Below are 57671 nucleotides of genomic sequence, written 5' to 3' on the forward strand. Positions count from 1 at the left end.
TCACCACCGTCCGCGCGGCTCAGACGCCGACATCACCACCGTCCGCGCGGCTCAGACGCCGACATCACCACCGTCCGCGCGGCTCAGACGCCGACATCACCACCGTCCGCGCGGCTCAGACGCCGACGTCACCACCGTCCGCGCGCCACACGGCCACGACCGCCGGGCGGACGATCTTCCCGGGCCCGTCGGGCCAGGTGCTGGCGGGCTTCTCCACCGAGGCGCCGTCGACCTCTCCCGGGTGCTGCACGGAGACCAGGACCCGCCGGTCCTGGACGAGCGGACCGCAGGTCTCCGCGCCCGTCGGCACGGTCAGGAACTGCTTGAGCTCACCGCGCCGGTCGCCCTTCGTCGCGACGCCGAAGAGGCCGTCGTGGCTGCCGAGGGCGTTGCCGTCGGTGGACAGCCACAGGTTGCCGTGGGGGTCGAAGGCGACGTTGTCCGGGCAGGAGATCGGGCTGACGGCGTCCTTGGGGAAGCCGGCGAAGTACGTCGCCGGGTCCTGCGGGTCACCGGCGACCAGGAACAGCGACCAGGCGAACGCCGTGCTCTCCGGCCGGTTCCAGCGCTCGGTCAGCTCCAGGACGTGCCCGTGCTTGTTGCCGGGGCGCGGGTTGGCCTCGTCGGGGCCCGCGTAACCGGCCTTGCCGCGGTTGGAGTTGTTGGTGAGGGCGACGTAGACCTTGCCGGTGACCGGGGAGGGCTCGATGTCCTCCGGGCGGTCCATCTTCGTCGCGCCGACCTTGTCGCCGGCCAGGCGCGTGAAGACGCACACCTCCTCGGCGGTCATGCCCGGCACGTGCGAGACGGCGCCGTCGGCGGTGGCGGTCACCAGCGGGATCCACTGGCCGGCGCCGTCGAACTCGCCGTCGGCCGGCAGCTTGCCGGTGCCGTCGATCTCGATGGCCGGGGAGTCGCCGGTGAGCTTGGCGACGTACAGCGTCCCCTCGTCCAGCAGCGACAGGTTGTGCTCGCGGACGGCCCGGGACGAGCCCTTCTTCATCCGCTTGCTGCTCACGAACTTGTAGAAGTAGTCGAACCGCTCGTCGTCACCGGAGTAGACGACCGGGCGGCCGTCGTGGGTGAGGCGCACGGTCGCGGCCTCGTGCTTGAAGCGGCCGAGGGCGGTGTGCTTGCGCGGGGTGGAGTCGGGGTCGTACGGGTCGAGCTCGACGACGTACCCGAAGCGGTGCACCTCGTTCGGCTCCTGCGCCACGTCGAACCGCTTGTCGAACCGCTCCCACTTGCGCTCGGTGGCACCGGTGCCGATCCCGTACCGCTTGTCGGTCGCCCGGCCGCCGTTGGCGAAGTACTGGTTGAAGTTCTCCTCGCCGTGCAGCGTCGTGCCCCACGGGGTGGTGCCGCCGGAGCAGTTGTTGAGGGTGCCGAGCACCTTGGTGCCGGACCGGTCGGCGGAGGTCTTCACGAGCTCCGTCCCCGCGGCGGGCCCGGTCAGCCGGAACTCGGTGGTGGCGGTGACCCGCCGGTTGAGGTGGTGCCGGGTGACGGGCGTCAGCTTCCCGGTCCTGCGGTCCTCCTCCACGACCACGGCCGACAGCCCGTGCGCGGCCCACGCGATCTCGACCTGCTCGCGGGTCGGGTTGTCGGGGTCGTACCCGCGGAACATGAGCACCTCGTCGGTGTACTCGTGGTTGGCGACGAGGAGCTGCCGGCCGCGCTCGCCGGGCAGCGGCAGCAGCGCGAGGAAGTCGTTGTTGTAGCCGAACTGCCCGGCCTGCGCCTTCGCGGTCTGCTTCTCCGGGTCGAAGGCGGGCGCCCCGCGCAGAATGGGCTCGCCCCAGCGGATGACCACGTTCTGGCGGTAACCGTCCGGTACGACCACGGCGTCCCGCGTGTTCGGCGCCACCGGCGTGAACCGCAGCCCGCGCGCACCCTTCTGCTTCCCGCGCGCCGCGGCCTGCGCCGCCGGGGCGGCCTGCGCCTCGGGCGCCCCCGCGAGGGTGACCGTCCCGGCGCCCGCCGCGGCGACGGTGACGACGGCGGCGGCCCGCATCATCGAACGGCGGCTGAGCGCGCCGGCGATGACATCACCGACGTACTCGTTGGAGCTGGTGTTGGGCACCTCGTGGAAGCAGGCGTCACCACACCGGAAACGGCAGGTCATGGCGGACCGTCCACCGGGGTGCGCCCCGGACGGCGTTCCGATCAGCGGCAGCAGCTTGCGCACGGTTGTTCTCCCTGGATGTCCTGGGTGCCCTGGATGCCAGCGACCGTAAAAGCACGTACGTGCGAGAAACGGGCGCCAGGATGAACAACGAGTGAAGTCACGGCAACCGGCGGGAAGGCCGGGTCCCGGCTTGACGTGACCGCGCTTCCGTGCCAGATCCTGCCCAAGATCACATTCCGGGGCCGCTAACCTTACGTGTCCGTCCTGGCCAGGGATTGACGGGCTTCACCTCATGCGAAGGGTTGCGCACATGGGCTTTCTCACTCTCCTGCGGAACACATTCGGCCGGTCACGCAAAGCGAAGACCGCCCCGGCGGAGGGTGCGGTGCCACAGCCGACCACGGAGCCCGCTCCCGACCCGGTCACGGAGACCGCCCCCGACCCGGCCCCGGAGCCCGCCCCCGATCCGGTCACGGAGCCCACTCCCGCGCCGACCGCGCAGTCGGCCCCTGCGCCGGACGTGGAGCCGGCCTCCACGCCGGACCCGGAACCGGTCCCCGCACCGGCCGCGGACAAGGCGCCTTCCGAGCCCGCCGCCGAGCCCTCCCCCGACCCGGAGCTTCCGCCCCAGCCCGGCGCCGACGCCTCCTCCGCCGCCGCCGAGCCCCAGGTCCCCGACCCCCGCCCGGCCGCCCCCGAGGAACACGAACTCGTCGTCGCTGCCTTCGACAAGGTCGCGGTCCCGAGGCCGGCCCGGACGCCGGAGCAGGAGGGAAGCGCCGGCTCCGAGCCGGAGCCGGAGGAGACGGCACAGGCCCCGCAGCCCACCCCGAGCGAACCCGAACCAACCCCGGACCCGGACCCGGCCACGCCCGAAACGGAACCGGCCCCGGACCCGGCCACGCTTGAACCCGAACCGGCCCCGGACCCGCAGCCAGCCCCCGAAGCCCCGGCCCTCACAGCCACCGAACCCGCCACCCCCGAACCCGCAGCCGCCGACGGCGAGAAGGCCCCCCAGGGGCCACCCGCACCCGACAACGAAGGCCGCACGGGCGGTGCGGGCGGTGCGGGTGGTGCGGGCGGTGCGGGCGGTGCGGGTGGGAAAACACCCCCGGCCGAAGGCGAAGCCGAGGCCAGGAAACCCGCCGCCCCCGCCACCCCTGCCACCCCTGCCGTCCCCGCCGCCCGCCTCCGCTCCCGCGCCCCCCACCTCTCCCCCGCCTACAAGGCCGCCGGCGCCGCCCTCCGCAAGCGCGGCCTCACCGGCGCCCGCGCCAAGGTCTACCTCGTCCTCGACCGCTCCGCCTCGATGCGCCCGTACTACAAGGACGGCTCCGCCCAGGCACTCGCCGAGCAGACCCTCGCCCTCGCCGCGCACCTCGACCCCGAGGCCACGGTCCCCGTCGTGTTCTTCTCCACCGAACTGGACGGCACCGGCGAGCTCACCCTCACCGACCACGAGAACAAGATCGACGAGCTGCACGGCGCCCTCGGCCGCATGGGCCGTACCAGCTACCACGCGGCCGTCGCGGAAGTCGTCGCCCGGCACGCCGCGCACGAGAAGGCGGCCCCCGGCACCCCCGCCCTGGTGGTCTTCCAGACGGACGGCGCCCCCGACGCCAGGACCCCCGCCACCCAGGCCCTCACCGAGGCGGCGAAGACCCACCCCTCCCTCTTCTTCTCCTTCGTCGCCTTCGGCGACCCGGAGAGCAAGGCGTTCGACTACCTCCGCAAGCTGAAGACGGGCAACGCGTCCCACTTCCTCGCCGGCGAGACCCCCCGCGAACTGACCGACAAGGAGATGTACGAGGGCCTCCTCGCCTCCTGGCGCCCCTGACGGTCCCTCCTCGCCCCTCCCCCCTCCCCCTCCTCCCTCCTCCTCCGGGCCGCCCCCTTCCGCCCTCCCACCCCTCGAAACAGGAAGCGGGCGGCCCACCCGTGTCGGCTACGATTTCAAGGTTCCACGGACGACCCGAAACCACGAGATCGTCACTACACGTAACGACTTGGGAGCAGCCCGCGATGGCTCGACACCTCATCACCAGCGCCCTTCCGTACATCAACGGGATCAAGCACCTGGGCAACATGGTGGGGTCCATGCTCCCGGCGGACGTGTACGCCCGCTACCTGCGCCGGCGCGGCCACGAGGTCCTCTACATCTGCGCGACGGACGAGCACGGCACCCCGGCGGAGCTGGCGGCCAAGGAGCAGGGCATCCCCGTGGACGAGTTCTGCGCCCAGGCGCACGACGCCCAGAAGGCGGTCTACGACGGTTTCGCGCTCGCCTTCGACTACTTCGGCCGCAGCTCCTCCCCGCAGAACGTCGAGATCACCCAGCACTTCGCCCGCAAGCTGAACGAGAACGGCTTCATCGAGGAGCGGGCGATCCGGCAGGTCTACAGCCCCGCCGACAGCCGCTTCCTCCCGGACCGCTACGTCGAGGGCACCTGCCCCCACTGCGGCTACGACAAGGCCCGCGGCGACCAGTGCGAGAACTGCACCCGTGTACTCGACCCCACGGACCTGCTGAACCCCCGCTCGGCGATCTCCGGCTCCACGGACCTGGAGGTCCGCGAGACCAAGCACCTCTTCCTCCTCCAGTCCAAGCTCCAGCACGAGGTCGAGGCGTGGGTGGCCGCCCACGAGGAGGAGTGGCCGCAGCTCGCCGCCTCCATCGCCCGCAAGTGGCTGAACGAGGGCCTGCACGACCGCGCGATCACCCGCGACCTGGACTGGGGCGTCCCGGTCCCGGCCGACACCTGGCCGGAGCTGGCCGCCGAGGGCAAGGTCTTCTACGTCTGGTTCGACGCGCCGATCGAGTACATCGGGGCGACGAAGGAGTGGGCGGACCAGGACCCGGAGAACCGCGACTGGAAGTCCTGGTGGTACGAGGCCGACACGGGCGAGAACCCGGTCCGCTACACGGAGTTCATGGCCAAGGACAACGTCCCCTTCCACACGGTGATGTTCCCGGCGACCGAGCTGGGCGTGCGCGAGCCGTGGAAGAAGGTCGACTACGTCAAGGCGTTCAACTGGCTGACGTACTACGGCGGCAAGTTCTCCACGTCCCAGAAGCGGGGCGTCTTCACCGACCAGGCCCTGGAGATCCTGCCCGCCGACTACTGGCGCTACTTCCTCATGGCCAACGCCCCCGAGTCGGACGACGCGTCCTTCACCTGGGAGCACTTCACCGCCACGGTCAACAAGGACCTGGCCGACACCCTCGGCAACTTCGTCAACCGGGTCCTGTCCTTCTCCAGGAAGCGCTTCGGCGAGGAGGTCCCGGCGGGCGGCGAGCCCGGCGAGGCGGAGGCGCGGCTCGGTGAGGAGATCGCACGCCTCCTCGCCGAGTACGAGTCCCAGATGGAGGCCCTCCAGTTCCGCAAGGCCGCCGCGGCGCTGCGCGCCCTGTGGTCGGCGGGCAACTCCTACCTGGAGGAGAAGGCCCCCTGGCTGGAGATCAAGACCGACAAGGACGGCGCCGCCCTCACCCTGCGCACGGCGATGAACCTGATCCACCTGTACGCGGTGGTCTCCGAGCCGTTCATCCCGGCGACCTCCGCCGCGATGCGCGCGGCCTTCACCCTCCCCGGTGACACGGCGTCCTGGGTCACCCAGGACGAGGCGAAGGCCCTGGCCTCCGTCCCGGCCGGCACCCCCTTCACGGTCCCGCCGGTCCTGTTCGCCAAGCTGACGGACGACGACCTCGCGGATTACAAGGAGCGCTTCGGCGGCGAACCGCAGTAAGCCCCCCGGCAGCACCCCGTGAGCCCGGTGACACCGCTCGGTGTCACCGGGCTCACGTCTGTGGCACGCCTGTGGCACGCCTGTTACCGCCGGATCTGGACGAGCCGCCCCGAAAGCGAAGATCATGAGAGTCACGGCCGCAAGGGCTTCGCCATCGAGGCCGGCCCATGAGTGGGGGGAGCCAGCCATGGCCCTGTTCGGAAACGCACACAGCATCGACCCGTCCCAGGCGCAGCAGGACTACGCCCGCCTGCTCGGCCCCGGCGAGCAGGTCCACGCCGCCTGCCTGCTGATCCGGGACACCATCCTGTTCACCGACCGCCGCCTGATCCTGGTCGACAAGCAGGGCATCACCGGCAAGAAGACGGAGTACCACTCCGTCCCGTACCGCAGCATCACCCACTTCTCCGTGGAGACCGCCGGCACCTTCGACCTCGACGCCGAACTGAAGATCTGGATCTCCGGCAACCCGGCCCCGATCCAGAAGACCTTCACCAAGGGCGTCGACATCTACGAGATCCAGGCGATCCTGACCCAGTTCGTCGCCCGCTGATCCGCACCCCCGTCTTCCAGGCGCTGGGTATCGCGCTGCCCGAGAAGGCGACCGTGGACGCGATCGTCACCGACGTGACGGAGACCAAGCCGCTCGAACGGCGCCTGGACACTGTGCTGCGCATCGGTCCCTCCGACGGGGACGACTTCCTGCTGGCCATCGAGGCGCAGAGCCGGAAGGACGGGAAGAAGGCGTCGAGCCGGGCCTACTACGTCGCCTGCCTCCAGGCGAACTCGGCCCTGGCCCACGCCCACAGCCCGCACATCGACGCCATACTGGAAGCGCTGGGCCGAGCCCTTCACGCCAAAGACGTCGAGGCGTCCCGCTACTTCTACGAGTTCCTTGAGATCAGCCTGGGGGGCACCCCGGCCGGAGACAGGTGGAAGGAAATCATGTCGTCTGTCGTCACCTACTTCCCCGGGCGGGGAACGCTCATCGAGAAGGCCTACCTCGAAGGCGAGGCGAAGGGAGAGGCGCGCGGAGAGGCGCGGGGCATCCTGCGCGTCCTGGAGACGCGCGGCATCCCCGTCTCCGACGCCGTCCGCGAGCGCATCACCTCCTGCACCGATCTCGACCGCCTCGACGACTGGCTCGGCCGGGCCCTGACCGTCGAGCGGGCGGAGGAGCTGTTCGACGAGGACCCCACCGGCTGACAAGCCACGAGACGCACGGACAGGGGCCCGGCACCGGAATGCGATCCGGTGCCGGGCCCCTGTCCTTGCCGTCGGGGGTTTACTGCCCTCGGGGGTTACTTCGGCTGCGGCTTGCGCACCGACAGGTGCAGCTCCTTCAGCCGGGACTCGTCCAGCTCCGTCGGCGCGCCCATCATCAGGTCCTGGGCGTTGCCGTTGAGCGGGAAGGCGATCGTCTCGCGGATGTTGGGCTCGTCGGCCAGCAGCATGACGATGCGGTCGACGCCGGGGGCGATGCCGCCGTGCGGCGGGGCGCCGAAGCGGAAGGCGCGCAGCATGCCGGCGAACTCGCGCTCGACGGTCTCGTTGTCGTACCCGGCGATCTCGAACGCCTTGAGCATGATGTCCGGCTCGTGGTTCCGGATCGCGCCGGAGGACAGCTCGACGCCGTTGCAGACGATGTCGTACTGCCAGGCCAGGATGTCCAACGGGTCCTGGGACTGAAGGGCCTCCATGCCGCCCTGCGGCATCGAGAAGGGGTTGTGGGAGAAGTCGATCTTGCCGGTCTCCTCGTCCTTCTCGTACATCGGGAAGTCGACGATCCAGCAGAAGCGGAAGACGTTCTCCTCGAAGTGACCGGCGCGCTTGGCGGCCTCGACCCGCACCGCGCCCATGATCTTGGAGACCTCGTCGAACTCGCCCGCCCCGAAGAAGACCGCGTGGCCGGGGGCCAGGGAGATGCGCTTGGTGAGCTCGGCGACGTTGTCCTCGGTGAGGAACTTCGCGATCGGGCCGGTGAGCGTGCCGTCCTCGCCGACGCGCACCCAGGCCAGGCCCTTGGCGCCCTGCGAGACGGCGTAGTCGCCGAGCTGGTCGAAGAACTTGCGGGGCTGGGCGGCGACGTCCGGCACCGGCAGGGCGCGCACGTGCTTGCCGGCGAACGCCTTGAACTCCGAGCCCGCGAAGATGTCGGTGATGTCGACGAGCTCCAGCTTGGCGCGCAGGTCCGGCTTGTCGGAGCCGTACTTCAGCATCGCCTCGCGGAACGGGATCCGCGGGAACGGGGAGGTGACCTCGCGCCCGCCGCCGAACTCGGTGAACAGCTCGGTCATGAGCTTCTCGATCGGCTGGAAGACGTCCTCCTGCTCGACGAAGCTCATCTCGACGTCGAGCTGGTAGAACTCGCCCGGCGAGCGGTCGGCGCGGGCGTCCTCGTCACGGAAGCAGGGCGCGATCTGGAAGTAGCGGTCGAAGCCGGAGATCATCAGCAGCTGCTTGAACTGCTGCGGCGCCTGCGGGAGGGCGTAGAACTTGCCCGGGTGCAGACGGGAGGGGACGACGAAGTCGCGGGCGCCCTCGGGGGAGGTGGCGGTGAGGATCGGCGTGGCCATCTCGTTGAAGCCGAGCGCCGTCATCTTCTGCCGGATCGCGCCGATGACCGCCGTGCGCAGCATGATGTTGCGGTGCATGCGCTCGCGGCGCAGGTCCAGGAAGCGGTACTCCAGGCGCCGCTCCTCGTTGACCCCGTCCTCGGTGTTGATGGTGAAGGGGAGCGGGGCGGCGGCGCCCAGCAGCTCGACCTCGCTCACCTCGACCTCGATCTCGCCGGTCGGCAGATCGGGGTTCACGTTCTCGGTTCCACGTGAAACAACGCGGCCGTCGACCCGGACGGTCGACTCCTTGGAGACCTTGTCGAGGGCCTCGTACGCCTCGGTGCCCGGGCGCGCGACGAGCTGCGTGATGCCGTAGTGGTCGCGCAGATCGATGAAGAGGATGCCGCCCAGGTCGCGCCGATTGTGCAGCCAGCCACTCAGCCGGACGTCGGTGCCGACGTCAGAGGCGCGGAGCTCGCCGCAGGTGTGGGACCTGTACCGATGCATCGTCGTTCATCCAGTCTTCGCGGATTCGGGAATCTCCGGGGCCCGGTGCCCGGACTTTCCCAGGGTACCGGCCGCCCCGCTGTCGGCTCGCCTCCCTTTCGGCTCCCGTCCCTCCGGTTCGCCTCCCGTGCCCCGGGCGCGTCCGCCGGGCCGCAGACCGGTGCGTCTTCGGTGGCAGTGCGCGAAGACATCTTCTTAAAGTGGGGCAATGCGTACTGGTGAGCCCCTGCCCGCCGTGGGGGACGTCCTCGCCGCCCTGGCCACCGGCGTATGGCACTGCGACACCGGGACCGGGCAGGTCACGGTCGACGCCGAGGCGGCACGCCTGTTCGGGCTGCCCGCCCGGCGGGCGACCCTCGCGGAGGCCCGGGTCCGCGCCCGGCTCCACCCGTCGGACTGGAACGAGATCGCCGGTGTGGTCCAGCTCGCCGCGGCCGAGGGCACCCTCGCCGAGTCCCGTCTGAGGGTCATGGACGAGCAGGGCCGGGTGGTCCGGGTGCTGCGCAGCCGCTCCCGGCCGTCCTTCGATCCGGAGCGCAAGGCGTACGAGCTGATCGGCACCCTCCAGGAGGTCACCGACCCGGAGCCGGGCACGGCCACCGGCAGCGGCGGCGCGGTCACCGGGGACTGGCGCCGCTCGCGGGAGGCGTTCCTGCTGGACGCGGGCCGGGCGCTGGCGGAGGCGCGGTCCACGCAGGAGGTGCTGCGGGTCGTGTCGAACCTGGCGATGCCGGGTTTCTCCCCGGACGGGCTCGCGGTGTTCGGCGTGGAGGGCGACCGGCTGACAGTCATCGGCCACCACGGGCAGCGCTCGGGGGACGAGGGCCCGTTCACCGAGATGTCCCTGGAGACGGACTATCCGGCGGCCGAAGTGGTCCGCACCGGCCGGGCGGTCTATCTGTCCTCCCCGGAGGAGTACCGGTCCCGCTACCCCCTCACCTGGCCGCTCGCCCAGCGCTTCGGCCGCCGCTCCTGGGCGTTCATGCCGCTGACCGTGGCGGGCCGCACGATGGGCGCCTGGATGGCCGGCTTCTCCTACCCGGTGGCGTTCACCCCGGACGAGCGGTCGGTGCTGGCCACGGTCGCCCGGATGCTGGCGCAGGCCCTGTCGCGGGCCGGTGACGCCGAGTCCCAGCGGGAGCTGACCGACGGGCTGCAACGCTCGATGCTGCCGGTGCTGGGCCCGCGGATCCCCGGCATGGGCGTCGCCGCCCGCTATGTGCCCACCGGCGGCGGACTCCAGGTGGGCGGCGACTGGTACGACGTGATCGCGCTGCCGCAGGGACGGTTCGCCCTGGTCATCGGCGACGTGCAGGGGCACGACGTGCGGGCGGCGGGCCTGATGGGCCAGCTGCGCATCGCCCTGCGCGCGTACGCCTCCGAGGGCCACCGCCCCGACGCGGTCCTCTCCCGGGCCTCCCGCTTCTTCCACGGCCTCGCCGACAACCCCGACGACCCCGGTGACCTCCGCTTCGCGACCTGCCTGTACGCCGAGGTCGACCCGGCGACCGGGACGGTGGAGACCGCCCGCGCCGGCCATCTGGACCCGGTGGTGCGCATGGCGGACGGGACGGCGCTGCTGCGGGCCACGGCCGGAGGGCTCCCCCTCGGCATCGACCCGGACTGCGACTACCCGACCACGCGGCTCGCCCTGGAGCCCGGCGAGACGCTGATGCTGTGCACGGACGGCCTGGTGGAGACCGGCGGCCACGACCTGTACACCGGCTGGCTGCGGCTGCGGCAGGTCCTGGAGGAGCACCACGGCGGCCTGGACGACCTGGCCGACACGCTGGTGCAGGCCGTGATCGGTCCGTCCTCCCACCACACCACCGGCCCGCTGGCCGACCGGCGGGAGGACGACATCGCGGTGGTCCTGCTGCACCGCGACGAGGACACCGCCGTACGGCGCCCGGTGCGCCGCACGATGCTCACGATCGCGCAGGCCGAACCCGAACGGATCGCCACCGCCCGCCGGCATCTGCGGGACCTGCTGCACGACTGGCCCGACGGGGAGCAGACGGACGCGGCGGTCCTGCTGCTGTCCGAGACGCTGACCAACGTCCTCGTCCACACCGACGCCGACGCGCTGCTGGTCGCGGAGGTGACCGGGGAGCCGGGCGAGCGGCGGATCCGGGTCGAGGTCTTCGACAACGGCGCCGACCTGCCGCACAAGCGCCGGCCGGGGGAGATGGCCTCCTCCGGGCGCGGCCTGATGCTGATCGAGCTGCTCGCGGACGCGTGGGGGGTGGCGCCGCGGGGGCAGGGCAAGAGCATCTGGTTCGAGATCTACGAGTCCGGGGCCGAGGGCTCCCCGGACTTCGAGGGCTCGGGGGAATCCGAGGGCTCCGGGGGCGGCTGGGCCGCCGCGTAGCGGTCCCGCAGTTCGTGGGCGACGCCGAAGGCGGCGGCCGTCAGCGGCACCGCCAGCAGCATCCCCACGACCCCGGCCACCGACGCGCCCCCGGTGATCGTCACCATCACCACCGCCGGGTGCATCTGCACCGTACGGCTCTGGATCAGCGGCTGGAGCACGTGCCCCTCCAGCACCTGCACGGCCAGCACCACCCCGAGCGCCCACAGCGCGATGGCGAACCCCCGGTCGGCGAGCGCCACCAGCACGGCCACCGCCCCGGAGATGAAGGCGCCGAGGTAGGGGATGTAGGCGCCGACGAAGACCAGCGCGCCGAGGCCGACGGCGCCGGGCACGCGGAGCACGAGCAGGCCGACGGTGATGCACACGGCGTCGATGAGGGCGATGATCGTGGTCCCGCGCATGAAGCCCTCGACGGCCTCGAAGGCCCGTCGGGCCATCGCCTCGGCGGCGTCGCCGCCGCCGCGCGGGACGAGCGAGCGCAGGGCACCGGCGGCCCGGCCGGAGTCGCGCAGGAAGAAGAAGACGAGCAGCAGGGCGAGGACGGCCATGGCGATGATCTCGCCCACCACGCTGACCCCGCTGATCACCCCGGAGGCGGCCGTCCCGCCGAACTTCGACAGCAGCTCGCGCGCGTTGGCGGCGAGGTCGTCCAGCGAGGTCCCGGCCGCGCCGAAGTGGCGGGCGAGGTCCTGGGCGGCGTCCCTGAGCGAGGCGACGATCTGGTCGCCGGTGTCGATGAGCGCGGCCACCACGATGTACACGGCCCCGCCCACCACGGCGACGACGGCGGCGCAGGTGAGCCCGGCCGCCAGCGACCGCTGCACCCCGGCCCGCACCAGCCGGCGGTACAGCGGGCCCAGCAGGGCCGAGCCGAGCAGCGCGAGCAGCACGGGCACCACCGCCGTACGGAACTCCACGCACAGCCGGATCCCGACGTAGACGACGCCGCTGACGAGCAGGACGACGGCGCACCAGGCGGCGAGGCGGCGTACGGGCTCGGGCAGCGGCGGGGCCGGGGCGGGCCGTGCGGGCCCGGGGGCGGACGCGGGGGGACGGGGAGCGGACTGCGGGGGCCTGGGGTCGGGCACGCCTTCAGCGGATCACGCGCCGGGCGGGCTGTCCTGCGCGGACGGCCCGCCCGGGTGACACGGCATCAGACGCTCAGCCCCGCAGCCCACCCGGGTGACGCAGCATCAGGCGCTCAGCCCCGCAACCCACCAGGGTGACACGGCATCAGACGCTCAGCCCCGCGGTTCGCCCGGGTGACACGGCGTCAGGTGATCAGCCCCGAGGTCCGCCCGCCGACATCCCGTGCACCGCCGGGACCGTGCCCAGCCGGCCCTTCTGGAAGTCCTCGAAGGCCTGCATCAGCTCCTCCTTGGTGTTCATCACGAAGGGGCCGTAGTGGGCCATCGGCTCCCGGATCGGCCGGCCGCCGAGCAGGACGACCTCCAGGTCCGGCGTACGGGACTCCTGCTTCTCGTCCGCGCGGACGGTCAGCGCGGACCCCGCACCGAAGACGGCGGCCTGGCCGAGGCGGACCGGACGGCGCTCGGCACCGACCGAGCCCTTGCCCGCCAGCACGTACGCCAGGCCGTTGAAGTCCTCACGCCAGGGCAGGGTGACCTCCGCGCCCGGCGCGAGCGTGGCGTGGATCATCGTGATCGGGGTGTGCGTGATGCCGGGACCGGCGTGGCCGTCCAGCTCACCGGCGATGACCCGCAGCAGCGCGCCGCCGTCGGGGGAGGTCAGGAGCTGGACCTGGCCGCCGCGGATGTCCTGGTAGCGGGGGGCCATCATCTTGTCCTTGGCCGGCAGGTTCACCCACAGCTGGAGACCGTGGAAGAGACCGCCGGACATGACGAGCTGCTCCGGCGGGGCCTCGATGTGCAGCAGGCCGCTGCCCGCGGTCATCCACTGGGTGTCGCCGTTGGTGATGGATCCGCCGCCGCCGTGGCTGTCCTGGTGGTCGAAGGCACCGTCGATGATGTAGGTGACGGTCTCGAAGCCGCGGTGGGGGTGCCAGGGGGTGCCCTTGGGCTCCCCGGGCGCGTACTCCACCTCACCCATCTGGTCCATCATGATGAACGGGTCGAGGTGGCGGTAGTTGATCCCCGCGAACGCCCGGCGCACCGGGAAGCCCTCGCCCTCGAAACCGCTGGGCGCGGTCGTGACGGTGAGCACGGGACGTGCCACGGCGTCGGCGGGGGCGGTCACACGGGGCAGCGTCAACGGGTTCTCGACGGTCACGGCAGGCATGTCGGTACCTCCTCAGGTACGCCCATTTTAGTTGAGCGTTGAACTTCCTGCCACCCCCAACAGAAAGAGCCCGGGGGACATTCCCCGGGCCCGGCGACACAGCGGCGGATACGGACTAGCCGTACATCCGCCGCATCGCGAAGTCGACCATCTCCTCCACGGCCTTCGCGTCGAAGACGATCCGGTGCTCGCCCTCCATGTCCAGCACGAAGCCGTAGCCGGTCGGCAGCAGGTCCAGCACCTCGGCACCGGTGATCACGAAGTACTTGGACTCCTTGCCCGCGTACCGCCGCAGCTCCTTGAGCGTGGTGAACATCGGGATCACCGGCTGCTGGGTGTTGTGCAGGGCGAGGAAGCCGGGGTTGTCACCGCGCGGGCAGTAGACCTTCGAGGTCGCGAAGATCTGCTGGAAGTCCTCGGCGGTCATCTGCCCGGTGGTGAAGGCGCGCACCGCGTCCGCGAGCGACGGCGGGGACGGCTCGGGGTACAGCGGCGCCTGCTGCCCGTACCCGCCGTTCATCGGCTGCTGCGGAGGGGCGTACTGCTGCTGCTGAGAACCCGCGGTCTGGTCGTAGCCGTACATGGCGGCAAGCCTACTGAGTCACAGATGGCCCGCCCGGGGTTGCTTCTTATTACCGACGGGTAGCATCATCGTAGCTACTAGCTGGTACGTGAAACTGCGCGAGGAGTCAGTGCCTCGCCGATCTCTCTACGGAGCCGTCGCCATGGGGCACTACAAGTCGAATCTCCGGGACATCGAGTTCAACCTCTTCGAGGTGCTCGGCCGCGACAAGCTGTACGGCACCGGCCCGTTCGCGGAGATGGACGTCGACACCGCCAAGAGCATCCTGGAGGAGCTGACCCGGCTCTCGGAGAACGAGCTGGCGGAGTCCTTCGCCGACGCCGACCGCAACCCGCCCGTCTTCGACCCGGAGACGAACACCGCCCCGGTCCCGGAGTCCTTCAAGAAGAGCTACCGGGCCTTCATGGAGTCCGAGTACTGGCGGCTCGGCCTGCCCGAGGAGATCGGCGGCACCACCGCGCCGCGCTCCCTGATCTGGGCCTACGCGGAGCTGATCCTCGGCGCCAACCCGGCCGTGTGGATGTACTCCTCCGGCCCCGCCTTCGCGGGCATCCTCTTCGACGAGGGCAACGAGGTCCAGAAGAACATCGCGAAGATCGCCGTCGAGCGGCAGTGGGGCTCGACGATGGTGCTCACCGAGCCCGACGCCGGCTCCGACGTGGGCGCCGGCCGCACCAAGGCCGTGCAGCAGGAGGACGGCTCCTGGCACATCGAGGGCGTGAAGCGCTTCATCACCTCCGGTGAGCACGACATGTCGGAGAACATCCTCCACTACGTGCTCGCCCGCCCCGAGGGCGCCGGCCCCGGCACCAAGGGCCTGTCCCTCTTCCTCGTCCCGAAGTACCTCTTCGACTTCGAGACCGGCGAGCTGGGCGAGCGCAACGGCGTCTACGCCACCAACGTCGAGCACAAGATGGGTCTGAAGGTCTCCAACACCTGCGAGATGACCTTCGGCGACCGGCACCCCGCCAAGGGCTGGCTGATCGGCGACAAGCACGACGGCATCCGCCAGATGTTCCGCATCATCGAGTTCGCCCGCATGATGGTCGGCACGAAGGCGATCTCCACGCTGTCGACGGGCTACCTCAACGCGCTGGAGTACGCCAAGGAGCGCGTCCAGGGCCCGGACCTGGCCAACTTCATGGACAAGACCGCGCCCAAGGTCACCATCACCCACCACCCCGACGTGCGCCGCTCGCTGCTGACGCAGAAGGCGTACGCGGAGGGCATGCGCGCCCTGGTGATGTACACCGCCTCCGTCCAGGACGCCATCCAGGTCAAGGAGGCGAACGGCGAGGACGCCTCCGCCGAGCACGCCCTGAACGACCTGCTCCTGCCGATCGTCAAGGGCTACGGCTCCGAGAAGGCCTACGAGCAGCTCGCCCAGTCGCTCCAGACCTTCGGCGGCTCCGGCTTCCTCCAGGAGTACCCGGTCGAGCAGTACATCCGCGACTCCAAGATCGACACCCTCTACGAGGGCACCACCGCCATCCAGGGCCAGGACTACTTCTTCCGGAAGATCGTCCGCAACCAGGGCGCCGCGCTGAACTCGCTCGCCGAGGACATCAAGAAGTTCCTGGCACTCGGCACCGGCGGCGAGGAGCTGGCCGGCGCCCGCGAGCAGCTCGCCAAGGCCGCCGTCGAGCTGGAGGCCATCGTCGGCCTGATGCTGACCGACCTCGCGGCCACCGAGCAGGACGTCAAGAACATCTACAAGGTCGGTCTCAACACGACCCGCCTGCTGATGGCCTCCGGTGACGTGATCGTCGGCTACCTGCTGCTCAAGGGCGCCGCGATCGCCGCCGAGAAGCTGCCGACGGCGTCCGCCAAGGACAAGGCGTTCTACACCGGCAAGATCGCCGCGGCGAAGTTCTTCGCCCAGACCGTGCTGCCGGGCGTCACCTGCGCCCGCAAGGTCGCCGAGGGCGTCGACCTGGACGTCATGGAGCTGGACGAGGCCGCGTTCTAGTCCTCTCCCGCCGCTGTACGAGGGTCCGTTCCCGTCCTGCCGGGAACGGGCCCTCGCCCGTCGTTAAGGTGAACACCATGAGCGCACCCTCCCGTCCGTCGTCACCCGCCACCGCCCCTCCAGGGAGCGCTTCGCGCGCGCCTCAGGTCTTCCACCGCCCCCACACCGACGACCTCATGGCCTTCCTGGCGGCGAGCCCGACGCCGTACCACGCCGTGGCCAACGCCGCCGAACGGCTGGAGAAGGCCGGCTTCCGGCAGGTCGCGGAGACGGACGCCTGGGACGGGACCAGCGGCGGGAAGTACGTGCTGCGCGGCGGTGCGATCGTGGCCTGGTACGTCCCCGAGGGCGCGGACCCCCACACCCCCTTCCGGATCGTCGGCGCCCACACCGACTCCCCCGGCCTGCGCGTCAAGCCGCTGCCCGACAGCGGGGCGCACGGCTGGCGCCAGGTCGCCGTGGAGATCTACGGCGGCCCGCTGATGAACTCCTGGCTCGACCGGGACCTGGGCCTGGCCGGCCGCCTCACCCTGCGCGACGGCTCGACGCGCCTGGTCGACGTCGACCGCCCGCTGCTGCGCGTCCCGCAGCTCGCCATCCACCTGGACCGCTCGGTCTCCACCGAGGGCCTCAAGCTGGACAAGCAGCGCCACCTCCAGCCGGTGTGGGGCCTGGGCGACGACGTCCGCGACGGCGACCTCGTCGCCTTCCTGGAGGAGACGGCCGGCATCCCCGCCGGCGAGGTCACCGGCTGGGACCTGATGACGTACCCCGTGGAGGCCCCCGCCTACCTGGGCCGCGACCGGGAGCTGGTGGCGGGCCCGCGCATGGACAACCTGCTGTCCGTGCACGCCGGCACCGCCGCCCTGGCCGCCGTCGCCACCTCGGGCGACGCCCTGCCGTACATCCCCGTGCTGGCCGCCTTCGACCACGAGGAGAACGGCTCGCAGTCGGACACCGGCGCCGACGGCCCGCTCCTCGGCACCGTCCTGGAGCGCTCGGTGTTCGCGCGCGGCGGCTCGTACGAGGACCGGGCGCGCGCCTTCGCGGGCACCGTCTGCCTCTCCTCCGACACCGGCCACGCCGTGCACCCCAACTACGCGGAGCGGCACGACCCGACGCACCACCCGCGCGTCAACGGCGGGCCGATCCTGAAGGTCAACGTCAACAACCGCTACGCGACCGACGGTTCGGGCCGCGCGGTGTTCGTCGCCGCCTGCGAGAAGGCGAACGTCCCCTTCCAGTCGTTCGTCTCCCACAACTCCATGCCGTGCGGCACGACGATCGGCCCCATCACCGCCGCCCGGCACGGCATCCGCACCGTCGACATCGGCGTGGCCATCCTGTCGATGCACAGCGCCCGCGAACTGTGCGGCGCCGACGACCCGTACCTGCTGGCGAACGCGCTGGTGGCGTTCCTGGAGGGCTAGCCACCGAGGCGTCAACCCCGGGCCCGCGCATGGGCGTTGGACCCGGGGGTACCCGCACGGAACCGGATCGACCGGAAAGCCCGGACCGACCGGACCGACAGGGAGGCGACACTCATGGGCCTCGGCGGGTGCATCATCCTCATCGCCGCGGGAGCCATCCTCACGTTCGCGACCGACTGGGACATGCGGGGCGTCAACCTCGATGTGGTGGGCGTCATCCTCATGATCGTCGGCCTGATCGGCGTCTCGACGTTCAGCAGCATCGCCCGGCGCCGGCGCGTGGTGGTCCCGCCCACCACGCCGGTCGTCGACGAGCAGGCGGCCCCGCACCACCACCACCGCGGCGACGGCCGCTACAGCGACGGGTACGGCGTCTGACGCGACGCTTCGGGCCACGCGCCGGATCGCTTGGGACCCGGAGGATGCTGAGAATCGGATAGTTTCAATGGCCGATATTGAACGAACAGAATGTTCGATTAGCGTCACTTCATTCGAATATCACATTCGAACTTCGAGTTCCTGACGCAAGGGGCACTCTACTGAGTAGATAACTCAGTAGAGTGCCACGTTATGGACTTCACCGTTATCGCGCACGCCGTCGAGGTGGACCATGGCGTCAAGCGCGTTTCCATGCGCTTCATCAAGAAGTACGCGGCGCCGGAGCGCCAGCGTCTGAGCGCCGAGCTGTGTCACGAGATCTCCCGGGAGTTGGAGAAACTCGGACTCATCACCCTGCCCAGACGGCTGCCGACATCGGAGAACGAGTACGTCTTCGTCCTCTCCAAGGACGGCCCCTTGGGGCAGGCGGTGGCGCTCGCATCGAAGCTGGCGGCGCTCGATCAGTACGGGGAGAACCGGATGCCCTGGCTTTTCGACAACCATCCAGGGATCAAAGAAAGGCTTCTTTCTTGATTCTCATATTTTTGAAGATGCACTCAGTCTTTCGCAGTACTTAAACGATCAGATGTGCGCACTTCTGGCCCAGAGCAGCTGACGGCACGGGTCGGTGGGGGCGAGTCGGTACAGTCCTGACTGCGCGAAGCGAGGCGCCTGCAACGCGCAAGCACCGCCGTTGCAGCGGATGCTCCAACACTTCTCCTGTCGTGCCACGGAGTCGCCATGCACGCTTTCGCTGATCAGCCCGCCCTCCCCGCCGCCGGCGGCGGGGATGACCACCGCTCCGAGATATTTGCTCCAGCCAAGAGCTCTCCTCTGTACGTCTACGCCTGCGTCCTCTCGGGAGGCCGCGATATGTCTGTGGCCGGATGGTTGCGTGTCGACTGGGATGCCTTGGAGTCGAAAGAGGCTGCTGCGGCTTGGTCCGGGTTCCGGGAGGAGCTCCACGGCGACCCCCTGCTGAACATCCGGCGCGGCGACATCCTTCGCGCCCGTAAACTCGCGGCCGGTCAGGGCAGACCGCGCATCCCCTCGACCGGCCGCGGCCCCAGCAAGGCCGAACGGTGGGAATACCGCAAGGTCCTCAAGCGCGGGCTGGCCACGATCGCGTCGCTGCCCGGTACGACCGTCGGCACCGCTCGATCCGGGACCGCCAACGTCCCGGCGACGGCCGAAGCGGTCCTCGGACGCCTCGCAGCGCGGCACACAGCGCACGGCACGGCCGCGCTGGCGGTCATCCGCACGAACACGGCCGCGCCCTCGTGGTACGACCTCACGCCCGTTCCGGCCGCTGCGGCACCGCCGCGCCCCGCCCAGGCCCCGTCCCATGTCCAGGCTGGGGTGGAAGAGCTGCTGGAGGCGGCGGAGTTCGTCGCGTACTGCGCCTACCAGCACCTTGCCCACCGGCCCAACCGGCGCTTCCTGTGGGAGTGGTACCCCGAACTGCTGCCCGAAGCCGAAGGCCCCCTGGTCCTCTGACCACACGCCGCACCGGCCCTCGGCGGGGCCGGTGCGGCACACCGTTCACCTCTCGCGCACCTTCCTCTCTCCCGCATCTCCGCCCCGCCTTCCCTGTCCTCTCCCTCACTCCCCTTCCCAGCCTCTCCGCCTCCACGAGGACTTCAGTCATGCCTCTTCCCGCCTCCCGCTCCTTCTCGGTGCAGTACGGCTCCGAATCCGTACTCGTGTCGAATGTCGACCCCGAACTGCCGTCCCCGCCTACGGAAGCGGACCTCGCCAAGGTGGTGGAAGCCGGCCGGGACAACCCGGTCGTCCTCCTGCCGGAGGCTGCCCTGCAAGCGATCGCCCGCGCCACCACCAGCCCCGAGGCGGTGGCCGTACAACTGCGGCCCACGGCGGCCGAGCCGACCGGGCTGCTCATGGTGGAGAACGTCGACGGCGCCACCCTGCGCTCGGCCGTCACCCGCGTCTTCCTGAGCGAACTGCTGCCCGGCATCCAGCCCCGTACCGGCATGGAGGTCATGGAGGTCCCCGACCCTCAGGTCCAAGGCGTCACGGACGCCGACCGTCCCTGCGCCAGCATCCGGTACCGGTACCGGGACCCCACTCACCTACAGGACCACGTGTGGCAGACCCTGCACGCCACGCTCTCGCTCAACAGCTACGGGCCCTCCGTCCTCGCCCGCAAGGTCACCCGGAACCTGATCACCCACCCGGTCGAGATCACCTTCGAGGACGGCACCGAGTCCTTCCACGCCTTGGTCGTGCGAGACGGCATCACCCGGCTCGCCAGCGCCTGGGAGGTCCAGACGGGCCCCGGCGCGGAGCCGGCGGACGTCGCCACGCTGGCCGTGAACGCCTTCTTCGGCAAGACCATCGCTGCTCCCGGGCCAGCCAGCGAGACCTTGGAGCGACGGCTGGCCGCACGGCGGGAGAAATGGCGCCGGACGCTCAGGGAGGAGTTCGCCCGGGAGATCGCCGAGCCGGAACCCGGGCTGCGCGCCGCCCAAATCGCACAGACCTACGTCGTCCCCGCCCAGGTCGCCGTGGGCGTCGAAGGGCACCCGGGCCATCTCCTCGCCGCCGAGGACGTCTTCGACGACGCGATCCGGTCCGTGCTGGCATCGGTGCACGTGGAGTTCAAGCAGTGGGACACGGCCGCGCAGAACGTCGAGGTTGCCACCCGTGCCCTGAAACGGGTGATCCAGCTCGGCGACTCCCTCGTGCCGAAGGACGACCTCCAGACGATCTACGGGCTGGCCGTCGGCCGTATCCAGCCAGAGGACCTGCCGCAGCACTTCGACGGTGATCCCTCCCCACCGGGCACGGCCCTGTGGCGGGCCGTCTACCTGGTGCACGCCCTGACCCGGCCGGAGTTGCTGGAGCCGCTCAAGGACCAGGCCAAGGCCATCAAGGGCGGCAGGCGGATGGGGCTGAAGGGCTTCGCGGAACTCCTCGGCCCACTGATCGACCTGCCCTGGCGGGCGCACAAGAAGCACGTCACCAAGCAGGCGCGCAACGCCTGGAACAACGGCGGCGTCCTGACCTCCGACGTGATCCAGGAGTGGGAGCCCCGTCCCACGGACGACTTCACCACTCTCGTGGGGCCCGCGATGGCCGGGGATATCGACGCGCGCTGCACCCTCGCCGTGGCCGGCGGGGTGGCGCTGATCGCCGACAAGCTGCTGACCCGCAACGTCGGCTCCGCCCTGATGGCCGCCAAGGAGAAGGGGGGCGTCCCGTTCCGTGCCGACGTCAACCAGGTGATCGAGGATCTGTCCCAGAAACACAACGAGACGGGGCTGTGGACGCTGGCCTTGGCTGCCGAACGGTTCCGCGACGACGCGCTGCCGGAGAACGCGGTGACCATGCGCCAACTGGTCCGGCAGAAAACCGGCGGGACCGGCGGGACCGGCGCGCACTACGCCCACTACAAGGTGGACCTCTCCCGTGATGACAAGATCGAGCGCGACGACGACGAGGCGCCGGTGCTACTGCACCAGTGGGACATCGTCTGGGCCTCGAACCCCGACCGCGCCCGCAAGGCCCACTCTGCCAGGCCCCCGGCCCTTCTCCTGCCCCGCCCGGCCTCCGGCACCGCGGCACGGAGCACGGGAACGGAAACAGACGCGGAGGACGCGGCGGGTGAGCCGTCCGGCGCGCAGGCGGGCGGCTCGTCCGGCACCCCAGCCCCCGGTAACCGGCCCGCCAGCCAGCGCGCCGCCGACCACCGGAACACCCTGCGGGCGAGCGTGACGGCGGCCAGGGACGCCATGGACCAGCTCCTGCTGCTGGAACCTGTGGTCGGCAGCCACACGCCCGTCGTCCCGCCGGATACGCTCGACGCCCTCCTCGACCAGATCGTCAGCCTCCAGGCGGACGTCGAGAACCTGCGCCGGAAGACGGCGCGGGACGACAGCCCCACCGCCACCGCGGAACAGGACCCGGACGAGGAAGCGGCGGAGGCGGACCTCTAGATCACCCGGGACGCCGCCACGGACGCGGGTTCTAGCCCTCGTCCATCCCCGCCAGCACCAGCGGCAGCCGGTCCGCGCCGCCCTCGGTGAGGCGGACCGGGACACCCCAGTCCTGCTGGTGGACGTGGCAGGCCGGGTACTCGTTGGCCGGATCGTCGTCGCAGGACGCCGCCATCGCCGAGACGTGCAGGACACCCTCCGGCACGGCGGGGTCGAGCTCCAGGGCGCGGGAGAGATCGGTCCCCGCGCCCTCGCCGGCCAGCAGCAGCTCGGGCGGGGTGGCCGACACCAGCAGACGGGTCGACGGACCGTAGCGCGTGTCGAGCTTCTGCCCCGCCGGCGCCTGGAAGATCACGTCCAGCCGGAGCCGGCCGGGCGCCACCTCGGTCGCCGCGCGCCGGGTGCGGTGGGCGACGGCCTCGACGCGGACCGCCTCCTCCGGCAGCCGCAGCCGGGTCAGCCGGTGCCGGGCCGACTCCACCACCACGATGTCGTCGCCGACGAGGACGGCGTCGCTGGGCTCGCGCAGGTCCGTGGCCAGGGTGGTGACCTCGCCGGTGGCCGGGTCGTAGCGGCGCAGGGCGTGGTTGTAGGTGTCGCTGACGGCGACCGAGCCGTCGGGCAGCGCCGTGACGCCCAGCGGGTGCTGGAGCAGCGCCTGCCCGGCGTCCCCGTCCCGGTGCCCGAAGTCGAACAGCCCGGTGCCGACGGCCGTGTGCACGGCGCCGTCGGGGTCCACCCAGCGCAGCGCGGACGTCTCGGAGTCGGCGAGCCACAGCCGCTCGGGCGTGGCCGCCAGCCCCGACGGCTGCGCGAACCATGCCTCCTCGCCCGGCCCGTCGACGAGCCCCTCGTTGGTCGTCCCGGCCGTGACGGCCACGGTCCCGTCGGCCGGGTCGTACGCCCACAGCTGGTGCACCCCGGCCATGGCGATCCACACCCGGCCGTTCCACCAGGCGACGTCCCAGGGGGAGGAGAGGCTGACCTCGCGGCCGGGGCCCGCCGTGGCATCGCCCTGCATCCACTGGCGGCCGGTGCCGGCCAGGGTCGTGACCTCGCCCGAGGCCACGTCCAGGCGGCGCAGGGCGTGGTTGACGGTGTCGGCGACGACCACGGACCCGTCCTCCAGCAGCGCCAGCCCCTGCGGCTCGTTGAAGGACGCCGTGGCGAGGTCGCCGTCCGCGAACCCGCGCGTCCCGGCGCCGATCCGCCGCACCTCGCTCTCCCCGTCCGCCGCCAGCTCCACCAGCTGGTGCCGGGTGGTGTCGCTGACGAGGAAGTTCCCGGACGGCAGCAGCAGCGCCTTGCCCGGGAAGCGCAGCGTCGTCGGCTCCGGCTCCGGCGGCACGTACGGCCCGTCGCCACGCCGCAGCGTCCCCTTCGCCGCGTGCTCGGCCTCCAGTTCCTCCACCAGCCGCTCGATGGCGTGCGCGTGCCCCTCACCGGCGTGCTGGGCGACGACGTACCCCTCCGGGTCGATCACGACGAGCGTCGGCCAGGCCCGCACCGCGTACTGCTTCCAGGTGGCCAGCTCCGGGTCGTCCAGGACGGGGTGCTCGACGCCGTACCGCTCCACGGCGTCGGCCACCGCGCGGTGCTCGGCCTCGTGGACGAACTTCGGCGAGTGCACCCCGATGACCACGACCGTGTCCCGGTGCTTCTCCTCCAGCTCGCGCAGCTCGTCCAGGACGTGCAGGCAGTTGATGCAGCAGAAGGTCCAGAAGTCCAGGATGACGATGCGTCCGCGCAGGTCGGACAGGGCGTACTGCTTCCCGCCCGTGTTCAGCCAGCCGCCCTTGCCGATCAGCTCGGGGGCACGGACACGGGCACGGCGGGGAACCGGGACGGGGGATGAATCGGCCATGGATCAAGGGTGCCACTCGCCACGGACATCCGTGCCGGCGCCCGGCCCGTCCGTGCGCCGCGTCACCTCAGCGCGTGTCCCGTCGTCGCGTCCACGTGGTCCGGCACCTCGTCGTGCCGGTCGCCGACGGTGAGGGTGCCGGTCGGTTCGAACATCAGGATCGCCGTGGGGACGGGGGCGTACGGCTTGTGTTCCGTGCCGCGCGGGACCGTGAAGACCGCGCCCTGGGGCAGGACGACCGTGCGCTCGCCGGCCGCCTCGCGCAGGCCGATGTGCAGCTCGCCGTCGAGGACGAGGAAGAACTCGTCGGTGTGGTCGTGCGCGTGCCAGACGTGCTCGCCCTCGACCTTGGCGACGCGGACGTCGTAGTCGTTGACGGCGGTGACGATGCGGGGACTCCACTGCTCGCTGAACGAGGCGAGGGCGGAGGCGAGGGAGATCGGTTCCTGGGTCATGCGGTCATCCTCGGGCTGTCGCGGGCGGCGCACGAGTGCTAGGAATCGCAGATGCCGCAAGGATCCTCTCAGCCCGCCCCGGCCGTGCGCCCGCACCGCGTCGCCGTGATCGTCGACGAGGGCACCAACCCCTTCGAGGTCGGCGTCGCCACCGAGCTGTTCGGGCTGCCCCGGCCCGAGCTGGGGCCCGGCGGGCCGCTCTACGAGGTGACGCTGTGCACGCCGACGCCCGGGGTGCGGATGAACCACGGCTTCTTCACGCTGACCGGCGTGCCCGGCCTGGAGGCGGCGGACGACGCGGACACCCTCGTCGTACCGGGCCGTCCGGACAACGTCGTCCCGCGCGGGGAGGCCGTCCTGGACGCGATCCGCCGCACGCACGCGCGGGGCGCGCGCGTGGTGAGCTTCTGCACCGGCACCTTCGCGCTCGCCGAGGCCGGGCTGCTGGACGGGCGGCGGGCGACGACCCACTGGATGTGGGCGGACTCCTTCCGCGCGCTGCACCCGGGGGTCGTCCTGGAACCGGACGTGCTCTTCGTGGACGAGGGCGGTGTCCTCACCGCCGCGGGCAGCGCTGCCGCGCTGGACCTCGGGCTGCACCTGTGGCGGCAGGACCACGGCGCCGAGATCGCCAACGCCGTCTCGCGGCGGCTGGTGTTCGCCGCGCACCGGGACGGCGGGCAGCGGCAGTTCGTGGAGCGGCCGGTGCCGGACGTGCCCGGCGCCTCGCTCGCGCCGGTGCTGGCGTGGGCGCAGGAGCGGCTGGACCGGCCGCTGACGGTCGCGGACCTGGCGGCCCGCGCGGCGGTCTCCCCGGCCACCCTGCACCGGCGCTTCCACGCACAGCTCGGCACGACGCCGCTCGCCTGGCTGACCGCCGAGCGCGTGACCCTCGCGCGGCGGCTGATCGAGCGCGGGGAGGAGCGGCTGGACGTGGTGGCGGCCCGGTGCGGGCTGGGTACGGCGGCGAACCTGCGGGCGCGGCTGCGGCGCGAGACGGGGCTCAGCCCGTCGGCCTACCGGCGGCGTTTCGGACCGGGCGGCGGGGAACCGCTCCGTGCATGAGATTCCTCGTGTACGACCGGCTCCTCGGCTTCGGTGACGACTACTGGATCGAGGACGACCGCGGCAACAGGGCCTTCCTCGTCGACGGCAAGGCGATGCGCCTGCGGGACAGGTGGGAGCTGAAGGACCCCCAGGGCCGGGTCCTGATCGACATCCGGCAGAAGATGCTCGCCCTGCGGGACACCCTGGTGATCGAGCGGAACGGCGAGCCGCTGGCGACGATCCGGCGCAAGCGGCTGTCGCTGCTGCGCAACCACTACCGGGTCGCCCTGGCCGACGGCAACGAGCTGGACGTCAGCGGCAAGATCCTCGACCGGGAGTTCGCCATCGAGTACGACGGTGAGCTCCTGGCCGTCGTCTCGCGGCGCCTGCTGACCGTGCGGGACACCTACGGCGTGGACATCGTCCGGGACGACGCCGACCCGGCGCTGCTCATCGCGGTGACGGTGTGCGTGATCCACCTGTCCGAGAAGGAGCGGGAAGACGGCTGACCCCGGCTGGGGGCGTACCGCCGGCGCGGCGGCCATCAGCGCGCCCGCCCCGCCCGCGCGCCCGCGCACCCGGCGGGGCACACCCAGCGAGGCACACCCAGCGGGGCACACCCAGCGAGGCGCACCCAGCGGGGCACACCCAGCGAGGCGCACCCAGCGGGGGTGGGGTCACCGGTGCGGCGATGCGGCGATGCGGCGATGCGGCGATGCGGCAGCATGGCGGCGCGGCCGTCACCAGTGCGGCGATGCGGCGGCGCGGCCGTCACCAGTGCGGCGATGCGGCGGCGCAACCGTCACCGGCGCGGTGGTCACCGGCGCGGTGGCGTCTCCAGCCCCAGCACACGGTCCTTCAGCGCCGGGAAGCGCTCCCGCGTGGCCGCCACCGACGCGGGGTCGAACTCCACGGTGAGGACCTCCTCGTCCGGGCCCGCCTGGGCCAGCACCTCGCCCCACGGATCGACCACGATCGAGTGACCGGCCTGCGGAACTCCCGCGTGTGTCCCGGCCGTTCCACACGCGAGGACGAACGCCTGGTTCTCCACCGCCCGCGCCTGAGCCAGCAGCGTCCAATGGGAGCGGCGGCGCTCGGGCCAGCCCGCCGGGACGACGAGGGTCTCGGCGCCGGCGGTGACCAGCCCGCGGAAGAGTTCGGGGAAACGGAGGTCGTAGCAGGTCGCCACGCCGAGGGTCGTCCCGGGCAGACGGACCGTCACCAGCTCGCGCCCCGCGCCCATCAGCACGGCCTCGCCCTTGTCGAAGCCGAAGCGATGGATCTTGCGGTAGGCGGCGGCCAGGTCGCCGGAGGGGGAGAAGACGAGGGAGGTGTTGTAGAGGGTCCCGTCGGGGTCGCGTTCCGGGATCGAGCCCGCGTGCAGCCACACGCCCGCGTCGCTCGCGGCCTTGGCCATCACCTCGTACGTCGGTCCCCGGAGCGGCTCGGCCCCGGCGCCGAAGTCCTCGAAGGCGAACGCGCCGGTGGTCCACAGCTCGGGCAGGACGACCAGGTCGGCGCCCTCCTGCTCCCGTACGAGGGCGGCCACGCGCCGGCGGCGCGACGCGACCGGTTCCCCCTCGTCCACGGCGATCTGGATCAGAGAAGCGCGCACACTACCACCGTCCTGGCCATCGGAGCCGTCCACACGGGCCTCCCCACGGCCTACGATCGTCACACGAAAGCACTGCCGGGGTACCGCACAGCAGCGTAACTTGGGGGTCCCCCCTGCTCGAAGCCTGCGCGCAGCGGAGGCGAGGGCTCGGGGGAGTCCGAAGACGCCCGCCGAGTGCAGCCACCTCCCACTGGCACCGCCGCCACCTGCCCGTGTACCGACCGCCGAGGGGTCCCGTTCCGTGAGTCTGCATCCCACCCTCCAGCCCTACGCCGATGCCTGGACCCACTCCATCGAGGCGATATCCGAGCTGGTCCAGCCCCTCGTGGAGGGCGAGTGGAACCGGCGCACACCGTGCCCGGGGTGGTCGGTCCGCGACGTGGTCTCCCACGTCATCGGGCTGGACTCCGAGATGCTCGGCGACCCGCGCCCCATCCACACGCTGCCGCGCGACCTGTTCCACGTCACCACCGACCACCAGCGCTACATGGAGCTGCAGGTCGACGTCCGCCGCCACCACACGGCGCCGGAGATGACCGCCGAGCTGGAGTACATGATCATCCGCCGCAACCGCCAGCTGCGGAACGAGAACCGCGACCCCGGCGCCAAGGTCCGCGGCCCGTACGGCGCCGACCTCACCCTGGAGGAGTCGATGCGCCGGCACGCCTTCGACGTGTGGGCGCACGAGCAGGACCTGCGCACCGCCCTCGGCCGCCCGGGCAACCTCGACTCCCCCGGCGCGTACGTCGCGCGGGACGTGCTGCTCGACGAGCTGCCGCGGGTCGTCGCCGAGGACGCGCACGCGCCGCGCAGCTCGGCCGTCGTGGTGGACGTCCACGGCCCGGTGGAGTTCCTGCGCACGGTGCGCGTGGACATCCAGGGCCGCGGCACCCTGGAGACGGTTCCCGCGCTCGGGCCGGCCGCCTCCCTCTCCCTCGACTGGGAGACCTACGTCCGCCTGGCCTGCGGGCGGGTGACGCCGGAGGCGGTGGCGGACCGCGTCAAGACGGAGGGCGACCAGGAGCTGGCGGCGGCCATCCTGCGGAACTTCACGGTCACCAAGTAGTTCCCGGTCACCGAGTAGTTCCCGGTCACCAAGTAGTTCCCGGTCACCGAGCAAGCGGGGCGCCATGCCCTCGCACGCGACGGATCACGCGGGGACGTGCACCGTCTCCACCCGGCTGGCGACCAGCCGCTCCCGCTCCCGCCGGGCCGCGCGCCTGCGCAGCCGCAGGATCTGGGAGACGCCGAGCGCCTGGAGCACGAACACGGAGGAGAAGGCGACGGTGTAGTCGTCCCCGGTGGCGTCCAGCAGCACGCCGATCGCGAACAGCGTGGTCATCGAGGCGATGAAGCCGCCCATGTTGGTGATCCCGGACGCCGTTCCCTGCCGCTCCGGCGGGTTGGCGGGCCGCGCGAAGTCGAACCCGATCATCGACGCCGGGCCGCACGCCCCCAGCACCACGCACAACACGATCAGCAGCCCCATCGGAGCGTGCGCACCGGGCCAGGCGAGCGTCGCGGCCCACAGAAGGGCCGTCGCGGCCACCGTGCCCAGCGCCAGCGGCAGCCGCGCCCCGTGGTGCCGGGCGACGATCTGGCCGTAGACCAGGCCGACCGCCATGTTCGACAGCACGACGAGCGTGAGCAGTTCGCCCGCGGTCGCCCGGGTCAGGCCCTGCGCCTCGACCAGGAAGGGCAGGCCCCACAGCAGCAGGAACACCATCGCCGGGAACTGGGTGGTGAAGTGCACCCACAGGCCGAGCCGCGTCCCCGGCTCCCGCCACGACCGCGCGATCTGCCGCCGTACGTACGCGGCTCCCTGGTGCCCGGCCGGCTCCGGCTCGTGCCCCTCGGGGTGGTCCTTCAGGAAGAGCAGCAGCAGGACGAGCACGACGACGCCCGCCAGCGCGCTGCCCGCGAACGCCGCCTCCCACCCGATGCCGTGCAGCAGCCGCGCCACGACGAGGGTGGAGACGAGGTTGCCCGCCATGCCGGCCAGACCGGCGAGCTGGCCGACCAGCGGCCCGCGCCGGGCCGGGAACCAGCGGGTGCCCAGCCGCAGCACGCTGATGAACGTCATCGCGTCGCCACAGCCGAGCAGCGCCCGCGAGGCGAGCGCCATGCCGTACGACGGGGAGAACGCGAAGCCCAGCTGCCCCGCCGTGAACAGCACCGCGCCCAGGCCCAGCACCTTCTTGGTGCCGAGCCGGTCGACGAGCAGGCCGACGGGTATCTGCATGCCCGCGTAGACCAGGAGCTGGAGGATGGAGAAGGTGGACAGGGCCGAGGCGCCCACGTGGAAGCGGTCGGCGGCGTCGAGGCCGGCCACCCCCAGCGAGGTGCGGAAGGTGACGGCGACGAAGTAGACGGCGACGCCGACGCTCCAGACGCCGATCGCGCGCCGGCCGCCCGGCGGATCGCCGGGCAGGGTGGTGGAACCGTTCAGGGAGCTCGTCGAACTCATCGGACCTCCCCCCGGGCCAGGTTCGAGAACCAGCTCACGTGCCGGCGGACGACGGCGACGGCCGCCTCCGCGTCCCCGGCGCGCAGCGCGTCGAGGATCTCCCCGTGCTCGGCGAGGGTCTTGGCGATCCGGTCCGGGTGGGAGTGCATGACGGCGACGCCCATGCGCAACTGCCGGTCGCGGAGCTGGTCGTAGAGCCGGGAGAGGATCTCGTTGCCGCCGCTGCGGACGATCTCGGCGTGGAAGCAGCGGTCGGTGACGGCCGCGGCGGCGAAGTCGCCGGCGGCGGCCTGCTCCCGCTGCCGGACGAGCAGCCGCTCCAGCCGCTCGACCAGCCCGGGCAACGCGGGTACGGCCTTGCGTGCCGCGTGCTCCTCGACCAGCAGCCGGGTCTCCACGACGTCGGCGATCTCCTGTGCGGAGACGGGCAGTACCAGGGCGCCCTTCTTCGGGTAGAGCCGGATCAGCCCCTCGACCTCCAGCCGCAGCAGCGCCTCGCGCACCGGGGTGCGCGAGACCCCGACGGCCTCGGCGAGCTCGCCCTCGGTGAGGAGGGTCCCTCCCTCGTAACGGCGGTCGAGGACGCCCTGCTTGACGTGTGTGTAGACGCGGTCGGCGGCGGGGGGTTGCTTCACGGCCATGGTCATGCCCACAGGATAGATACAACAGGTACGCATCACGGCACCCATCCACCATGCGGACACCGGAGCGGGTCCGGGGCGAGTCCGGGCGGGTCCGGGGGAGTCCGGGGCGGGTCCGAAACGCGGGGAGTCCCACACCGATTCCCGCACAACCATCCGCGCCCGCCATGCGTCACACAGACGCGGCCCCGTGCTGCCCGCACCTCAACCTCGGCCGCGCCCACGGGCATTCAACGTAATCGGGGTAACTCACTTGAAGAACGGCATTCAGGGCATCCGTCTGGGCAGAGCCGTCGGCGCCACCGTGGCCGCCGGCGCCATGCTCGCCACCGGCCTCCTCTCCGCGGCACCCGCGCAGGCCGCCACCGCTCCCACGATCGCCGCCAAGGGCGGCTACGTGATGAACAACGCCACCGGCACGTCGCTGTACACCAAGGCCGCGGACACCAGGCGCTCCACCGGCTCGACGACGAAGATCATGACCGCCAAGGTCGTGCTCGCGCAGCCGAACCTCAACCTCGACGCCAAGGTCACGATCCAGAAGGCGTACAGCGACTACATCGTGTCGAAGAACGCCTCCTCGGCACGGCTGATCGTCGGCGACAAGGTCACCGTCCGCCAGCTGCTGTACGGGCTGATGCTGCCGTCCGGCTGCGACGCCGCCTACGCGCTCGCCGACAAGTTCGGCACGGGCTCGACGCGAGCCGCGCGCGTGAAGTCGTTCATCGGCAAGATGAACACCGCCGCCAAGAACCTCGGCCTGAAGAACACACACTTCGACTCCTTCGACGGCATCGGCAACGGCTCGAACTACTCCACGCCGCGCGACCTGACGAAGATCGCCAGCAGCGCGATGAAGAGCTCCACGTTCCGCACGATCGTCAAGACGAAGAAGTACACGGCCAAGACGATCACCAAGACCGGCAGCACCCGCACGATGGCGCCGTGGGTCAACACCAACACGCTGCTCAACAACTACAGCGGCACCATCGGCGTGAAGACCGGTTCCGGCCCCGAGGCCAAGTACTGCCTGGTCTTCGCCGCCACCCGCAACGGCAAGACCGTCATCGGCACGGTCCTGGCGTCGACGTCCGCGGCCCAGCGCGAGACGGACGCGAAGAAGCTGCTGAACTACGGCTTCAGCAGGGCCTGACGGCTCACGGCTGACAGCCGGCACCAGGCGCCCGGCGCCCGGTACGGACGACGAGGGGCCCGCCGCTTCGGCGGGCCCCTCATGCCGTTCCGTCCCGGGGCTTCACGCCCAGGTGATCAGCCGTTTCGGCTGTTCCAGGATCGCCGCCACGTCGGCCAGCACCTTCGAGCCCAGCTCGCCGTCGACCAGGCGGTGGTCGAAGGAGAGGGCCAGCGTGGTGACCTGTCGGGGCTTCACCTTGCCCTTGTGGACCCACGGCTGGGGCTTGATCGCGCCGACCGCGAGGATCGCGGACTCGCCGGGGTTGAGGATCGGCGTGCCGGTGTCGACGCCGAAGACGCCGACGTTGGTGATCGTCACCGTCCCGCCCTGCATCGCCGCCGGGGAGGTCCTGCCCTCGCGGGCCGTCGTCACCAGCTCGCCCAGCGCCTGCGCCAGCTGCGGGAGCGTCTTGGCGTGGGCGTCCTTGATGTTCGGGACGATCAGGCCGCGCGGGGTCGCCGCCGCGATGCCCAGGTTGACGTAGTGCTTGACCACGATCTCCTGGGCCGCCTCGTCCCAGGACGCGTTGATGTCCGGGTTGCGCTTGATCGCGACCAGCAGGGCCTTGGCGATCAGCAGGAGGGGGTTCACGCGCAGGCCCGCGAACTCCTTGTCCTGCTTCAGTTCCTCGACCAGCTTCAGCGTGCGGGTCACGTCCACCGTCACGAACTCCGTGACGTGCGGCGCGGTGAACGCCGAGCCGACCATCGCCGCGGCCGTCGCCTTGCGGACGCCCTTGACCGGGATACGGGTCTCGCGGGCGGTGTCGTACGTCACCGGCGCGGGGGCCGCGGGAACGGTCACCGGGGTCTCCACGACCGGCTCCGGCTCCGCCGCCGGCCGCGGGGCCGCCGCCGCGTGGACGTCCTCGCGGGTGATGATGCCGTCCGGGCCGGTCGGGGTGACCGTCGCCAGGTCGACGCCGAGGTCCTTGGCGAGCTTGCGCACCGGGGGCTTGGCCAGGGGGCGCTGCCGGACGTCCGGCCCGTGGCCGTTCAGCTCGGCCTGGATCGCGGCCGCCGGTGCCGGGGCGGCGGGGGCGGTCTGGGCGGCGGGGGCCTCCGGAGCCGGGGCCTCCGGAGCCGGGGCCTCCGCGGCCTTGCGGGGGCGGCGGCGGGTCGAGGAGGTGGCGACGCCGTAGCCGACCAGGACCGGCTGGCGGCCCGAGCCCTGCGGCTTCGGCTCCTCGGCCCGCTCCCCGGCCCGCTCTCCGGCTTGTCCCTCCGCGGCGGGCGCCGGTTCCTGCGCGGCGGGCGCGGCGCCGCCGCCGACGTCCACCGTGATGATCGCCGTGCCCACGTCCACCGTGGTGCCCTCGGGGAAGCGCAGCTCACGCACCACGCCGTCGTAGGGGATGGGGAGCTCGACGGCCGCCTTGGCGGTCTCGACCTCGCACACCACCTGACCGTCGGTGACCGTGTCACCGGGCTGGACGTACCACTTGAGGATCTCCGCCTCGGTGAGTCCCTCGCCCACGTCGGGCATCTTGAACTCGCGCACGGACCCTTCCGTCATCGTCGTCACGACCCTCTCCTCAGTACGCCAGCGAGCGGTCGACGGCATCCAGCACCCGGTCCAGGTCGGGCAGGTACTCCTCCTCCAGGCGGGCCGGCGGGTACGGGGCGTGGTAGCCGCCGACCCTCAGCACCGGGGCCTCCAGGTGGTAGAAGCAGCGCTCGGTGATGCGGGCGGCGATCTCCGCGCCGGAACCGAAGAACACCGGCGCCTCGTGGACCACGACCAGGCGGCGGGTCTTCTCCACCGACGCCTGGATCGCGTCGAAGTCGAGCGGGGAGACCGAGCGCAGGTCGAGGACCTCCAGGGACCTGCCCTCCTCGGCGGCGGCGTCGGCCACCTCCTGGCAGAGCTTCACCATCGGGCCGTAGGCGGCCAGGGTGAGGTCCGTGCCCTCGCGGACCACGCGCGCGGCGTGCAGCGGGCCGGGGATCGCCTCGGTGTCGACCTCGCCCTTGTCCCAGTAGCGCCGCTTGGGCTCGAAGAAGATCACCGGGTCGTCGCTCTGGATGGCCTGCTGCATCATCCAGTACGCGTCCGACGCGTTGGAGGGGCTGACCACCTTCAATCCCGCGACGTGCGCGAAGAGCGCCTCCGGGGACTCCGAGTGGTGCTCCACCGCGCCGATGCCGCCGCCGTAGGGGATGCGGACGACGACGGGCAGCTTGACCTTGCCCAGCGAGCGGGCGTGCATCTTCGCCAGCTGCGTGACGATCTGGTCGTACGCCGGGAAGACGAAACCGTCGAACTGGATCTCCACCACCGGGCGGTAGCCGCGCAGGGCGAGACCGATCGCCGTGCCGACGATGCCGGACTCGGCGAGGGGGGTGTCGATGACGCGGTCCTCCCCGAAGTCCTTCTGCAGGCCGTCCGTCACCCGGAAGACGCCGCCGAGCTTGCCGACGTCCTCACCCATGATCAGGACCTTGGGGTCGGTCTCCAGGGCGCGGCGCAGCGACTCGTTGATCGCCTTGGCCAGGGCCATGTTCTTGGTGGGCACGGTCTCCACGGCCATGATCAGACCCCCTCTGCGTCGGCGAACGACGCCTGGTAGGCGGCGAACTGCGCACGCTCCTCGTCGACGAGCGCGTGCCCGTCCGCGTACACGTTCTCGAAGAGGGCGAGCCGGTCCGGGTCCTCCATGGCACGGACCGCTTCGCGCACTCGTTTGCCCAACGCCTCGCTCTCGGCCTCCAGTTCCACGAAGAAGCTCTCGTCCGCGTGGCCGGCGGCTTCCAGGTGGCGGCGCAGGCGCAGGATCGGGTCCTTCGCCTCCCAGGCGGCCCGCTCGTCGTCGTGGCGGTAGCGGGTGGGGTCGTCGGAGGTGGTGTGCGCGCCCATGCGGTACGTCCACGCCTCGATCAGCGCCGGGCCCTCGCCGCGCCGGGCCCGCTCCAGGGCCCACCGGGTGACGGCGAGGGTGGCCAGGACGTCGTTGCCGTCCACGCGGACGCCGGGGAAGCCGAAGCCCTGGGCGCGCTGGTACAGCGGCACGCGGGTCTGCTTCTCGTTGGACTCCGAGATCGCCCACTGGTTGTTCTGGCAGAAGAACACGACCGGGGCGTTGTAGACGGCGGCGAAGTTGAACGCCTCGTTCACGTCGCCCTGGCTGGAGGCGCCGTCGCCGAAGTAGGCGATCACGGCCGAGTCGGCGCCGTCCTTGGCGATGCCCATGGCGTAGCCGGTGGCGTGCAGCGCCTGCGAGCCGATGACGATCGTGTAGAGGTGGAAGTTGTTGCCGTTGGGGTCCCAGCCGCCGTTGTTCACGCCGCGGAACATGCCGAGCAGGTTGGTCGGGTCGACCCCGCGGCACCAGGCGACGCCGTGCTCGCGGTAGGTCGGGAAGACGTAGTCGTCCTCGCGGGTGGCCCGGCCGGAACCGATCTGGGCGGCCTCCTGGCCGAGCAGGGAGGCCCACAGGCCGAGCTCGCCCTGGCGCTGCAGGGCGGTGGCCTCGGCGTCGAAGCGGCGGGTGAGCACCATGTCGCGGTACAGGCCGCGCAGCTCGTCGGGGGTGACGCCGGCGACGTACGCGCCGTACTCGGCGTTCTCGACGCGCTCGCCCTCGGGTGTGAGCAGCTGGACGAGCTCGGGCTCGGTGCGCTGTGCGGCGCTCTTCTCGGCGCTCTTCTCGGCGCTCTTCTGGGCAGTGGTGCGGGTGGTGCGCTTGGTGCCGGTGGTGCCGGCCGCCTTCGTACCGGTGGTCCCGGCCTTGCTCCCGGCGCTGCGTCGCGGCTTGCGCGCGGCAGTGCTCTCCACGGTCACGTGTGCTCCTCCGTCGGTCCGGCCCCCGGGTTCGCCGGGTGCCTGGGATCCCCCTGCTCCGTTCCGGAGCTCGGGAGAGCGGCTCACCTGTCTTCCGACGGGACGCACGGGGTGGGTGCGCCCGGTCGGGGACAGGCGTGACAGGTGCCCCGGCGAGCGCCCTGCAGAAAAGCACGTTACCCAGTGCTCCACATTTCTGTGAAACCCATCCTGACCTGCAATTTTGCTTGGATTTCCAAGTAAATGGCGAAAGTCGGGAACAGGTACTGGTCACAGCCTTGCAGGGGGCCGGGACAACGGCACGTTATCCCGGCCACCCCGGGCGCGGGAAGAGTTCGTGTGTGAGACTGACACCGTGCGTGAAGAAGGACAAATCCGGGTATTTCTTCTCGATGACCACGAGGTCGTCCGCCGGGGTGTCCACGACCTGCTCGCGGGCGAGGACGACATCGAGGTGGTCGGCGAGGCCGGTACGGCGGCCGAGGCACTGGCCCGGATCCCGGCGACCCGTCCGGATGTCGCGGTGCTCGACGTCCGGCTCCCGGACGGCAGCGGCGTGGAGGTGTGCCGCGAGGTCCGCTCCCGCGACGAGTCGGTCCGCTGCCTGATGCTGACCTCCTTCACCGACGACGAGGCGCTCTTCGACGCGATCATGGCGGGTGCGTCCGGTTACGTCCTGAAGGACATCCGGGGCAACGAGCTGCTGACGGCCGTACGCGACGTCGCCGCGGGCAGGTCGCTGCTCGACCCGGTGGCCACCGCGCGCGTGCTGGAGCGGCTGCGCGACGGCGGCACCCGGACCGACGACCGGCTCGCGCGCCTCACCGAGCAGGAGCGCCGCATCCTGGAGCTGATCGGCGAGGGCCTGACCAACCGCGCGATCGGCGAACGGCTGCACCTGGCCGAGAAGACCATCAAGAATTACGTCTCCAGCCTGCTCTCCAAACTCGGTATGCAGCGGCGTTCCCAGGCGGCGGCCTACGTGGCGCGGATGCAGGCGGAGAACCGCTGAGAAAAACGGGGGAAAGAACGGAGAAGTGCCGGGAACTGCCGGGAACTGCCGGGAACTGCCGGGAATGGCTGGGACCGCCGAGAACGGTCGTCGGAGGACGGCTGGAGACGGCCGGGAGCGGCTGGAGACGGCCGGGAGCGGCCGGGAGCGGCTGGAACAGTCGCTTCCGCATTCGGGACTTACGTCCTCTCCCCGAGGGGCGGGCGCCTCTTTTTCCCCCGCTGAAGCCCGCGCACAGTGAGGGCATGCCCTCCCCCTCCGACCCGCAGCGCGCCGTCGGCCTGCTCGCCCGCACCCGCCACGGCCGGGCGGCCACGAGCATGCGCGCCCTGCCGTTCCTCGCCTTCGCCCGCCACATCGTGGTCGACGGCCGCGTCCTGCTGCGCATGCCCGGGAACTGCGGCTACCAGCAGGCGTGCGCCGGCAGCGTCGTCGCCTACGGCGCCGACAACCTGGGCTCCGCCCGGCCGGGCGAGAGCGTGTGGACCGTGCAGGTCGTGGGCCGGTGCGAGACGCATGAGCCGACCGCGGCCGAGCTCGCGCTGTTCGGACCGCCCCCGGCCCGGGCGGACGGCGAGCCGTTCCGGCCCGTCTACCTGCGCATCGAGCCGCAGTTCGGCGTGGTGCACGGCATGGACGGCGATCCGCCGCACCCGTAGAACGCCACGCGCGCGTGAGGCCCTGTGAGGGCCTCACGCGCGCGTGGGGGTGTTTCCGGCTGCTTTCCCGTGCGGCTTTCCCCGGGTGCTTTCCCCGTCAGTTGCCGAGCGGGTTCACCGGGCCGCCGGTCGCACCGCCGTCCTCGTCACCGCCGCCACCGCCGTCGTCACCGCCCGTCGGCTGCGACTGGCCGTCCGTCGGCTGCCCCCCGCCACCGGTCGACTGGTCGTCCGTCGGCTCCGGCGACACCGGGGGCGGCGACTCTCCGCCCGTCGGCTCCTCAGTCGGCGTGTACGACGGCGTGTACGAGGGCGTGTACGAGGGTGCCGTCGGCTGCGTCCAGCCGGAGCCGCCGCCGGTGCCCCCGGTGCCCGGTTCGGTGCCGGGGTCGGTGTTCTCCTCCGTCGCCCCGTCGCTCGGCGTCTCGCTGGGCTTCTCTTCCTCGGTGGTCTGCGTCGCGCTCGGCGACTTGCTGGGGCCGGGGTCGTCGCCCTTGTCGCCGCCGCTGTTGTTCAGCGCCAGCGCGGCGCCCGCCACGACCGCGATCACCGCGAGCACGGCGAGGATCCACAGCTTGCCCCGGCCGCTGCCCCGGTTGCCGTGGCCCTCGAAGCCGCCGTCGTCGCCGCCGTACCCGGCGGGCAGGATCGGCTGCGGGATCTGCGTGGTGCCGGAGCCGTGGTCGGGGTGCGGCAGCACGGTCGTGCCCGCCAGACCGGCGGCCGGGGTGTGCCGGCCCTCGTGCGCGCCGACCGGCCCGGTGTTCCAGCTGCCGTTGTGGCTGCCCTGCTCGTACAGCATCTGCAGGGCGTACTGGATCAGCCCGCGCATCTCCTCGGCCGTCTGGAAGCGGTCGTCGGGCTCCTTGGCCAGCGAGCGCATGACCAGGCCGTCCAGCTCGGGCGGGCAGGCGTCGGAGACCTCGGACGGAGGCGTCGGGATGTCCTGGACGTGCTGGTAGACCACCGACAGCGGGGTCTCGCCGGTGAACGGCGGGCGCAGGGCGAGCAGTTCGTACAGCAGGCAGCCGGTGGCGTACAGGTCGGAGCGGTGGTCGACGGCCTTGCCGAGGGCCTGCTCCGGGGAGAGGTACTGCGGGGTGCCCATGACCATGCCGGTCTGCGTCATCGTCGTCGACGCCCCGTGCAGGGCGCGGGCGATGCCGAAGTCCATCACCTTCACCGCGCCGTTGTGCGTGATGATGACGTTGGCCGGCTTGATGTCGCGGTGCACGATGCCGTGCTGGTGCGAGTAGGCCAGCGCCTCCAGGACGCCGGAGACGATGATCAGCGCCTGCTCCGGGCCCGGGGCCTCGGCGTTCATCAGCAGGTCGCGGATGGTGCGGCCCTCGACCAGCTCCATGACGATGTACGGCACGGACTGGCCGCCGACGAAGTCCTCGCCGGAGTCGTACACGGCGACGATCGCGTGGTGGTTGAGCCCGGCCACCGACTGCGCCTCACGCGTGAAGCGGGCCTTGGACACCGGGTCCTCGGCCAGGTCGGCACGGAGCAGCTTGACCGCCACGGTGCGCCCGAGGCGGACGTCCTCCGCGGCGAACACCTCGGCCATGCCGCCCCGTCCGAGCCTGTGGGTCAGCCGGTACCGGCCGTCCCCGACCAGCCCGCCGTTGCCCCAGGTCTCCGGCGCGTCTGACATACCGCCGCCAGTCGCCTCGGGGTCGGACGGGCCCTGAGCGCGCTGCTGCTGTGCCATCAGTCCTCGCCGTCGTTTCTGCCCGCGGTGCGCGCGGTGTTGTTACGGTCTCCGTCGGCCACGCTACAGCCTCCGCGCAAGCCTCCGGTCCGAGACGGGCGCCAGGACCGGCACGAGACGGACCGGTCATGAAACCCTGCCCCCGCGCCGCCGTGCAAATTCTGTGTGTCCGACGTACGCCCGCGGTAACGCTTCCGCGACGCTTCTTTCGCGTACGGTCACGGAACGGGCACTTCGCTTGACGTGCCGGCGTCCCGGAGTGGACTCGACCGGGGGAAACCCGCCGTGAGCGCTTCCGGCGCGAGGTCCGGGCGTGGCCAAGGTCACGCCACAAGATCGTCTCGGTGTTCCGGACATGCCGGGGTCCGGGGCCGGGGCCCGAGAGCGGAAGAAGGCCCGGCAGCCGGTGCTGCCGGGCCTTGGTGTGCCGGAAAGGCTTACAGGTACGGCCCGCCCGAACGGCCGCCCGTGTGGCCGTCCTCGCCGCCGTCGTGGCCGAGACCGGCCGGCAGGGCGCGGCGCATCTGCTCCAGCTGCGCGCGGGCGGCCATCTGCTGGGCGAACAGCGTGGTCTGGATCCCGTGGAAGAGACCCTCCAGCCAGCCCACCAGCTGCGCCTGGGCGATGCGCAGCTCCGCGTCGCTCGGGGTCGCGTCGTCCGTGAAGGGCAGGGAGAGCCGCTCCAGCTCCTCCACCAGCTCCGGCGCCAGGCCGTCCTCCAGCTCCTTCACCGAGCTGGCGTGGATCTCCTTGAGCCGGTTCCGGCTCGCCTCGTCCAGGGGAGCGACGCGCACCTCCTCCAGGAGCTGCTTGATCATGCTGCCGATCCGCATGACCTTGGCAGGCTGCTCCACCTGCTCCGTCACCGGGGTCTCGCGGGACTCCTCGTCTCCGCCGCCACCACCGCTGAGGGCCATGCCGTCCTGGCCGACGACCAGGATCTGGGGGTTCTCCGGCGACCTGTCGTTCCTCGGCATCTCCATGCCGCCATTCTCTCGTACCCGTACGCCTCCTCACCGTCGTGCCCCCGGAAGAGACTGATCCACCGTGTACGGGTGGAGGAGTCCGGAATGCCGGAACGGCCGATGGATGTGAGGCTTGTCCCGACGATCTTGGCCACTGGTAGACCGGGAGGGGGTCACCGACGTGACTCCATGGCTGCGGGCGGTGCGTGGAGCAGGGCTCGCGCTGGCGCTGGGGACGACTCTGGGCGCGGGAACGGGCCTCCACGGGGCCGGCCCGGCGGCGTACGCGGCACAGGGGGATGCCACGGCGTACGGCTCTGTGGTGGAGCGTGGTCCCCGGGCGGAGCGTGGTCCTGAGGTGGTGCCCAGCCCGGGTGCGAAGCATGGTCCGGGTGTGAAGCACGGCCCAAGTGCGGCGCGTGGCCTCGGGGCCGCGCCCGATCCTGTCGCGACGCACCGCTCGTACCGCCGTACCGGGACCGCCCCGCCCGGGGGCAAGGCACCCGGTGGCCGGGCACCCGGTGGCAGAGCACCCGGTGGCAGAGCACCCGGTGGCCGGGCATCGGAACCAGGGGCGGTGCCGGCTCCGGGAGCGGTACCGGCGCCGGGGACGGCTCCGGTACCGGTTCCGGCTCCGTCCGCCGCCGCCCGCCGACCGTCCCGCCCGCCCGCCGACCGGCCGGGGACAGGGGCGGGGCCGGGGGCGGCCTCCGTGTCCGCCGCCCCGCGGAGCGACGCGCGCGTTTCCGGGCCGGTGGCCGGCGGCACGGCCCGCAAGCCCTCGCCGGCGCCCCCCTCCCCCGCGCCCGCCACCGAACCGTCCCGGGCGGGCAGCAGGGCCGGGGAGGGGCGGGAGCGGCCGGGACGGCAGGACGGGCCGGGGACGGAGAAGGGCGCGGTCACGGACGCGGACCCGGAGTATCCGAAGGTGCCGGAGCGGGACGGCGGGGGCGCGCCAGGCCGGCCGGACGTCTCCGCGCCGGCCCGGGAGGCGGAGCCGGTGCCTTCCCCGACCTCCGTACGGCCGGGAGCGGGAACCGTCGCGCACGCCGGGCGGTCCGCCGAGCCGGCCCCGCCGATCCTGCCCCTGGGCAGCGGACTGGTCCTGATCGGCCTGGGCCTGGGCCTCGGCCTCTTCGCCCTCCGGCTGCGCAGGAGCCAGAGGGCGCAGGCCGGGTGACGGCGGGGTCGCCCGGGGCGGTCAGGACGCCGGTCAGGACGTGACGAGCAGCACCTTGCCGATGTGGCCGCTCTCCTCCACGACCCGGTGCGCGGCGGACGCCTCGCTCATCGGCATCTCCCGGTCGACGACCGGGCGGACGTGACCGGCGGCCAGCAGCGGCCACACGTGCTCGCGCACGGCCGCCACGATGGCCGCCTTCTCCTCCAGGGGGCGGGCCCGCAACGAGGTCGCGCTGATGGCGGCGCGCTTGGCGAGCAGGGCGCCGATGTTCAGCTCGCCCTTCCTGCCGCCCTGCATGCCGATGATGGCCAGCCGGCCGTTGACGGCGAGCGCCCGGACGTTGCGGTCCAGGTACTTCGCGCCCATGTTGTCCAGGATGACGTCGGCGCCCGCGCCGCCCGTGGTCTGCTCGATCTCGGTGACGAAGTCCTGCTCGCGGTAGTTGATCAGGATGTCGGCGCCCAGTTCGGCGCACCGCTCCAGCTTCTCCTTCGTGCCCGCCGTGACGGCGACCTTCGCGCCGACGGCCTTGGCGAGCTGGATCGCCATGGTGCCGATGCCGCTGGAGCCGCCGTGCACCAGCAGGGTCTCGCCGGGGCGGAGGTGGGCGACCATGAAGACGTTCGACCAGACCGTGCAGACCACCTCGGGCAGCGCCGCGGCCTCCTTGAGGCCGACCCCTTCGGGGACCGGCAGGAGCTGGCCGGCCGGGACGGCGACCTTCTCGGCGTACCCGCCGCCGCCCAGCAGCGCGCACACCTCGTCGCCGACGGACCAGCCGGACACGCCCGGCCCGAGCGCGGCGATCCGCCCGGAGCACTCCAGGCCGGGGTGGTGGGGGGCGCCGGGCGGCGGATCGTAGAAGCCCTGGCGCTGCATGATGTCGGCGCGGTTGACGGCGCTGGCCACCACCTCGACCAGGACCTCTCCCTCGCCGGGCACCGGGTCGGGGACCTCGTCCCAGACCAGCACCTCGGGGCCTCCGGGTTCGGTAATCGTGATCGCATGCATGAGAGGGACGCTACTCCTGCGACCCGCGACGGACCCGCCGGCCTGCGTCCGCGGTCCGATCCGCCTCCGCCATAGGGCCCAACCGTCCCGGAACCCCTGTGCGCGAGCGATGAGTCTGCGCGACCGTGAAAGTCAGCCCTTGCGGAGACCGAGCAGGCGGAAGGACCCCGGCATGAGCGCGCAGACGTCCGGCCCCGCGATCGAGACGGCGGGCCTGGTGAAGACCTTCGGCGAGACCAGGGCGGTGGACGGCGTGGACCTGGCGGTGCCCTCCGGCACGGTCTACGGCCTCCTCGGCCCGAACGGCGCGGGCAAGACCACCGTGGTGAAGATGCTCGCCACCCTCCTGAGGCCGGACGGCGGCGAGGCCCACGTCTTCGGCCACGACGTCGTACGCGAGGCCGACGAGGTGCGCGGCCGGGTCAGCCTGACCGGGCAGTACGCGTCGGTCGACGAGGACCTCACCGGCACCGAGAACCTGGTCCTGCTGAGCCGGCTCCTCGGGCACGGCAAGAAGGCCGCGCGGGAGCGCGCGGCGCAGCTGCTGGACGCCTTCGGGCTGACCGAGGCCGCCGGGAAGCAGGTCAAGCACTACTCGGGCGGCATGCGGCGCCGTATCGACATCGCCGCGTCCATCCTCAACACCCCCGACCTGCTCTTCCTGGACGAACCGACGACCGGGCTCGACCCGCGCAGCCGCAACCAGGTGTGGGACATCGTGCGGGCCGTGGTGGCGCAGGGCACGACCGTGCTGCTCACCACGCAGTACCTGGACGAGGCCGACCAGCTGGCGTCCCGGATCGCCGTCATCGACAAGGGCAAGGTGATCGCCGAGGGGACGAAGGGGGAGCTGAAGGCGTCGGTCGGCGCCGGCTCCGTCCACCTGCGGCTGCGGGACGCCCGGCAGCGGCCGGACGCCGAGCGGGTGCTGCGGACCGTGCTGCTCGCCGAGGTGCAGCCGGAACCCGACCCGGTGGCCCTGACCGCCCGCCTGGCCGCGGCGGCGAGCACCGCCGCGGCCGACCAGGCCGCCCGGGCCCTCGGCGAGCTGTCCCGGGCCGGCATCACCGTCGACAACTTCTCCCTGGGACAGCCCAGCCTGGACGAGGTGTTCCTGGCGCTGACCGGCCACGACACCGGCCCCGGCACCGGGCCCGGCTCCAGCCCCGGCTCCGGCCCCGGCACCGGGCCCGGCTCCAGCCCCGACTCCGGCTCCGGCTCCGACTCCGACACGAAGGAAGGCGAGGTGGCGGCATGAGTACGGCCGCGGGCACCGAGAACAAGGAACTGACCCCGGTCAGCACCGAGTCGCTGGCCGCCCTCCTGGTGGCCAGGGAACGGCCCCCGCGGCCCGGTTCCCTGTCGACCTCGCTGACGTTCGGCTGGCGTGCCGTGCTGAAGATCAAGCACGTGCCGGAACAGCTCTTCGACGTCACCGCCTTCCCGATCATGAACCTGCTGATGTTCACGTACCTGTTCGGCGGTGCGCTGGCCGGTTCCCCCGGGGACTACATCCAGTTCGTGCTGCCGGGCATCCTCGTGCTGTCGGTCGTGATGATCACGATGTACACCGGTGTCTCGGTGAACATCGACATCGAGAAGGGCGTCTTCGACCGTTTCCGCTCGCTGCCCATCTGGCGCCCGTCGGCGATGGTCGGCTATCTGCTCGGCGACGTCCTGCGCTACACGATCGCGTCGGTCGTCATGCTCACCGTCGGCCTGGTCCTCGGTTACCGGCCGCACGGCGGGGTCGGCGGCGTGGTCGCCGGGATCGCGCTGCTGCTGGTGTTCTCGTTCGCGTTCTCGTGGGTCTGGACCATGTTCGGGCTCATGCTGCGCACCGAGAAGGCGGTCATGAGCGTCAGCATGATGGTGCTCTTCCCGCTCACCTTCCTGTCCAACGTCTTCGTCGATCCGAAGACCATGCCGGGCTGGCTCCAGGTGTTCGTCAACAACAGCCCGATCACCCATCTGGCGTCCGCCGTGCGCGGGCTGATGGCGGGTGACTGGCCGACGAGCGAGATCGCCTGGTCACTGGGGTGGACGGCGCTGTTCGTCGTGGTGTTCGGGCCGGTGACGATGCGGCTGTACAACCGCAAGTAGCGGGTCCGGGCGGCCGGCCGCGCCCGCGGCGCCGATCGGCCGCGGTACCGGTTGCCCGCCGTGCCCGTCGCTCACCGTGCCGGACGCGTCCGCCGTGCCCGTCGCGTCCGCCCTGTCAGTCGCGCGGCAGCGGGCGGGCGTCGGGCGCGACCTGACGGCCCGGAGTGGCCCGTACGATCGTGATCAGCCGGTCCGTCAGCTCCAGCCGGGCGACGGCCGGATCGTCGTACCCGAGCACCCGGTGCCCCCGTACGACGCTCACCACCAGGCTGTCGACCTCGCGCGGGCTCTTGCCCACCTCCGCCTTTATGACCGGGCGTTCGACGAGGTCGAGCCCGCTGCCCTGATGGATCAGGTCCTCCATGACCATGCCCGCGGCGGGGCTGAGCACGGACAGCCCGAGCAGCCGGCCCGCCGCGCTGGCGCTGGTGATCACGACATCGGCGCCGGACTGCTTCAGCAGGGGCGCGTTCTCCTCCTCGCGCACTGCGGCCACGATCTTCGCCCCGCGGTTGAGCTGCCGTGCCGTCAGCGTCACCAGCACGGCGGTGTCGTCGCGCTGGGTCGCGATGATGATCTGACGGGCCCTGTGCACCTCGGCCCGCTTCAGGACGTCGCTGCGGGTCGCGTCGCCGACCACGCCCGCGAACCCGTCGGCGTTCGCCGCGTCGATGACCTTGCTGCTGGGGTCGACCACGACGACCTGCTCCTTCTTCAGGCCGGTGGCGCAGACGGTCTGGAGCGCCGACCGCCCCTTGGTGCCGAAACCGATCACGACGGTGTGGTCGCGCAACGCGGACCTCCAGCGGTTCAGGCGCCACTCCTCCCGGGTGCGTTCGGTGAGCACTTCGAGGGTGGTGCCGACGAGGATGATCAGGAACATCACGCGCAGCGGCGTGATGACGAAGATGTTGGTCAGACGGGCGCTGTCACTGACGGGTGTGATGTCGCCGTACCCGGTGGTGGAGAGCGTGACGGTCGCGTAGTACCAGGCGTCGAGGAAGTCGACGGCACCGTCGGAGTTGTCGTTGTAGCCGTCGTGGTCGGCGTAGACGAGCAGCGCGGTCGCGACGAGGACCAGCAAGGCCATGGTCAGCCGTTTGGCGACCTGGCGGATGGGCCGCTCCACCACTCTTCTCGGGAGTGCCACCCGGTGGGTCACGAGGTGCTCGTCCGCCTGGCGGGCGATCGCGTCCTGGCCCGGAAGTTTCACGTGAAACACACTCCGATTCCCCCGGTGGCCCAGGGCAGGTCGAGCAGTTCCGTCTCCTCGCCCGGCCGCGCGCCGCCCGGGGGCACCACGGCCAGGGCGTCGGCCGCCGCGATGCCGCGCAGCATGGCCGGGCCGTTGTAGCGCAGCGGCACGGCACGGTCACCGCGCAGGACGACGGGCACGAGCCGGGTGTCGTACGGATGCCCCTGCACCGGGTCCTGGAGCGGCAGCCCGTACGGCTCCGGGGCCGGGCGCGCGGCGAGGACCCGCAGCAGCGGCTCGGCGAGCGTGAGCAGGCCCGAGACGGCGGCGAGCGGGTTGCCGGGCAGCCCGACGAGGTGCTGGTCCTCCCTGGTGCGGGCCAGCAGCATGGGGTGGCCGGGCCGCACCTTGACGCCGTCCACGAGGAGCTCGGCGCCGATGCGGCGCAGGGTGGGGTGGAGATGGTCGACGGGGCCCGCGGCGGTGCCGCCGGTGGTGACGACGACGTCGGCGCCGGACGTGGTGACGGCCGTGTGCAGCGCCTCGGCGTCGTCACCGATCCGGCGTACGGCGGTGACCTCGGCGCCCAGCGCCCGCAGCCAGGGCGGCAGCATCGGGCCGAGCGCGTCCCGGATCAGCCCGTCGTGCGGCAGCCCCTCGGTGAGCAGCTCGTCGCCCAGGACCAGGACGTCGACGCGGGGACGCGGGACGGCCGTGAGGGCGTCGTATCCGGCCGCCGCGGCCAGCCCCAGCACCGCCGGGGTCACGAGCGTCCCCGCGGGCAGCAGCCGCTCGCCGGTGCGGCACTCCTGGCCGCGCGGGCGGATGTCCTGGCCCGGCACGAGCGCGCGTTCGCGTGCGGCGTGCAGGCGGCCCTTGTCGTCGGTACGGCCGTGCTCGGTGCGCAGCACGGCGGTGGTGTCCGCGGGGACGCGGGCGCCGGTGGCGATGCGGACGGCCTCGCCGTCGCCGAGCGGCCGGTGCCCGGCGTGCCCGGCGAGGACACCGTCGTCGCGTACGGTCCAGGGGCCGGGACCGGCCACCGCCCAGCCGTCCATCGCCGAGGTGTCGAAGGAGGGCAGGTCGGTCAGGGCGGTGAGGGGCTCGGCCAGGGTGAGGCCCAGCGCGGCGTCCAGGGCCACGGTCACCGAAGGGCGGGGGCGAGCGCGGGCGGCGGCACGTGCGGCGCGGGCGGCGGCCTCACGGGCGGTGGGCCAGGGGGTGGCCTTGTGCCGGTGCCGGGCACCGTGGTCCCGGCCGTCCTGGTCCTTGCCCCGGCCGTCCTGGTCCTTGCCGGGCCGGTCCTTGCCGGGCCGGTCCTTTCCGGGCTGGTCCTTGCCGGGCTGGTCCTTGCCGGCTCGGGTACGGGCAGCCGTGCGGTCGGCGGGGGCGGGCAGGTGGTCCCCCGGCCGGGGTTCGTGGCCGTCCTTCACCAGGGCGAGCACCTCCTCGACGTCGAAGCCCTCGGCGTCCTCGGTGTCCTCGGCGGCCTTTCCGGTGCTGGTGCCGTGCGCGGTCATCCGGCGTCCGGGCGGGCGCCGGGGGCGGCGTCCGGAGCGGTATCGGACAGCGTCGCGCCGGAGGAATCCCTGCCGGGCGCATCCCCACCGGAGGCATCCCCGCCCGTCCCCGAGGCGTCGGTCCGTTCGCCTTCCGTCTCCTCCTCCGCCCAGCGCCGGGCGAGGGCCGCGGCCCTGCGGACGGCCTCGGCGACGGCCTGGGGGCCGCCTCCGGCCTGCGCCGCCGCGTAGCCGACGAGGAACGTGGTCAGCGGTGCCGCCGGCCTGGCGACGCCGTGGGCGGCGTCCCGGGCGAGGTCGAGCAGCGCGCCGGTGTCGACGTCGAGGTCGATGCCCAGCTCGCCCTTGGCGGCGGAGATCCATTCATCCAGCACGTGCCCATGCTCCCTGATGCGTGCCCTTGCGGTGGCGATGTCGTCCCAGGTGTCGCAGTCGAACGAGGCGACCGGATCGGCGAGGCGTACGAGACCGAGCCCGGCGGTCAGCCTGCGCAGGGGCAGACCGGCGAGGCTGCCGTGGCCGCCGGCGAGGGCGGCCAGTCCGCGGCGCAGCGCGCGGGCGCGGTAGGCGGCCACCAGCGGCTGGTCGCGGCCGTCGGCGTCGGTGAGCAGGGCGCCGTCGGCGCCGCTCACCAGGAGAGCGGACAGCAACTCGCGGACCGTCGCCCGGGCGAGGAACGGCAGATCGGCGGAGAGGACCAGGACGTGCTCCGCCGTGGTGTGCCGCAGCCCGGCGTCGAGGGCGGCGAGCGGCCCGGATCCCGGCGGGTCCTCGCGCGCCCAGGTCACGGGCCGCGGGACCGGGCGGGGACCGGCGACGACCACGGTGGTGCGCGCACCGGCGCAGGCGGCCAGCACCCGGTCGAGCAACGGCCGGCCACCGACCCGGACACCGGGCTTGTCGGCGCCTCGGAGCCGTCGGGCGGCCCCGCCCGCGAGCACGACGGCGTCGTACGCGGCGGGCGGCTGATACGCGGTCACCCCCCGAGTATGGAGGGACGGACCGATCACGGGGAACGCGGGGGAACGCGCGCCCTCACAGAGTGCGCAGCAGCACCGCCGGCTGTTCCACGCAGTCCGCCACGTACCGCAGGAAACCGCCCGCCGTGCCGCCGTCGCACACCCGGTGGTCGAAGGTGAGCGACAGCTGGACCACCTGCCGCACGGCCAGTTCGCCCTCGTGTACCCAGGGTTTGGGCGCGATGCGGCCGACGCCGAGCATGGCGGCCTCGGGGTGGTTGATGATCGGCGTGGAGCCGTCCACGCCGAACACACCGTAGTTGTTCAGGGTGAAGGTGCCGCCGGTGAGCTCCGCGGGCGTCAGCGTGCCGGTGCGGGCCGCCTGGGTCAGCCGCGCGAACTCGGCGGTCAGCGACTCCGCGTTCCGCGCGTGCGCGTCCCGTACGACGGGGACGACCAGGCCCCGGTCGGTCTGCGCGGCGAAGCCCAGGTGCACGTGGTCGAACCGGACGACCTCCCTGGCCGCCGTGTCCACGGAGGAGTTCAGCTCGGGGAAGCGGGCGAGCGCGGCGGCGCAGATCCGGGCCAGCAGGGCGATCAGGGAGATCTTCGGCCCGCCGGCCGCGTTCATCGCCGCCCGGGCCCGCATCAGTTCGGTGGCGTCGGCGTCCACCCAGCAGGTGGCGTCCGGTATCTCGCGCCGGCTGCGGGAGAGCTTGTCGGCGGCGGCGCCGCGGACGCCCTTGAGGGGCGTGCGGACGCCGTCGGCGGTGAGGGCGGCGGCCCGGGGCGCGGGGCCCTGCGCGGCCTCGGCGTTCCGCGGTGCGGGGGCGGGCGCGGATGCGGGGGCGGGTGCCGTGTCCGCCGCCTCCCGGGTCCGCTCCGCGCGCGAGTGCGGCCCGGCCGGCGTCACGGCCGTACGGCCCTGCGCCGCGGCGGCCCGCAGCGCGTACTCCACGTCCGCCCGCAGAATCAGCCCGTCGGGCCCGGAACCGGGCAGCTCCCGCAGGTCCAGGCCGTTCTGCCGGGCCAGCCTGCGGACCAGCGGCGAGATCACGGGTACGGGGCCGGCCGCCTGGTCGTCGGTACGGTCCCGGCCGTTCGCCCCGGCCGGTTCCGCGGACCCGGTGCGGACCGGCTGCCCCGGCCGTACCCGGCGCCGTCGCGCGGGCGCCTCAGAGGTGCCGTAACCGACCAGGACGTTGCCGGAGCCCTCGGTACCCGGGTCCGTGGCGCCCTCGGCGCCCGAGGCCGCGGCGGTCGCGTCGCCGGACGCCGGGACCCCGGCCTCCGCGCTCCCCGCCCGTCCGCCCTCCGCCCGCGCCCCGGCGGCGTGCGCGGACCCGGGCTCGGCCCCGGCCCCGGACCCGGGCTCGGTCAGGGGCACGGCAGCGGCGCCCTCGGCAGCCGCGTCGCGCGCCGGGCGGTCCGGCGCGGGCTCGCCGACGGCCACCGTCAGCAGCGGCGCCCCGACCGGCAGTTCCGTGCCCTCCTCGCCGAAGCGGGCCGTGACCACGCCGCCGTAGGGGCAGGGCACCTCGACCATCGCCTTGGCCGTCTCGACCTCGACGACGGGCTGGTCGACGGCGACGACGTCGCCGACCTCGACCAGCCAGCGCACGATCTCCGCCTCGGTGAGCCCCTCACCGAGGTCGGGGAGCTTGAACTCCAGCACCTGTGCCATCAGCTCTCGGCCTCCCATTGCAGGCGCCCCACGGCGTCCAGGATCCGGTCCACGCCGGGCAGGTGGTGGCGCTCCAGCATCGGCGGCGGATACGGCACGTCGAACCCGGCCACCCGCAGCACCGGCGCCTCCAGGTGGTGGAAACAGCGCTCCGTGACCCGGGCCGCGATCTCCCCGCCCGGGCCCCCGAAGGAGCCCGACTCGTGGACGACGACCGCGCGTCCCGTCCGCCGCACCGAGGCGCACACCGTCTCGTCGTCGAACGGCACCAGGGAGCGCAGGTCGACGACTTCGAGGTCCCAGCCCTCGGCCCGGGCCGCCTCGGCCGCCTCCAGGCAGACGACCACCGACGGCCCGTACGTGATGAGTGTGGCGCTCGACCCCGAACGCCGCACCACCGCGCGGCCTATCGGTTCGACGGGCGCCGGGTCCTCGGGGTTCCAGGACGCCTTCGACCAGTACAGGCGCTTGGGCTCCAGGAAGACCACCGGGTCGTCGGAGGCGATGGCGGCGCGCAGCAGCCCGTAGGCGTCGGCGACGGTGGCGGGCGTGACGACGTGGAGCCCCGGGGTCGCCATGTAATATGCCTCGGAGGAGTCGCTGTGGTGCTCGACGCCGCCGATGCCGCCGCCGTAGGGGACGCGGACGGTCAGCGGCAGGGGCATCTTCCCGCGCGTGCGGTTGCGCATCCGGGCGACATGGCTGACGAGCTGCTCGAACGCCGGGTAGGCGAACGCGTCGAACTGCATCTCCACCACCGGGCGCAGCCCGTACATCGCCATGCCGACGGCCGTGCCGAGGATGCCGGCCTCCGCCAGCGGCGTGTCGGTGCAGCGGTGCTCGCCGAACTCCTTCGCCAGCCCGTCGGTGACCCGGAAGACACCGCCGAGCGTGCCGACGTCCTCACCGAGGACGTGGACGCTGTCGTCGGCGGCCATGGCGTCGCGCAGCGCGCGCGTGAGGGCCTGCGCCATGGTGGCCGGCCGGACGGCGACGGTGGTCATCGCAGCACCCCTTCCGGCTGCCGCGCCGCCTCGGCCTCGGCCTCGGCCTCCAGCTCGGCCCGCAGCTGCGCCCGCTGCTCCCTCAGCTGCGGGGTGGGCTCGGCGTACACGTGGGCGAACAGGTCCATGGGGTCCAGGGCCGGGTCCTGGTGCAGGTGCTCGCGCAGGGCCGCGGCCAGGGACTCGGCGTCCTGCCGCGCCGCCTCGATGCCCGCCTCGTCGATCAGGCCGCGCCCGGTCAGCTCGCGCTCCAGCAGCAGGATCGGGTCGTGCTCCCGCCAGGCGTCCACCTCGGCGTCACCGCGGTAGCGGGTGGCGTCGTCGGCGTTGGTGTGCGCGTCGACGCGGTAGGTGACCGCCTCCACCAGGGTCGGCCCGCCTCCCGCGCGCGCGTGCCGTACGGCGTCGGCGAGGACCTCGTGCACGGCCGCGGCGTCGTTGCCGTCGACCAGGCGGCCGGGCATGCCGTAGCCGACGGCCTTGTGGGCCAGCGACGGGGCCGCGGTCTGCTTGGCGAGCGGTACGGAGATCGCGAAGCCGTTGTTCTGGACGAGGAAGACGACCGGGGCCCGCCAGACGGCCGCGAAGTTCAGCGCCTCGTGGAAGTCGCCCTCGCTGGTGCCGCCGTCGCCCACCATCGCCAGGGCGACCACGTCGTCGCCCTTGAGGCGGGCGGCGTGCGCGAGGCCGACGGCGTGCGGCAGCTGGGTGGCCAGCGGCGTGCACAGGGGGGCGATCCGGTGCTCGTAGGGGTCGTAGCCGGTGTGCCAGTCGCCGCGCAGCAGGGTGAGGGCCTGGACGGGGTCGACGCCGCGGGCGACGACGGCGAGGGTGTCGCGGTAGCTCGGGAAGAGCCAGTCGCGCTCCTCCAGCACGAGCGCGGCGGCGACCTCGCAGGCCTCCTGGCCGGTGCTGGAGGGGTAGACGGCGAGGCGTCCCTGCCGGGTGAGGGCGGTGGCCTGCGCGTTGTAGCGGCGGCCGCGGACCAGCTGGGCGTACAGCGTCCGCAGCAGCTCCGGGTCGGCCTTGCCGGCCGTCTCGGTGCCCAGGACGCGGTACGGCTCCGGGTCGGGCAGCAGCGGCGCGGGATCGGTCCGGGGTTGCCAGGCGGGCGGTGGGGACGGCCGGTACGCGCCCCGCTGCTCCGTGACCGTCATGACGGCACCTCCTCGTGGGAGTGGCTTCGCGGCGCGCCACGGATGGTGTGACGCGCCTCACCTACCGATTGTTCGGTCGTCGGCACATTTTGGCTACAGGCACCTTCAGGCTGTGGACAAACGGTTCCGCACACCGTGAGATGAACGCAGGACGTCCATGGCAGGGAGGCGGGAGGACATGGCAGCTGAACAAATGGCCGGTCCTCCCGAACGCCCCGGGCCCACGGCCGGACACCCCGGGCCCACCACCGGACACCCCGGGGCCACCACCGAGCGCCCCGGGCCCACCACCGGATGCTCCAGGTCCGCCACCGAGCGCCCCGAGACCACCACCGAACCCCCCGGAACCACCACCGAGCGCCCTGGATCCACCACCGAACCTCCCGGAACCACCACCGGACACCCGGAGGACGCCGCCGGACCCCCCGAGACCGCTACCGAGCCCTCCGATACAGCCGCCGGTCCCCCCGAAACCGCCGCCGCCCTGCCGCCCCCGCGCCCCCTGGACGCCGTCGACCAGCACATCCTGCGCATGCTCCAGGCGGACGGCCGCGCCTCGATACGGTCGGTCGCCGAACGGGTCCACGTCTCGCGCGCCAACGCCTACGCCCGCATCAACCGGCTCGTCGAGGACGGCGTCATCCGCGGCTTCGGCGCCCGCGTCGACCACGAACGCGCGGGGCACGGCACCTCCGCGTACATCACCCTGAAGATCGTCCAGAACTCCTGGCGCACGGTACGCGAGCGGCTGCGGAAGCTCCCCGGCGCCTCCCACATCGCCCTGGTCGGCGGCGACTTCGACGTCCTGCTGCTGGTGCACACCCCCGACAACCGGGCCCTGCGCGAGCTGGTCCTCACCCGGCTCCAGGCGATCCCCGAGGTGCTCAGCACCCGCACACTGCTGGTGTTCGAGGAGGAAGACCTGGAGCCGCAGAGCTGACCGGCCCGGCGGCGCCCACCGCCGTCAGGCCCTGGTCAGTCCGGAGAACACCAGCCGCACCACGGCGTCGGCCACGTCGCGCTCGCCCATGCCCCGCCCGTCGGGCCGGTACCACTCCACGATCGAGTTGATCATGCCGAAGACCAGCCGGGTGGCGAGCCGCACCTCCACGTCGCCGCGCACGTCCCCCTCGGCGGCGGCCGCCTTCAGCAGCTCGGCCACCCGGTGGTCGAACTCGCGCCGCCGCTCCAGCGCCCACCGCTCGGTGCCGGTGTTGCCGCGCACCCGCAGCAGCAGGGTCACGTACGGCAGTTCGGCTATGAGCACCTCGACCATGCGCCGTACGACGTACTCCAGCCGCTCGACGGCGCGCCCCACGCGCGCGTGCTCCTCGTCGAGGATGCCGAACAGCTCGTCCAGGGCCCGGCTCACGGCCCGGCGCAGCAGCTCCTCCTTGCCGGTGACGTGGTGGTAGATCGACGACTTGGAGATGCCGGCGGCCTTGGACAGGTGCTCCATGGAGGTGCCGTCGTAGCCGCGCTCGTTGAAGACCCGCACGGCGACGGACAGGAGCGTCTCCGGGGTGTACGTGTCGCGCTTGGCGGTGGTCATGAGCTGCTGCCCTCCCGCTTGTCGGAGGCGTACGAGTACCGGTACAGCGCGAGGGACGGCGCGTAACGGCCGGACGGGTCGCACGCGTGCATCTCGTCGAGCAGCTCGTACGCCCAGGTGCGGCCCAGCCTGCGGCTCCACTCGACGGGCCCCAGAGGGTAGTTGACGCCCAGGCGCATCGCGGTGTCGATGTCCTCCTCGGTGGCCACGCCCTTGGCGACGGCGTCGAGCGCCAGGTCGACGATCCGCGCGACCGTGCGGGCGACGATCATGCCGGGTACGTCGCCGATGACGCTGACCTTCTTGCCCAGCGCCTGGAACAGGCCGGTGGACTGGGCGAGCGTCGCCGGGGAGGTGTCCTGGGAGGCGGCCAGGGCGATCCGGGTCGCCGTGCGGTAGTCGAGCGCGAGGTCGAAGTAGACCACGTCCCGGAACTCCACGGAGGTCTGCCCGTCGGCGAGCACCAGCCGGCCGCCGCCGGGCAGGACGAGCCGGGTGCCGTTGTCCTCGGCCTCCTCGCGGACCTCGATGCCCGCCTCGCGGATCAGCGCGAGCAGCTCGGAGGCCGGGCCCAGGTCGCCCTCGGCGACGACGTACGCGGGCGGCTCGGCCGGCTCCGCGGTGTGCGGCTCGGGGCGCTCGGCGCCGTCCCGGTAGTCGTACCAGCCCTGCCCGCTCTTGCGGCCGAGGCGGCCGGACTCGACCAGGCGGCGCTGGGCGAGCGAGGGCGTGAACCGCACGTCCTGGAAGAAGGACTGCCACACGGAGTGCGTGACGGACTCGTTGACGTCCTGGCCGATGAGGTCGGTCAGTTCGAAGGCGCCCATCCGGAAGCCGCCCGACTCGCGCAGCACGGCGTCGATGGTGGCCGGGTCGGCGGCCTGGGCCTCGTACACGGCGAAGGCCTCGGCGTAGAAGGGCCGCGCGATGCGGTTGACGATGAAGCCGGGGGTGTCGGCGCAGGCGACCGGGGTCTTGCCCCAGGCGCGGGCGGTCTCGTACGCGCGCGTGGCCGACGCGACGTCGGTGGCGAACCCGGACACCACCTCCACCAGCGGCATCAGCGGCGCCGGGTTGAAGAAGTGCAGGCCGACGAGGCGGCCGGGCGCGCGCAGGGCGCCCCCGACGGCGGTGACGGACAGGGAGGAGGTGTTGGTGGCGAGCAGGCAGTCACCGGCGACGACGTCCTCCAGCTCGCGGAACAACTCCTGCTTGACGTCGAGCCGTTCGAGCACCGCCTCGACGACCAGGGCGCAGTCGGCGAGGTCGGCGAGGCTCCCGGCGGGCAGCAGCCGGGCGCGCGCGGCGTCCCGGTCGGCACCGGTGAGGCGCTCCTTCTCGACGAGCCGGTCGAGGCGGGCGCCGATCGCGTCGGCCGCCTCGCGCGCGCGGCCGGGGACGGCGTCGTACAGCCGCACGGGATGGCCCGCGACCAGCGCGACCTGGGCGATGCCCTGGCCCATGGTGCCGGTGCCGACGACTGCCACGGGGCTGCTGAGGTCGAGTGCTGTCATGTGCGCGATCCTCCCGCACGGGGTTTTCCACAGATGCGGCGGTCCCCCTTGTCCCGACCGATCGTTCGGTTACTCTAACTCTGTCCGACTGTTCCCGCCCAGGTTTCCGCCCAGGTCACGAGCTCGACGAGGAGCTCTTGAGACAGTCCTTGAGACGAGGAGTTGGTCCCCATGGCCGCCGAACTCACCGCGCCCGCCCTGATCGCCCGGCACCGGCCCACCCTCGACCAGGCGCTGGAGACGATCCGCACGCGCGCGTACTGGTCCCCGCACCCCGAGCACCCCAAGGCCTACGGGGAGAACGGCAGCCTGGACGCGGCGGCGGGCAAGGCCGCCTTCGACGCCCTGCTCGGCACCCGCCTCGACCTCGGCCAGCCCGGCACGGACGACTGGGTGGGCGGCGAGGTCTCCCCGTACGGCATCGCGCTCGGCGTCACCTACCCGCACGCGGACGCCGACGTGCTGCTGCCCGCGATGAAGGCGGGGCAGGCGGCGTGGCGGGACGCGGGTCCGGAGCTGCGCGCGGCGGTCTGCCTGGAGATCCTCAAGCGGATCAACGACCGGACGCACGCGTTCGCGCACGCGGTGATGCACACCTCCGGCCAGGCGTTCACGATGGCGTTCCAGGCGGGCGGCCCGCACGCGCAGGACCGGGGCCTGGAGGCGGTGGCGTACGCGTACGCGGAGCAGACCCGCACACCGGAGACCGCCGAGTGGACCAAGCCGCAGGGCAAGCGCGGCCCGCTGGCGCTCACCAAGCGCTTCACACCGGTCCCGCGCGGGATCGCCCTGGTGATCGGCTGCAACACCTTCCCGACGTGGAACGGCTATCCGGGCCTGTTCGCCTCCCTCGCCACCGGCAACGCGGTCCTGGTCAAGCCCCACCCGCGCGCGGTACTGCCGCTCGCGCTCACCGTGCGGACCGCCCGGGAGGTGCTCGCGGAAGCCGGCTTCGACGCGAACCTGGTGGCACTGGCCGCCGAGCGGCCCGGCGAGGGCATCGCGAAGACCCTGGCCACCCGCCCGGAGATCCGGATCATCGACTACACGGGCTCCACGTCCTTCGGCGACTGGCTGGAGACCAACGCCCGCCAAGCGCAGGTCCACACGGAGAAGGCCGGCGTCAACACGGTGATCGTCGAGTCGACCGGCGACTACCGGGGCATGCTCGCCAACCTGGCCTTCTCCCTGTCGCTGTACAGCGGCCAGATGTGCACCACCCCGCAGAACCTGCTGATCCCCCGCGACGGCATCCGCACCGACCAGGGCCCGAAGACCTTCGACGAGGTGACCGCCGACCTGGCGCGGGCCGTCGAGGACCTCCTCGGCGACGACGCGCGCGCGAACGCCCTGCTCGGCGCGATCGTCAACCCGGACGTCAAGGCCCGCCTGGAGGCCGCCGCCGATTTCGGCGAGGTCGTCCTGGCCTCCCGCGAGGTGCCCCACCCCGACTTCCCGGACGCCGTCGTGCGCACGCCCGTCATCGTCAAGCTGGACGGCGCCAAGCCCGACGACGAGGCCACCTGCATGAGCGAGTGCTTCGGCCCGGTCTCCTTCGCCGTCGCCGTCGACTCCGCCGCCCACGCGGTGGAGCTGCTGCGCCGCTCCGTCCGCGAGAAGGGCGCGATGACGGTCGGCGCGTACACCACCGACGAGGAGGTCGAGCGGGCCGTGCGGGAGGTCTGCCTGGAGGAGGCCGCCCAGCTCTCCCTCAACCTCACCGGCGGGGTGTACGTCAACCAGACGGCCGCCTTCTCCGACTTCCACGGCTCGGGCGGCAACCCGGCGGCCAACGCGGCCCTGTGCGACGCGGCGTTCGTGGCCAACCGCTTCCGGGTGGTGGAGGTGCGCCGGGAGGCGTGAGCGCGGGTGCCCGCCCGGCACGAACACCTGCTCGACTCGGGTACCCGCTCGGTACGCCTGCCCGCTCGACGCGCCTGCCCGCTCGACGCGGACGACCGCTCAGGCGGGCGCGCCCCCGGTGGCGCTCCAGTGGTACAGCGTCATGGCGACGCTGGTCGCCAGGTTGTAGCTGGAGACCTGGGGGCGCATCGGCAGGGACAGCAGGCGGTCGGCCCGCGCGCGCAGGGCGCCGGACAGCCCGCTGCGCTCGGAGCCGAAGGCGAGGACGGCGTCGTCCGGGAGCCGCACCCCCCGGAGGTCCTCGCCCTCGGGATCGAGCGCGAACACCGGTCCCGGCGGCAGCTCGTCCACGTCCAGCCGCTCCACGGCGGTCGCGAAGTGCAGCCCCGCCCCGCCGCGCACCACGGTGGGGTGCCACGGGTCGAGCGGACCGGTGGTGACCACGCCGGTGGCGCCGAAACCGGCGGCCAGGCGGATGACGGCCCCCGCGTTGCCCAGGTTGCGCGGCTGGTCGAGGAGGACGACGGGCGCGGTGCGCGGCGTGCGGGCCAGCGCGCGCAGGTTCGCGTCGCGGGAGGGCCGTACGGCCAGGGCGGCCACGGCGGTGGGGTGCGGGCGCGGCACGAGGGAGGCGTACGTGGCGTGCGGCACCTCCGTCAGGAGCGCGGCCAGCACGTCCCGGACGTCCGGCGCCAGCTCGTCGGCGAGGGCCAGGGCCGCCGCGCGGTCGCTGGTGACGGCCACCGGCACCTCGGCGCCGAAGCGCACGGCGTGCTTGAGGGCGTGGAAGCCGTCGAGCAGGACCGGGGAGGCGGGGGCGAGGGCGCGCCAGGCGGTGAGGGCGTCCAGGGCGGCGTCGGTCATGCCGTGAAGCCTACGTGCGGCCGCTCCGGATCCTCCCGCCCGCGCTGTCCGGGCACCGCCGTACGGTCCCCGCCCCGCGCGAACGGGCTCCGCACGAACCGCTCCCGCGCGCGGGCCGCCCGGCTGCCCAGCCGGCGCAGGAACGACGTCGGCAGGAAGACCGCGTCGGCCGCGATCATCGCCAGCGAGAAGAACGGCAGCCCGAGGACGACCGCGATCGCGGCGTGCTCGGCGATCATGACGGCCAGCAGGACGTTCTTCACCCGCCGGTCGAACAGCGTGAACGGGAAGGCGACCTGTGCGATCACGGTGCCGTAGGTGAGGAGCATGACCAGCGTGCCGCTGGCGGACAGCAGGCCGACGAGTCCGGGCCACGGCGAGAAGTGGTCCAGGTGCAGGGGGTAGTAGACCGCGGTGCCGTCCTGCCAGCGCGCGCCCTGGACCTTGTACCAGCCGGCCGTCGCGTAGATCAGGCACGCCTCGGCCATGATCACGAGCAGGGCGGCGTTGTGCACGACGTTGGCGACGACGTCCAGCAGGATCCGCGGCTCCCCGCCGCGCGCGCGGCGCCCGGCCAGCCACCACAGGGCCTGCGCGATCCACACGCCGCCCAGCAGCGCCGGGACGAACCGGTCGCCGTCCAGCCGCCCCGCGAGCGCCGCCGCGAGCAGCACGGACCCGAGCACGCCCCACAGGGCGGGGCCGGTCCGGTCCCCGAAGCGCTCCCCCCGCGCGCGTGCCGCGTCCGCGCGCCGC

The 57671-nt window shown here is 72.4% G+C and carries 48 protein-coding genes (1 of these 48 cut by a window edge); 22 read left to right on the forward strand and 26 right to left on the reverse strand.

All coding sequences use genetic code 11. The features are described 5' to 3' along the window. Positions 1-115: 115 nt before the first annotated feature. Positions 116-2188: a PhoX family protein gene (locus tag ABZ340_RS11810; RefSeq protein WP_358781591.1), complete on the reverse strand. Its 2073-nt coding sequence runs from the start codon at positions 2186-2188 to the stop codon at positions 116-118. Between the two features lie 250 nt (positions 2189-2438). Here ABZ340_RS11810 and ABZ340_RS11815 point away from each other — a divergent pair, with 250 nt between their 5' ends. The 4 genes from ABZ340_RS11815 to ABZ340_RS11830 all read left to right on the forward strand — a co-directional run bounded on the left by ABZ340_RS11815 (position 2439) and on the right by ABZ340_RS11830 (position 7081). After that, complete coding sequence (locus tag ABZ340_RS11815) at positions 2439-3965, forward strand: VWA domain-containing protein (RefSeq protein WP_358781592.1); 1527 nt, start codon at positions 2439-2441, stop codon at positions 3963-3965. A 185-nt stretch (positions 3966-4150) separates the two neighbouring features. Beyond that, the gene (gene metG / locus ABZ340_RS11820) at positions 4151-5875 is read left to right on the forward strand and encodes a methionine--tRNA ligase (protein ID WP_358781593.1); all 1725 of its coding nucleotides are present in this window, start codon (positions 4151-4153) and stop codon (positions 5873-5875) included. A gap of 187 nt (positions 5876-6062) precedes the next feature. Beyond that, entirely contained in the window at positions 6063-6428 is a 366-nt protein-coding gene (locus ABZ340_RS11825) for a PH domain-containing protein (RefSeq protein WP_358781594.1), read from the forward strand. Between the two features lie 53 nt (positions 6429-6481). Continuing rightward, positions 6482-7081 carry a hypothetical protein gene (locus tag ABZ340_RS11830; protein ID WP_358781595.1) on the forward strand — a complete coding sequence of 200 codons (600 nt, stop codon included), beginning with the start codon at positions 6482-6484 and terminating at the stop codon, positions 7079-7081. 95 nt (positions 7082-7176) lie between these two features. Here ABZ340_RS11830 and aspS read toward each other — a convergent pair whose 3' ends face one another. Further along, on the reverse strand, positions 7177-8940 hold the full coding sequence (aspS, locus tag ABZ340_RS11835) for an aspartate--tRNA ligase (protein ID WP_358781596.1): 1764 nt from the start codon (positions 8938-8940) through the stop codon (positions 7177-7179). Positions 8941-9148: 208 nt separating this feature from the next. Between aspS and ABZ340_RS11840 the strand changes: the two genes are divergently transcribed. Next, positions 9149-11311 (forward strand): SpoIIE family protein phosphatase, encoded by a 2163-nt coding sequence (locus tag ABZ340_RS11840; protein WP_358781597.1) that lies wholly within the window; start codon positions 9149-9151, stop codon positions 11309-11311. Here ABZ340_RS11840 and ABZ340_RS11845 read toward each other — a convergent pair. The 3 genes from ABZ340_RS11845 to ABZ340_RS11855 form a co-directional block, all read right to left on the reverse strand. Next, positions 11227-12318 carry an AI-2E family transporter gene (locus tag ABZ340_RS11845; protein ID WP_358781662.1) on the reverse strand — a complete coding sequence of 364 codons (1092 nt, stop codon included), beginning with the start codon at positions 12316-12318 and terminating at the stop codon, positions 11227-11229. The two genes, ABZ340_RS11840 and ABZ340_RS11845, sit on opposite strands and share 85 nt — an antisense overlap. Before the next feature lie 277 nt (positions 12319-12595). Next, a complete protein-coding gene (locus ABZ340_RS11850; RefSeq protein WP_358781598.1) occupies positions 12596-13573 on the reverse strand; it encodes a pirin family protein in 978 nt (325 codons plus the stop codon). A 115-nt stretch (positions 13574-13688) separates the two neighbouring features. Then, positions 13689-14156, reverse strand: coding sequence for an SseB family protein (locus tag ABZ340_RS11855; protein ID WP_358781599.1), 468 nt, complete (start codon positions 14154-14156; stop codon positions 13689-13691). A gap of 142 nt (positions 14157-14298) precedes the next feature. Here ABZ340_RS11855 and ABZ340_RS11860 point away from each other — a divergent pair, with 142 nt between their 5' ends. The 6 genes from ABZ340_RS11860 to ABZ340_RS11885 all read left to right on the forward strand — a co-directional run bounded on the left by ABZ340_RS11860 (position 14299) and on the right by ABZ340_RS11885 (position 21889). Then, positions 14299-16125, forward strand: a complete 1827-nt coding sequence (locus tag ABZ340_RS11860) for an acyl-CoA dehydrogenase (RefSeq protein ID WP_358781600.1) — start codon at positions 14299-14301, stop codon at positions 16123-16125. Between the two features lie 77 nt (positions 16126-16202). Then, positions 16203-17555, forward strand: a complete 1353-nt coding sequence (locus ABZ340_RS11865; RefSeq protein ID WP_358781601.1) for a M18 family aminopeptidase — start codon at positions 16203-16205, stop codon at positions 17553-17555. A 114-nt stretch (positions 17556-17669) separates the two neighbouring features. Further along, entirely contained in the window at positions 17670-17933 is a 264-nt protein-coding gene (locus tag ABZ340_RS11870) for a hypothetical protein (RefSeq protein ID WP_358781602.1), read from the forward strand. A gap of 192 nt (positions 17934-18125) precedes the next feature. Further along, positions 18126-18467, forward strand: a complete 342-nt coding sequence (locus ABZ340_RS11875) for a hypothetical protein (RefSeq protein WP_358781603.1) — start codon at positions 18126-18128, stop codon at positions 18465-18467. Between the two features lie 378 nt (positions 18468-18845). Next, positions 18846-19430: a hypothetical protein gene (locus tag ABZ340_RS11880; RefSeq protein WP_358781604.1), complete on the forward strand. Its 585-nt coding sequence runs from the start codon at positions 18846-18848 to the stop codon at positions 19428-19430. Positions 19431-19579: 149 nt separating this feature from the next. After that, positions 19580-21889, forward strand: coding sequence for a hypothetical protein (locus ABZ340_RS11885; protein WP_358781605.1), 2310 nt, complete (start codon positions 19580-19582; stop codon positions 21887-21889). 31 nt (positions 21890-21920) lie between these two features. Here ABZ340_RS11885 and ABZ340_RS11890 read toward each other — a convergent pair whose 3' ends face one another. Both ABZ340_RS11890 and ABZ340_RS11895 read right to left on the reverse strand, forming a co-directional pair. Next, a complete protein-coding gene (locus tag ABZ340_RS11890; protein ID WP_358781606.1) occupies positions 21921-23753 on the reverse strand; it encodes an NHL domain-containing thioredoxin family protein in 1833 nt (610 codons plus the stop codon). Positions 23754-23815: 62 nt separating this feature from the next. Then, positions 23816-24208 (reverse strand): cupin domain-containing protein, encoded by a 393-nt coding sequence (locus ABZ340_RS11895; protein ID WP_358781607.1) that lies wholly within the window; start codon positions 24206-24208, stop codon positions 23816-23818. Positions 24209-24259: 51 nt separating this feature from the next. Between ABZ340_RS11895 and ABZ340_RS11900 the strand changes: the two genes are divergently transcribed. Together ABZ340_RS11900 and ABZ340_RS11905 are read left to right on the forward strand one after the other, a co-directional pair. Continuing rightward, positions 24260-25273: a helix-turn-helix domain-containing protein gene (locus tag ABZ340_RS11900; RefSeq protein WP_358781608.1), complete on the forward strand. Its 1014-nt coding sequence runs from the start codon at positions 24260-24262 to the stop codon at positions 25271-25273. After that, complete coding sequence (locus tag ABZ340_RS11905; protein WP_358781609.1) at positions 25270-25764, forward strand: LURP-one-related family protein; 495 nt, start codon at positions 25270-25272, stop codon at positions 25762-25764. Before ABZ340_RS11900 ends, ABZ340_RS11905 begins: the two co-directional genes overlap by 4 nt. Before the next feature lie 308 nt (positions 25765-26072). Here the strand turns inward: ABZ340_RS11905 and ABZ340_RS11910 are convergent, their stop codons facing one another. Then, a complete protein-coding gene (locus ABZ340_RS11910; protein WP_358781610.1) occupies positions 26073-26870 on the reverse strand; it encodes a carbon-nitrogen family hydrolase in 798 nt (265 codons plus the stop codon). A gap of 241 nt (positions 26871-27111) precedes the next feature. Here ABZ340_RS11910 and ABZ340_RS11915 point away from each other — a divergent pair, with 241 nt between their 5' ends. Further along, entirely contained in the window at positions 27112-27936 is an 825-nt protein-coding gene (locus tag ABZ340_RS11915; RefSeq protein WP_358781611.1) for a maleylpyruvate isomerase family mycothiol-dependent enzyme, read from the forward strand. Between the two features lie 84 nt (positions 27937-28020). On the opposite strand, the gene ABZ340_RS11920 is transcribed toward ABZ340_RS11915, so the two are convergent. Together ABZ340_RS11920 and ABZ340_RS11925 are read right to left on the reverse strand one after the other, a co-directional pair. Next, positions 28021-29337 (reverse strand): MFS transporter, encoded by a 1317-nt coding sequence (locus ABZ340_RS11920; protein ID WP_358781612.1) that lies wholly within the window; start codon positions 29335-29337, stop codon positions 28021-28023. Next, positions 29334-29984, reverse strand: a complete 651-nt coding sequence (locus ABZ340_RS11925) for a GntR family transcriptional regulator (RefSeq protein ID WP_358781613.1) — start codon at positions 29982-29984, stop codon at positions 29334-29336. Before ABZ340_RS11925 ends, ABZ340_RS11920 begins: the two co-directional genes overlap by 4 nt. Positions 29985-30231: 247 nt before the next feature. On the opposite strand from ABZ340_RS11925, the gene ABZ340_RS11930 reads away from it, so the two are divergent. Then, positions 30232-31131 carry a D-alanyl-D-alanine carboxypeptidase gene (locus tag ABZ340_RS11930; RefSeq protein WP_358781614.1) on the forward strand — a complete coding sequence of 300 codons (900 nt, stop codon included), beginning with the start codon at positions 30232-30234 and terminating at the stop codon, positions 31129-31131. A 102-nt stretch (positions 31132-31233) separates the two neighbouring features. Here the strand turns inward: ABZ340_RS11930 and ABZ340_RS11935 are convergent, their stop codons facing one another. Genes ABZ340_RS11935 through pdhA (ABZ340_RS11945) form a run of 3 tightly spaced genes read right to left on the reverse strand, consistent with a single transcriptional unit; the run spans position 31234 to position 34953 of the window. Next, a complete protein-coding gene (locus ABZ340_RS11935) occupies positions 31234-32697 on the reverse strand; it encodes a dihydrolipoamide acetyltransferase family protein (protein WP_358781615.1) in 1464 nt (487 codons plus the stop codon). 10 nt (positions 32698-32707) lie between these two features. Then, the gene (locus ABZ340_RS11940; protein WP_358781663.1) at positions 32708-33673 is read right to left on the reverse strand and encodes an alpha-ketoacid dehydrogenase subunit beta; all 966 of its coding nucleotides are present in this window, start codon (positions 33671-33673) and stop codon (positions 32708-32710) included. 32 nt (positions 33674-33705) lie between these two features. Next, complete coding sequence (pdhA, locus tag ABZ340_RS11945) at positions 33706-34953, reverse strand: pyruvate dehydrogenase (acetyl-transferring) E1 component subunit alpha (protein WP_358781616.1); 1248 nt, start codon at positions 34951-34953, stop codon at positions 33706-33708. Between the two features lie 355 nt (positions 34954-35308). On the opposite strand from pdhA (ABZ340_RS11945), the gene ABZ340_RS11950 reads away from it, so the two are divergent. Beyond that, the gene (locus tag ABZ340_RS11950) at positions 35309-35965 is read left to right on the forward strand and encodes a response regulator transcription factor (protein WP_358781617.1); all 657 of its coding nucleotides are present in this window, start codon (positions 35309-35311) and stop codon (positions 35963-35965) included. Positions 35966-36210: 245 nt separating this feature from the next. Next, complete coding sequence (locus ABZ340_RS11955) at positions 36211-36624, forward strand: pyridoxamine 5'-phosphate oxidase family protein (protein ID WP_358781618.1); 414 nt, start codon at positions 36211-36213, stop codon at positions 36622-36624. A gap of 97 nt (positions 36625-36721) precedes the next feature. Here ABZ340_RS11955 and ABZ340_RS11960 read toward each other — a convergent pair whose 3' ends face one another. After that, positions 36722-38341 (reverse strand): protein kinase, encoded by a 1620-nt coding sequence (locus ABZ340_RS11960; protein WP_358781619.1) that lies wholly within the window; start codon positions 38339-38341, stop codon positions 36722-36724. A gap of 437 nt (positions 38342-38778) precedes the next feature. Further along, complete coding sequence (locus ABZ340_RS11965; protein ID WP_358781620.1) at positions 38779-39324, reverse strand: bacterial proteasome activator family protein; 546 nt, start codon at positions 39322-39324, stop codon at positions 38779-38781. A gap of 694 nt (positions 39325-40018) precedes the next feature. On the opposite strand from ABZ340_RS11965, the gene ABZ340_RS11970 reads away from it, so the two are divergent. Next, entirely contained in the window at positions 40019-40486 is a 468-nt protein-coding gene (locus ABZ340_RS11970) for a hypothetical protein (protein ID WP_358781621.1), read from the forward strand. A gap of 33 nt (positions 40487-40519) precedes the next feature. Here ABZ340_RS11970 and ABZ340_RS11975 read toward each other — a convergent pair whose 3' ends face one another. After that, the gene (locus ABZ340_RS11975; protein ID WP_358781622.1) at positions 40520-41500 is read right to left on the reverse strand and encodes an NAD(P)H-quinone oxidoreductase; all 981 of its coding nucleotides are present in this window, start codon (positions 41498-41500) and stop codon (positions 40520-40522) included. 172 nt (positions 41501-41672) lie between these two features. On the opposite strand from ABZ340_RS11975, the gene ABZ340_RS11980 reads away from it, so the two are divergent. Both ABZ340_RS11980 and ABZ340_RS11985 read left to right on the forward strand, forming a co-directional pair. Beyond that, on the forward strand, positions 41673-42758 hold the full coding sequence (locus tag ABZ340_RS11980; RefSeq protein WP_358781623.1) for an ATP-binding cassette domain-containing protein: 1086 nt from the start codon (positions 41673-41675) through the stop codon (positions 42756-42758). Then, positions 42755-43603 (forward strand): ABC transporter permease, encoded by an 849-nt coding sequence (locus ABZ340_RS11985; RefSeq protein WP_358781624.1) that lies wholly within the window; start codon positions 42755-42757, stop codon positions 43601-43603. The genes ABZ340_RS11980 and ABZ340_RS11985 overlap by 4 nt, the downstream gene beginning before the upstream one ends. A gap of 115 nt (positions 43604-43718) precedes the next feature. Here ABZ340_RS11985 and ABZ340_RS11990 read toward each other — a convergent pair whose 3' ends face one another. The 6 genes from ABZ340_RS11990 to pdhA (ABZ340_RS12015) are packed head-to-tail and all read right to left on the reverse strand — an operon-like array spanning position 43719 to position 51122. Next, on the reverse strand, positions 43719-44816 hold the full coding sequence (locus ABZ340_RS11990) for a potassium channel family protein (RefSeq protein ID WP_358781625.1): 1098 nt from the start codon (positions 44814-44816) through the stop codon (positions 43719-43721). Further along, a complete protein-coding gene (locus tag ABZ340_RS11995) occupies positions 44813-46318 on the reverse strand; it encodes a molybdopterin molybdotransferase MoeA (protein WP_358781626.1) in 1506 nt (501 codons plus the stop codon). Before ABZ340_RS11995 ends, ABZ340_RS11990 begins: the two co-directional genes overlap by 4 nt. Further along, entirely contained in the window at positions 46315-47298 is a 984-nt protein-coding gene (locus tag ABZ340_RS12000; RefSeq protein ID WP_358781627.1) for an NTP transferase domain-containing protein, read from the reverse strand. The genes ABZ340_RS11995 and ABZ340_RS12000 overlap by 4 nt, the downstream gene beginning before the upstream one ends. A 55-nt stretch (positions 47299-47353) precedes the next feature. Next, on the reverse strand, positions 47354-48961 hold the full coding sequence (locus ABZ340_RS12005) for a dihydrolipoamide acetyltransferase family protein (RefSeq protein WP_358781628.1): 1608 nt from the start codon (positions 48959-48961) through the stop codon (positions 47354-47356). Continuing rightward, on the reverse strand, positions 48961-49965 hold the full coding sequence (locus tag ABZ340_RS12010; protein WP_358781629.1) for an alpha-ketoacid dehydrogenase subunit beta: 1005 nt from the start codon (positions 49963-49965) through the stop codon (positions 48961-48963). Before ABZ340_RS12010 ends, ABZ340_RS12005 begins: the two co-directional genes overlap by 1 nt. Next, positions 49962-51122 (reverse strand): pyruvate dehydrogenase (acetyl-transferring) E1 component subunit alpha, encoded by a 1161-nt coding sequence (gene pdhA, locus ABZ340_RS12015; protein WP_358781630.1) that lies wholly within the window; start codon positions 51120-51122, stop codon positions 49962-49964. The genes ABZ340_RS12010 and pdhA (ABZ340_RS12015) overlap by 4 nt, the downstream gene beginning before the upstream one ends. A gap of 484 nt (positions 51123-51606) precedes the next feature. On the opposite strand from pdhA (ABZ340_RS12015), the gene ABZ340_RS12020 reads away from it, so the two are divergent. After that, entirely contained in the window at positions 51607-52062 is a 456-nt protein-coding gene (locus ABZ340_RS12020; protein ID WP_358781664.1) for an Lrp/AsnC family transcriptional regulator, read from the forward strand. A gap of 24 nt (positions 52063-52086) precedes the next feature. On the opposite strand, the gene ABZ340_RS12025 is transcribed toward ABZ340_RS12020, so the two are convergent. Further along, complete coding sequence (locus ABZ340_RS12025; protein ID WP_358781631.1) at positions 52087-52674, reverse strand: TetR/AcrR family transcriptional regulator; 588 nt, start codon at positions 52672-52674, stop codon at positions 52087-52089. Beyond that, a complete protein-coding gene (locus tag ABZ340_RS12030; RefSeq protein ID WP_358781632.1) occupies positions 52671-54188 on the reverse strand; it encodes a 3-hydroxyacyl-CoA dehydrogenase in 1518 nt (505 codons plus the stop codon). Before ABZ340_RS12030 ends, ABZ340_RS12025 begins: the two co-directional genes overlap by 4 nt. 171 nt (positions 54189-54359) lie before the next feature. Between ABZ340_RS12030 and paaN the strand changes: the two genes are divergently transcribed. Beyond that, entirely contained in the window at positions 54360-56051 is a 1692-nt protein-coding gene (paaN, locus tag ABZ340_RS12035) for a phenylacetic acid degradation protein PaaN (protein ID WP_358781633.1), read from the forward strand. 99 nt (positions 56052-56150) lie between these two features. On the opposite strand, the gene ABZ340_RS12040 is transcribed toward paaN, so the two are convergent. Beyond that, entirely contained in the window at positions 56151-56915 is a 765-nt protein-coding gene (locus tag ABZ340_RS12040; RefSeq protein WP_358781634.1) for a TrmH family RNA methyltransferase, read from the reverse strand. After that, positions 56912-57671 carry the 3' portion of an HTTM domain-containing protein gene (locus ABZ340_RS12045; RefSeq protein WP_358781635.1) on the reverse strand. It continues 467 nt past the right edge of the window, so 760 of the gene's 1227 nt are visible here — the last part of the coding sequence; its start codon lies beyond the right edge, outside the window — the gene reads right to left on this strand; its stop codon occupies positions 56912-56914. The genes ABZ340_RS12040 and ABZ340_RS12045 overlap by 4 nt, the downstream gene beginning before the upstream one ends.

This window comes from Streptomyces sp. NPDC006134 (assembly GCF_040628835.1).
Classification (GTDB): Bacteria; Actinomycetota; Actinomycetes; order Streptomycetales; family Streptomycetaceae; genus Streptomyces.

Coding starts and splice junctions, on each gene's coding strand:
- ABZ340_RS11815 (WP_358781592.1), top strand. CDS start 2,439: ATGGGCTTTCTCACTCTCCTGCGGAACACATTCGGCCGGTCACGCAAA.
- metG (WP_358781593.1), top strand. CDS start 4,151: ATGGCTCGACACCTCATCACCAGCGCCCTTCCGTACATCAACGGGATC.
- ABZ340_RS11825 (WP_358781594.1), top strand. CDS start 6,063: ATGGCCCTGTTCGGAAACGCACACAGCATCGACCCGTCCCAGGCGCAG.
- aspS (WP_358781596.1), bottom strand. CDS start 8,940: ATGCATCGGTACAGGTCCCACACCTGCGGCGAGCTCCGCGCCTCTGAC.
- ABZ340_RS11840 (WP_358781597.1), top strand. CDS start 9,149: ATGCGTACTGGTGAGCCCCTGCCCGCCGTGGGGGACGTCCTCGCCGCC.
- ABZ340_RS11850 (WP_358781598.1), bottom strand. CDS start 13,573: ATGCCTGCCGTGACCGTCGAGAACCCGTTGACGCTGCCCCGTGTGACC.
- ABZ340_RS11855 (WP_358781599.1), bottom strand. CDS start 14,156: ATGTACGGCTACGACCAGACCGCGGGTTCTCAGCAGCAGCAGTACGCC.
- ABZ340_RS11860 (WP_358781600.1), top strand. CDS start 14,299: ATGGGGCACTACAAGTCGAATCTCCGGGACATCGAGTTCAACCTCTTC.
- ABZ340_RS11865 (WP_358781601.1), top strand. CDS start 16,203: ATGAGCGCACCCTCCCGTCCGTCGTCACCCGCCACCGCCCCTCCAGGG.
- ABZ340_RS11870 (WP_358781602.1), top strand. CDS start 17,670: ATGGGCCTCGGCGGGTGCATCATCCTCATCGCCGCGGGAGCCATCCTC.
- ABZ340_RS11875 (WP_358781603.1), top strand. CDS start 18,126: ATGGACTTCACCGTTATCGCGCACGCCGTCGAGGTGGACCATGGCGTC.
- ABZ340_RS11885 (WP_358781605.1), top strand. CDS start 19,580: ATGCCTCTTCCCGCCTCCCGCTCCTTCTCGGTGCAGTACGGCTCCGAA.
- ABZ340_RS11890 (WP_358781606.1), bottom strand. CDS start 23,753: ATGGCCGATTCATCCCCCGTCCCGGTTCCCCGCCGTGCCCGTGTCCGT.
- ABZ340_RS11895 (WP_358781607.1), bottom strand. CDS start 24,208: ATGACCCAGGAACCGATCTCCCTCGCCTCCGCCCTCGCCTCGTTCAGC.
- ABZ340_RS11900 (WP_358781608.1), top strand. CDS start 24,260: ATGCCGCAAGGATCCTCTCAGCCCGCCCCGGCCGTGCGCCCGCACCGC.
- ABZ340_RS11905 (WP_358781609.1), top strand. CDS start 25,270: ATGAGATTCCTCGTGTACGACCGGCTCCTCGGCTTCGGTGACGACTAC.
- ABZ340_RS11920 (WP_358781612.1), bottom strand. CDS start 29,337: ATGAGTTCGACGAGCTCCCTGAACGGTTCCACCACCCTGCCCGGCGAT.
- ABZ340_RS11925 (WP_358781613.1), bottom strand. CDS start 29,984: ATGACCATGGCCGTGAAGCAACCCCCCGCCGCCGACCGCGTCTACACA.
- ABZ340_RS11940 (WP_358781663.1), bottom strand. CDS start 33,673: ATGGCCCTGGCCAAGGCGATCAACGAGTCGCTGCGCCGCGCCCTGGAG.
- ABZ340_RS11955 (WP_358781618.1), top strand. CDS start 36,211: ATGCCCTCCCCCTCCGACCCGCAGCGCGCCGTCGGCCTGCTCGCCCGC.
- ABZ340_RS11960 (WP_358781619.1), bottom strand. CDS start 38,341: ATGGCACAGCAGCAGCGCGCTCAGGGCCCGTCCGACCCCGAGGCGACT.
- ABZ340_RS11965 (WP_358781620.1), bottom strand. CDS start 39,324: ATGGAGATGCCGAGGAACGACAGGTCGCCGGAGAACCCCCAGATCCTG.
- ABZ340_RS11975 (WP_358781622.1), bottom strand. CDS start 41,500: ATGCATGCGATCACGATTACCGAACCCGGAGGCCCCGAGGTGCTGGTC.
- ABZ340_RS11980 (WP_358781623.1), top strand. CDS start 41,673: ATGAGCGCGCAGACGTCCGGCCCCGCGATCGAGACGGCGGGCCTGGTG.
- ABZ340_RS11985 (WP_358781624.1), top strand. CDS start 42,755: ATGAGTACGGCCGCGGGCACCGAGAACAAGGAACTGACCCCGGTCAGC.
- ABZ340_RS11995 (WP_358781626.1), bottom strand. CDS start 46,318: ATGACCGCGCACGGCACCAGCACCGGAAAGGCCGCCGAGGACACCGAG.
- ABZ340_RS12005 (WP_358781628.1), bottom strand. CDS start 48,961: ATGGCACAGGTGCTGGAGTTCAAGCTCCCCGACCTCGGTGAGGGGCTC.
- ABZ340_RS12010 (WP_358781629.1), bottom strand. CDS start 49,965: ATGACCACCGTCGCCGTCCGGCCGGCCACCATGGCGCAGGCCCTCACG.
- pdhA (WP_358781630.1), bottom strand. CDS start 51,122: ATGACGGTCACGGAGCAGCGGGGCGCGTACCGGCCGTCCCCACCGCCC.
- ABZ340_RS12025 (WP_358781631.1), bottom strand. CDS start 52,674: ATGACCACCGCCAAGCGCGACACGTACACCCCGGAGACGCTCCTGTCC.
- ABZ340_RS12030 (WP_358781632.1), bottom strand. CDS start 54,188: ATGACAGCACTCGACCTCAGCAGCCCCGTGGCAGTCGTCGGCACCGGC.
- paaN (WP_358781633.1), top strand. CDS start 54,360: ATGGCCGCCGAACTCACCGCGCCCGCCCTGATCGCCCGGCACCGGCCC.
- ABZ340_RS12040 (WP_358781634.1), bottom strand. CDS start 56,915: ATGACCGACGCCGCCCTGGACGCCCTCACCGCCTGGCGCGCCCTCGCC.